A 57,671-nucleotide genomic window follows, 5' to 3' on the forward strand; every position below is an offset into this window, starting at 1 on the left:
TCTTCAACATCGGCTCGCCCACCACTGCCGCCAACCCGAACAACACCGGTAGTGCCTCCCTGAGCGCCACTTTCAGCAACATGAGCGCGGTGGATGGGCAGAACGTCACGCTCAGTTTCGATGGCACCAACTGGAAGGCCACCAACGCCAGCACCGGCTCGGCCGTGCCGATGACCGGCACCGGCACCGCAGCCAACCCACTGGTGCTCAATGGCGTCAGCATGGTGGTCGGCGGCACGCCAGCCAACGGCGACAAGTTCCTGCTGCAACCCACTGCCGGGCTCGCCGGCACCTTGTCGGTGGCCATCACCGACCCGTCGCGCATTGCTGCGGCAACGCCGGTCAAGGCCACCGCCACCGTCGCCAACTTAGGCTCGGGCAAGATCAGCGACGTCAAGGTCACCAATGCGCAGAACCCGGCGCTGCTGACCCCCTCCTCGGTGGAGTTCATCGACGCCAACCAGTACACCATCGATGGCACCGGGCCGTTCGCCTACACCGCCGGCCAGACCATCAGCGCCAATGGCTGGAGTTTTGCGCTGGATGGCGCGCCCAAAGCCGGCGATACCTTCGGCGTCGGCCCGATGGGTGCCGGCTCCAGCGACAACGGCAACGCCAAGTTATTGGCCAAGGTCGAAGACGCCAAGGCGCTCAACGGCGGCACGGTCACGCTCAACGGCGCGCTGTCGGGCCTGACCACGTCGGTGGGGTCGGCGGCGCGTGCAGCCAGTTATTCGGCCGATGCGCAGAAGGTCATCAATGACCAGGCGCAGGCCAGCCGCGACTCGATTTCTGGCGTCAACCTCGATGAGGAAGCCGCCAACATGCTGAAGCTGCAGCAGGCCTACCAGGCCGCTGCACAGATGATTTCCACCGCCGACACCATCTTCCAAGCCATCCTGGGCGCCGTACGCTGATGACTGACCGTATCTCCACCAGCATGATGTACAGCCAGTCGGTCGCCTCGATGGGGGCCAAGCAGGCGCGGCTGAACCAGCTCGAATCGCAGCTGTCCAGCGGCCAGCGCCTGGTCACCGCCAAGGACGACCCGGTCGCTGCCGGTACCGCCGTGGGCCTGGATCGCGCGCTGGCAGCAATCACCCGCTTCGGCGAAAACGCCAACAACGTGCAGAACCGCCTGGGCCTGCAGGAAAACGCCCTGACCCAGGCCGGCGACAAAATGGCGCGCGTCACCGAATTAGCGGTGCAGGCCAACAATTCCTCGCTCAGCCCCGACGATCGCAAGGCGATCGCCTCGGAGCTGACCGCCCTGCGCGACAGCATGGTCAGCCTGGCCAACAGCACCGACGGCACCGGGCGCTACCTGTTCGGCGGCACGGCCGACGGCAGCGCACCGTTCATCAAGAGCAGTGGCAGCGTCACCTACAACGGCGACCAGACCCAGAAACAGGTGGAAGTGGCGCCGGACACCTTTGTCAGCGACACCCTGCCCGGCAGCGAAATCTTCATGCGCATCCGCACCGGCGACGGCACCGTGGACGCGCACGCCAACGCCGCCAATACCGGCACCGGGTTGCTGCTGGATTTCAGCCGCGACGCCAGCACCGGCAGCTGGAATGGCAGCAGCTACAGCGTGCAGTTCACCGCCGCCAACACCTATGAAGTGCGCGACAGCACCAATGCGGTGGTCAGCACCGGCACCTATAAAGATGGCGAAGACATCAACGCGGCCGGCGTGCGCATGCGCATCAGCGGCGCACCGGCGGTGGGGGATAGTTTCCAGATTGGCGCCTCCAGCACCAAGGACGTGTTCTCCACCATCGACGACCTAGTCGGCGCACTCAACTCGGACACCCTGACCCCGCCGCAAAAGGCATCGATGATCAACACCTTGCAGTCGTCGATGCGCGATATCGCGCAGGCGTCCTCCAAGATGATCGATGCGCGCGCCTCCGGTGGCGCGCAGTTGTCAGCAATTGACAACGCCAACTCCTTGCTCGAATCCAATGAAGTCACGCTCAAGACCACCCTGTCGTCGATCCGCGATCTGGACTACGCCTCGGCGATCGGGCAGTACCAACTCGAGAAGGCCTCGTTGCAGGCCGCTCAAACGATTTTTCAGCAGATGCAATCGTCGTCGTTGTTTAATTTGATCCGCTGAATTTGCGCAGGACACCCTGCGTTTTGTTCGCTCCCGCGCGGCCCGGGTCGCGTGGAAGGACGGTATTTATTATTTCAGGGTTATACCAAGTCTAAAGATCGACAGGGTGCCGCCGGATCTATCGCCGCCCTTGCTACACAACGTTCCTGCCTCTTGTCCCGAAGCGGAAAAGCGATAAAAAACGCCGATATCCGCTAAAGGTTCCCGATACAACGCCGTTATCCATCTCAGCAGCGGCAACGGCCAACTTGATGGCCCCCCTGCGGAGAATCCAGGCAAGCCCCCTTGCCGGAAAAATCGCTTAGGAGAAATCAAATGGCACAGGTCATCAACACCAACGTAATGTCGCTGAACGCTCAGCGGAACCTCAACACCAGCAGCGCCAGCATGTCGACGAGTATCCAGCGTCTGTCGTCGGGCCTGCGCATCAACAGCGCCAGGGACGACGCCGCCGGTCTGGCGATTTCCGAACGCTTCACCACGCAGATCCGCGGCCTGGACGTGGCCTCGCGCAACGCCAACGACGGCATCTCGCTGGCCCAGACCGCCGAAGGCGCGATGGTGGAAATCGGCAGCAACCTGCAGCGTATCCGCGAGCTGTCGGTGCAGTCGTCCAACGCCACCAACTCGTCCACCGACCGTGACGCGCTGAACTCCGAAGTCAAGCAGCTCACCGCCGAAATCGACCGCGTTGCCAACCAGACCAACTTCAACGGCACCAAGCTGTTGAACGGCGACTTCTCCGGCGCGCTGTTCCAGGTCGGTGCCGACGCTGGCCAGACCATCGGCATCAACAGCATCGTCGACGCCAACGTCGATTCGCTGGGCAAGGCCCGGTTTGCTGCTGCGGTCTCTGCTGCCGGCGTCACCGGCACCGCCACCGCTTCTGGTTCGGTCACCGGTATCAGCCTGGCGTTCAACGATGCCAGCGGCGCTGCCAAGAGCGTCACCATCGCCGACGTCAAGGTCGCTTCCGGCGACACCGCTGCCGACGTCAACAAGAAGGTTGCTGCGGCGATCAACGACAAGCTGGACCAGACCGGCATGTACGCCTCGATCAAGACCGACGGTACGGTGCAGATCGAATCGCTGAAGGCTGGCCAGGACTTCACCTCGCTGTCGGCTGGCACCTCCAGCGCCACTGGCATCACCGTTGGCGCCGGCATCACCACCGCGTCGGCCGCTTCCGGCTCCGCCGTTTCGACCCTGAGCAGCCTGGACATCTCCACGTTCTCCGGCTCGCAGAAGGCCCTGGAAATCGTCGACAAGGCGCTGACCGCGGTCAACTCCTCGCGCGCCGACATGGGTGCGGTGCAGAACCGCTTCACCTCCACCATCGCCAACCTGAGCGCAACCTCGGAAAACCTGTCGGCCTCGCGTAGCCGTATCCGCGATACCGACTACGCCAAGGAAACCGCCGAACTGACCCGCACGCAGATCCTGCAGCAGGCCGGTACCGCGATGCTGGCCCAGGCCAAGTCGGTTCCGCAGAACGTGCTGAGCCTGCTGCAGTAACTTGCAGCCAGCTGCCGCCGCAATACGGCAGCGTTCCGCAGCCGTCCAAAGCCCCTCTTCGGAGGGGCTTTTTTGTGTCCGCTGCCATGCCACAGTGGCCCGGGCAGGATTTTTGACGCAGGCCCGGCCCTGAGAGGGTGTTTACATAATTAACCAGTCAGCCGCGCCAGCAGCAATCGCGCTTGAGCCAGCCATACCCACGCCTCGGCCACCTTGGGCAGCCGATCGTGGTGCATGACGAGTCGGCGTGCACGGTCGTTCCAGGCATGCGTGCGTTCGACCACCCAACGCTTGGCCAGCACCACAAATCCCTGAGCACTGGCTTTCACAGTGAATAGGTCCGGCTGCTCTGGACCCATCCAACGCCCCACGTTCTTGTTGGCCGGATGCCGCACGACCTGTACCCGGATGTTGTGACACTGCGACAGCAGCTGCGCACACTGCCCTGCGTAACCGCTGTCGGTGTACAGCGTCTGGATGCTCGGATATTTTTCCATCGCCCGTTCCACCACCGGATAAGCGCCATCGCGGTCCTGCATGCTGGCGGCGGTGACGCTCACGGCAAGCAGCAATCCGAGCGTATCCACCACCAGATGCCGTTTGCGCCCTTTGACCTTCTTGCCGGCGTCATAGCCAGTGTCGCCACCTTGCGCAGAACCGCGCGTGGATTGTGCATCGATCACTGCGGCGGTGGGTTCTTCGTTCCTTCCTTCGCGCTCGCGCCATTGCCCGCGCAGGCGGTCGTGCATCTGCTCGAACTTGCCTTGCTCGCTCCAGCGGCGGAAGGTGCGATACACGTTTTGCCAACGTGGAAAATGTACTGGCAGCATCCGCCACGACCCACCGCTGCGCACCACATAACAACACGCATCCACCAGCGTTCTGCGGCTGATGCGCGGCGGCAAACCGCGCCCGCCTTCCTTCTCGAAAATATCCCTGACCAGTGCCCATTCGGCGTTGGTCAGGCAACTCGGGTAGGTCTGTTCCGGCTCCTGGCGAGCGTGCGCATCGGTATAGCCATAACGCGACTTATCGATCTGGACTTTCTCGATCGTTACCACCTCATGGCTAGGGCGGCGCTCGATACCAAGCCTTTTCAACGTCGAGACCACCGTTTGCTCATGAACATGCACGTTGCAGCGGCGGAGAAGCTCAAGCCTGATTTCCTCCAACGTCGCCGTCGGATCCGACGCGACGATGTCCATCAACACAGCTTCATGTTCGACTTGAATCTTCAGTGGGCGGCCCATTTCGATGACTGTCTGTGATGAGATGGCACTATTATATCATTATGTAAACACCCTCTGAGCAGGTATGGAACTTGCATCATCACTTCCCGCGAGCGTGACCTGTCGCTGCCGCTAAAGTCCTCGCGGATGCGGCCGATACCCGTCACGTAATCCCATGCGTCCGTCTGTTTCGGACGCCCACACGAGGAATGCAACATGGCATCGGTGATCAGCACTTCCGGCTCCGGTCTGGACATCCCAACGGTGGTGTCCACTCTGGTATCCCGGCAGAAAGACCCGGAGCAGGCGCGCATCAACAAGGCCGGCACCGCCGCGACCACGCAGCTGTCGGCGATCAGCCAGATCAAGAGCAGCATGACCACGCTCAAGTCTGCGCTGGACAAGGTCATCAGCAGCGCCGACACCAATGCCTACAAGGCCACGGTGCCGACCGATGCCGGCTTCACCGCCACCACCACCAGTTCGGCGGCGCCGGGCAACTATTCGGTGGAAGTGGTGTCGCTGGCGACCGCGCAAAAGCTGGCCTCCGGCGCGTTCACTGCCGATGCCACGGTCGGTAGTGGAACATTGACGATCGGCTATGGCGACAACAGCGTCACCGTGGACATCAGCGGCACCGACAAGCTCACCGATATCGCCGCCGCCATCAACAAGGCCTCCGGCGGCAAGGGCGTCACCGCCAGCGTGGTCACCGCCAACGATGGCCAGCACCTGGTCTTCAACGCAGTCGATTCCGGCACCAAGGGCGCACTGACCGTCAGTGCCAGCGACCCTAGCCTGAGCGCCCTCACCTTCGGCCCCGGCGTCACCGGCGGGCTGAACCAGACCGTCGCCGCGGCCGATGCGCTGGTGCGCGTGGACGGCTTCGAACGCACCTCCAGCTCCAACACCGTCACCGACATCGTGCCCGGCGTGGTACTCAACCTCACCAAGGCCGCCGAAGGCACCAAATTCAACCTCGGCGTCGCGGCCGACACCAGCGGCCTCAAGGGCAATCTCACCGCGTTCGCCGCTGCCTACAACACGGCCAACACATTGCTGGCGAAAAGCAGTAGCTACGACGCCACCACCAGGACCGCCTCCGCGCTGACCGGCGATTCGCTGGTGCGCAGCCTGCAGCAACAGCTGCGCGGCCAGGTCAGCGGCAACGTCAACGAACTCAAGGCACTCGGCCTGACCATCGACAAGGATGGCGTAATGAGTTTCGACGGCGCCAAGTTCGATACCGCCATCGCCTCCGATGGCGGCGCGGCGGCCGAGGTATTTGGCAAGGACAGCAAGTTCGGCGGCACCCTGACCAAGCTGCTGGACAGCAACGTCAACGTCACCAACGGCACGCTGACCCTGCGTTCGGACAGCTTGAACAAGACCATCAAGGGCTACGAATCGGACCTGGACGATCTCGATGCGCGCATGGAAAAACTCAGCGACCGCTACACCGCGCAGTTCACCGCGATGGAAACCATGATAAGCAAGTTGCAAAGCAGCACCAGCTCGCTCAGCAGCCTGCTGACGAACTGATTCCGTGACGGCGATCCTCAAGTCCCGCAAGGGTATTGCCGATACAACAAGAGCCTGCCGTGATTCCGGTCCTGCCGGTCGGCAGGAGCGTCGTCGCACAAGCGCAACGCTCCGGGATCAGCAACGGCCAGCCCATTGAGGAAGCACCCATGTACGGTTCAAATCGTCAGTACGCCGAGCAGTACCGCAAGGTCGGCGTCTCCACCAGCGTCACCGAAGCCGACCCGCACAAGCTGGTGTCGTTGCTGTTTGCCGGCGCCTGCCAGCGCATTCGTCTGGCCCAGGCTTGCCTGGCGCAAGGCGACCAGGCACGCAAGGGCAAGGCGATCGGCGAGGCATGCGCGATCGTTGGCCACTTGAATGGCTCACTCGATCACGAAGCCGGCGGCGAGATCGCCGGCAACCTGTCGGCCCTGTACGACTACGTGATGCAGCGGTTGACTGCGGCCAACCTGCACAACGACGAATCTGCATTGACCGAGGCGCTGGAGTTGCTCAGCGAAATCGACTCGGCGTGGAACTCCATCCCCCTTGAACAACGCGGCCTGTCAGCCGTCTCGTGAGCCCGGCCATGCATAGCGTGCAAAGTCTCCAGGCCGAAATGGCCGATCTCCGCAGTGCCATGGCCAACGAGGAGTTCGAGGTCATGCCGCATCTGCTGGACAACCACGACCGGCATCTGCACGAGTTCGCTCAGCATGTGGACCTGGATCGCGATCGCGATGCGCTGCAGACGCTGCTGACCATGCATCAGGACCTGATGCGGATGATGCGCGAACGTCAGCGCAAGTTGCTGGAACTGATCCGTGCACAGCGCACCTCGTCCTCGGCCAGCCGCGCCTACGCACGGGTCGGGCGGATTTGATGCCCACGCTCGGCACACTCGCGCCAGCGGCCGAGGCCGAGCTGTTCTCCGACACGCTCAGCTGCCAACTGCGCCTGCCGGCCGGCTTCCGCGCCGGCGGCGACTCAGGCGCGCACAGCGCCGCAGAAACCCTGTTGCGCAGCCTGGCCCAGGTGGAGGATCTGCGCAGCGAAGAGCTTGGTGAAGACCGCGGCGAATTGCCGCTACTGGTGCAGCGCATGGACGCCAAGCTCGATCTGATGCTGGCGCTGATCGGCCGCCTGGTCCGCCAGGGCAATAGCGGCCTGATCCAGAACATGGTGCATTGGTCGGTGCGCGGAATTCGGCTCAACTGCGCAACTGCCCACGCAGCGGGCACCGAGGGCGTGGTTTGCCTGCAGCCTTCCGACTGGCTTCCTGAACTCGTACAGCTTCCGGCGCAGGTCGTGGCAAGCGCGAGCGACGGCCATGATGACTGGCTCTGGCTACGCTTCGCACCACTGGCACCAGGTCTTCTGGATGCGCTGGAGCGCCATCTGTTCCGCCTGCACCGCCGTGAGGTTGCCGAGGCGCGTCGTCAGCGCTGATCGACCCAGTTGGCGGCGGGCGCCGGGTCAGCTAAGGTGGACTCAACCGAAAGAGGTCTCTTCTGCGCCGTGCGAGTCATCATCGTCGACGATCACACCCTAGTCCGCGCCGGCCTGTCCAGGCTGTTGCAAACTTTTGCCGGCATTGATGTCGTCGCCGAGGCGAGCAATGCACAGCAGGCACTGGACATGACCTCCCTGCATCGCCCGGATCTGGTGCTGATGGACCTGTCGCTACCTGGCCGCAGCGGCCTGGATGCCATGACCGATGTGCTGCGCGCCGCGCCGCGCACGCATGTGGTGATGATGTCCATGCACGACGATCCCGTGCACGTGCGCGACGCACTCGACCGTGGTGCGGTGGGTTTCGTGGTCAAGGATGCGGCGCCGCTAGAACTGGAACTGGCGCTGCGCGCCGCCGCCGCCGGGCAGGTGTTTTTGAGCCCGCAGATCTCCTCCAAGATGATTGCGCCGATGCTGGGCCGTGAGAAGCCGGTGGGCATCGCCGCCCTGTCGCCGCGCCAGCGCGAGATCCTGCGCGAGATCGGGCGTGGCCAGAGCAATAAAGAAATTGCGGCCGATCTGGGTATCAGCGTCAAGACCGTGGAAACCCACCGTGCGCGCATGATGGAATCGCTGGGCTGCCGGCGCGCCAACGACCTGGTGCTGCTGGCAGCGAAACACCACAACGAGCTGGTCTGACCACTGCGCCTGCGGCCGTTGCGATAACGGTCAGCAAGATGAAAGCGCGCTCATCTGCGTTGCGCGCGAAAACAGTGACGTAATTCCGGCGGGCACGCTTGAGTCCGCTGAAAATGTCAGGCATTTCCCGACGGCATGTCAGGAAAATCATCAGTAGTCTCACACCACTCCCTGATTAGAAACCCGTCGCGAAGTCCTGCAAGATGCGTTCCATCGCTGCTGGCTGCAGCGCCCATCGGAAGCGCTTCCATGAAGACGACCATTTCCGCCCAGCTTGGCCAGCAACTGCACCTCACCCCGCAGCTGCTGCAGTCGATCCGTCTGCTGCAATTGGACGGCATGCAGTTGGAACTGGAAATTCGTCGCGCGTTGGAAACCAATCCGTTGCTGGAGTTGGAGGAGCTGGCCGATAACGGGGACGAGGCCACCACCAGCGACGATGGCGCCACCGATGTTGCCGCGTTCGACGAACTGCCGGAAAGCACGATGTGGGACGTGCAGAGCAGCAGTTGGAACGATGGCGACGAGGACCGCATGCAGCGCGTGGCTGCCGGCGATTCCACCGACCCGCATGTGCGCATCCTGCGGGAGCTGGCGCTGGATCTGGACGAGGCCGCATTGGGGGCCGCCGCGTTCTGGCTGGAGCATACCGATGACGCCGGTTACCTGAGCGATGCACTGACGACACTGCAGCAGCTGGGCGCCACGCGGTTGGGGATGACCGTGCACGCCGTCGAAGCGATCCGCCAACGCCTGCTGCACGGCGACCCGGCCGGGCTGGCCGCCTGCGACCTGCGCGAATGCCTGCTGGCCCAGCTTGGCGCCCTGCCCGGCCGCGTACCGGCCCGCCACCTGGCCGCGCGCATCCTGGCCGGCGATCTGGACCTGCTGGCCAGCCACGATTACGCACGGCTGGCACGCGCGCACGACGCCGAGGTGGACGATGCGCGCGAAGCGGTGCGGCTGATCCAGTCGCTGCAACCGCGCCCGGGTGACGACCTGCTGCAGGAAAGCAACGCCAGCGTGATCCCGGACGTGCTCGCCTGGCATGCCGACGGCAGCTGGCGGGTGGCGCTCAATCCGGCCACCACGCACCGGGTCAGCATCAATCCGGTACACGAGCGTGCCCTCGCCGAGGCCGGCGACGCCGCACAGCCGCTGCGCGACATGCTGCAGGAGGCACGCTGGCTCACTCGCGGCCTGTCGATGCGCTACGAAACCTTGCTGCGCGCCACCCGTGCCATCGTCGAACGGCAGGCCGCCTTCCTGGCCCGTGGCGAAGAAGCCATGGCACCGCTGACGCTGAAGGAAATCGCCGACGAGATCGGCATGCACGAATCGACGATTTCGCGCATCACCACCGGCAAATACCTGCAGACCCCGCGCGGCACCTTCGAACTCAAGCACTTCTTCGCCGTGCGCCTGGAAGGCGCCAGCGTCTCCGGCCAGGCGGTCAAGGCCATGGTGCGCCGCCTGATCGAGAACGAACCGGCCGGCCGGCCACTGGCCGACGAGGCCATCGCGACCCTGCTCTCGCGTCAGGGCGTTAATATTGCGCGCCGAACTGTGGCCAAGTACCGCGAACAACTGGATATCGCCCCGGCCCGCGAGCGCCGCCGCACCAACAAACCGCTGCTTGCGCGAGCGGGATAAGGACTACTATGAGCAAACTCACCGTGCTGCTGGTCGACGACCACGAGGGCTTCATCAACGCTGCGATGCGTCATTTTCGCAAGGTGGAGTGGCTGGACATCGTGGGCAGTGCCGCCAATGGACTGGAAGCGATCGAGCGCTCTGAGTCGCTGCGCCCCAACGTGGTGCTGATGGACCTAGCCATGCCGGAGATGGGCGGCCTGCAGGCGACCCGGCTCATCAAGACGCAGGACGATCCACCGTATATTGTCATCGCAAGCCATTTCGACGACGCCGAGCATCGTGAACACGCTCTACGCGCGGGTGCTGACAATTTCGTCAGCAAGCTGTCCTACATCCAGGAAGTCATGCCAATCCTGGAGGGCCTGACGGAAGGAGCCAGGAATGAGTGAGTCCCGCATTCTGCTGATCGACAGCGACGCCGTGCGCGCCGAGCGCACCGTCTCGCTGCTCGAATTCATGGACTTCAATCCGCGCTGGGTCACCGATGGCGCCGACATCAATCCCGGCCGGCATCGCCACGACGAATGGATGGCGGTGATGGTGGGCTCGGCACAGGATGCCGACCAGGCCGACAAGTTCTTCGACTGGCTGGCCGATGCCAAGCTGCAGCCACCCGTGCTGCTGATGGAAGGCAGCCCGAGCGCATTCGCCCAGGCCCACGGCCTGCACGAGGCCAATGTGTGGGCGCTGGACACCCCCCTGCGGCATGCGCAACTGGAAGCCTTGCTGCGCCGTGCCAGCCTCAAGCGCCTGGATGCCGAACACCAGGCCGGCGTGCAGCAAGATAGCGGCCCCACCGGCAATAGCGAGGCGGTGACCCGCTTGCGCCGCTTGATCGACCAGGTGGCCGCGTTCGATACCACCGTGCTGGTGCTGGGTGAGTCCGGCACCGGCAAGGAAGTGGTCGCGCGCGCCATCCATCAACACTCGCCGCGCCGCGACGGGCCGTTCGTGGCCATCAACTGCGGCGCGATCCCGCCTGACCTGCTGGAAAGCGAACTCTTCGGCCACGAGAAAGGCGCGTTCACCGGCGCCTTGAGTGCGCGCAAGGGCCGCTTCGAGATGGCGGAAGGCGGCACCCTGCTGTTGGACGAGATCGGCGACATGAGCCTGCCGATGCAGGTGAAACTGCTGCGCGTGCTGCAGGAGCGCAGCTTCGAGCGCGTCGGTGGCGGCCAGACCATTCGCTGCAACGTGCGCGTCATTGCCGCCACCCACCGCAACCTGGAAGCCCGCATCAGCGACGGCCAGTTCCGCGAGGACTTGTTCTACCGCCTCAACGTGTTCCCGATCGAGATGCCCGCCCTGCGCGAGCGCGTGGACGACCTGGCCATCCTGGTGCAGACCATTGCCGGCCAGCTGGCACGCACCGGCCGCGGCGAGGTGCGCTTCGCCGATGAAGCATTGCAGGCGCTGCGCAGCTACGACTGGCCCGGCAACGTGCGCGAGCTGACCAACCTGGTGGAGCGCCTGGCGGTGCTGCACCCCGGCGGGCTGGTGCGCGTGCAGGACCTGCCGGCACGGTACCGCGGCGATTTCGCCACCGCCGTTCCGGTCGAGCTGGCACAGACGCTGGCCGGACCGGCAGAGCCCAGCCAGCTGCCCGGTAATGTGGTGACGCTGCAACCCGTTGCAGACGCCGAGCCCGCGCCGGCAGGCAGCCTGCCCGACGATGGCATCGATCTGCGCGGCCACATGGCCACCATCGAGCTGGCGCTCATCAACGAGGCGTTGGAGCGCACCCAGGGCGTAGTTGCCCACGCGGCGCAGCTTCTAGGATTGCGCCGTACCACCCTGGTGGAAAAGCTGCGCAAGTACGGCATCGACCGCGAGCAGACCGAGCTGGCGAACTGAGCGCATCAGCGCGTCAGGTGCTCGATTGCTGGCATGGCGCTTGCTTCGGCAAGTGCAGTGCGTGACGCAGCCTCCGGCTGCGACGCAACCCCGACTTCCACCCGCACCAGCGAGGCATTGATGCCCATCCCCGTCACCAGTCCGCTGCTGCCGCCGCTGGAAGAATTCCTGCCCTACCTGGAGCGGATCTGGAGCAGCCGCATCGTCAGCAACGGCGGCGAGATGCATCACGCGCTTGAGAGGGCGTTGTGCGATTACCTGGGGGTGCCGCATCTGGCGCTGCTGACCAATGGCACCACCGCACTGATTACCGCCCTGCAGGCCTTGCGCATCACCGGCGAAGTCATCACCACGCCCTATTCGTTCGTGGCCACCGCGCACTCGCTGCTGTGGAAGAGCATCACCCCGGTATTCGTGGACATCGACCCGGTGACGCTCAACATGGACCCGTCCAAGATCGAAGCAGCCATCACCCCGCAGACCACCGCCATCATGCCGGTGCATTGCTACGGCACCGCCTGCGACACCAGCGCCATCACCCGCATCGCCGACATCTACAACCTCAAGGTCATCTACGACGCCGCGCATGCCTTCGGAGTGCGCGATGACGGCGGCTCGATCCTGCGCCACGGCGACCTGAGCGTGCTGAGCTTCCATGCCACCAAGGTGTTCAACACCTTCGAAGGTGGCGCGATCGTCTGCCCGGACGAAAAGACCTACCAGCGCATCGGCCATTTGAAGAACTTCGGCTTCGTGGACGAAACCACGGTGGTGGCACCGGGCATCAATGGCAAGATGAACGAGATCAGCGCGGCCTTCGGCCTGCTGCAGCTCAAGCACATCGACCAGGCCATCGCGCAGCGCGGTGCCATCGATGCACAGTACCGGCAGCGGCTTGGCCAGGTGCGCGGCATCCACTGCGTTGCGCGCTCGGCGCAGTCCAGCGCCAACTACGCCTATTTCCCGATCCTGGTACAGGACGACTACCCGCTGTCGCGCGATGCGCTGTATCGGGTGATGCGCGAACACGACATCCTGGTAAGACGGTACTTCTATCCGCTCATCAGCGATTTTCCGATGTATCGTGCGCTGCCCTCCTCCGCGCCGGCATGGCTACCGGTGGCGCGCTCGGTCGCCGCGCAGGTATTGTGCTTACCCATCTTTCCCGGCCTGAGTGCCGATCAGGTCGATACCATCGCCGACCTGATCGCCGGCGCACAGGCCACATGACCGCACCACGCTGCACCGTGTTCTCAGACTCCCGCATCTTCAACAGGCAACCAGGCGAGATCGCATGACCCAGGCAACATTTATCGAGAACTTCCTCTCCGCCACCGACTTCCAGGAACCGGTGGAGGTCACGCTGGACACCGTGCTGCTGGAATTGCCGGAATGGGATTCGCTGGCGGCGCTGGGCGTGATCGTCATGTTCGACATGGAATACGGCAAGACCATCACCGGCGAAGATCTCAGTGCCGCCGTCACCGTGGGCGATCTCTACAAACTGACCGAGGCGTAAGCACCATGCCGACCTCCACGCTGCACAATGTTCGCTTTGCCGGCATGGCGACCTGCGTGCCGAAGCGGGTCGTGTCCAATCTCACCGATTGCCGGCCGCAGATCCGCTCCGAACGCGAGCGCCTGGTGCGCAACATCGGGATTGAAACACGCCGCATGGCTTCGGAATGGCAGTGCTTCTCGGACATGGCCTTCGATGCGACCGAAGTGCTGCTGGAACGCCTGCAATGGAAGCGCGAGGAAATCGATGCGCTGATCGTGGTGACCCAGTCGCCGGATTATCCGATCCCGGCCACTGCCATCATCCTGCAGGACAGGCTTGGCCTGTCGCATGCCACGGTGGCCTTCGACGTCAACCTGGGCTGCTCGGCCTACCCGTTCGGCATCAACCTGCTCGGCTCGATGATCGCCGCCGGCGGCGTCAAGAAAGGTCTGCTGCTGGTAGGTGACCGCAGTGCCAATCTGGAAGACCCTATCTTCTCCGACTCCGGTACCGCCACGGCACTGGAGTTCGACCAGAACGCAGCACCGATGTATTTCGACCTCAACAGCGATGGGAGCGGCTACAAGGCCATCATCCTGCCGGTGGGGGGGCAACGTGAACCAGTCACCATTCAGCACCTGATACCTTATCGTGAAAACGAGAAGGATCGCTGGCACCAGGCCACCGATCTGCAACTCGATGGCACCGCCGTGCTCAGCTTCTCGACTCAGCGCATTCCTCCCGCAGTTGAAAAATTGATCGCGTATGCCGGTGTAAGCAAGGACGACATCGATTATTTCGTGTTCCACCAGGCCAACCGGATGATCAACGAGACCATTCGCAAGAAGCTTGGCCTTCCGGTGGAAAAGGTGCCCTCCACGCTGCGCGACTTCGGCAACACCAGCGGTGCATCGTTGCCAGTCACCATGACCGCGCGGATCAACAAGGAGTTGGAATCCGGCCCCAAGCGTGTACTTCTTTCAGGCTTCGGGATCGGGTTGTCGTGGGGTACCTGCCTGATTGATATCGAAGGCGCGGTGCTACCGGAGTTGATAGAGTCGTGACTACCGCCCTCGATCCGAACGACCCGTTCTCGTTGCAGGGTAAACGCATCCTGGTCACTGGTGCTTCCTCAGGAATCGGCCGGCAGATCGCACTGAGCTGTGCGGAGATGGGCGCGCAACTGGTCATCAGTGGTCGCAACGAGGCCCGTCTGGCCGAGACCTTCGCCACACTCGAAGGCACAGGGCACGAGCAAGTGATCGCCAACCTGGACAAGCAAGAGGACATCGACCATCTCGCGGCTTCGGTCAGTGTCCTGGATGGTGTCGCACACGCGGCCGGCATCGCCCGGCTAGCACCATTCCGGATGATCAACCGCGCGCATCTGGACGAGACCTTCGCCAGCAATGTCTATGCACCGCTGCTACTGACGCGCGGCCTGCTGGCGAAAAAGCGCATCAATGCCAAAGGCTCGATCCTGTTTATCTCAGCGGTGGGCTCGCACATCGGTCCTGTGGCCACCGCCGCCTACTCGGCCAGCAAGGGAGCCCTGCTAGGCGCAATGCGTACTCTGGCACTGGAAGTGGCAAAGCACGGTATCCGCGCCAACTGCATCGTGCCTGGCTACGTGCGCACGCCGATGCTCGAGTGCCTCAACCAGAGCGGCGGCAACATCGACGAGCACGCCAAACTAACCCCGCTGGGACTGGGTGAACCGGACGACGTGGCGTATGCGGCGGTGTTTTATCTGTCCGACGCAAGCCGCTGGGTCACCCGCAACTACTTCCTCGTAGATGGTGGCCTGACCGTGCCGATGGACATCTACGCATGAGCAATCCGACTCGCAACGCTTTTTTCCTGACTGGCAAGACCATCCTGGTCACCGGCGCATCGTCCGGACTTGGCCAGGAAATCGCACTGACCTGCGCACGGCGCGGCGCGCGCCTGGTCATCAGCGGCCGCGATCCCGAGCGTCTCCAGCACACCCATGCGCAACTGGCCGGCGACGAGCATGTGCAGGTGCAAGCCGACCTGACTGTTTCGGAGGACCGGGAGCGGCTGGTGCAAGCCAGCCAGCGCATCGACGGCGTCGTGCACTGCTTCGGGGGGCAGATGCTGTCGCCGATCCGCCAGTTGAAGGAAGAACTGATGACACGCATGTACGAGGTTCATTTCCTGGCACCGGTCATGCTCACGCAGCGTCTGCTGCAAGCCAATTCCATTAATGCTCAAGGCTCCATCGTGTTCATGCTCTCCACCTCCGCGCATATCGGTACACGCGGCGTGGGGCCGTACTCGGCAATGAAGTCCGGCCTGTTAGGCATCATCCGGTGCCTAGCGTTGGAACAGGCGAAGCACCGCGTGAGAGTCAATGGGATTTCACCATCGGCGGTGCCCACTCCGCGTCTTTGGGGTGAGGACGACGGACTCAACGAAATGCTGAACCAGCAACGCGCGCGCCATCCACTGGGCCTGGGCACGCCGCAAGATGTCGCCAACGCCGCGGTCTACCTGCTGTCCGACGCCAGTCGTTGGGTCACCGGCACCAGTTTGGTCATGGACGGCGGAGCGGTGCTCTGATGGACCGCGTACTCATTATCGGCGCCAGCGGCTGGGGCCGCGAAGTCCTGGAGCAAATGCGTGGCGATGCCGGGCATGGCAAGGACTGGCTGATCGGCGGGTTCCTGGACAGCCGCGCCGATATCCTGGACAGCTACGATGTCGACACTCCGATCGTCGGCGATCCGATGAGCTACCTGCCACAGCCTGACGATGTATTCGTCTGTGCGATGGGCAACCCCTACGACCGCCACCGCTACGCTCTGCCGATCCTCGCAAAAGGCGGGCGGTTCATTCCAATCTGTACTGACGTCCGCCTGGGCAGGCGGGTGCATTTTGGCCAGGGCTGTTTCTTTGGCCTAATGGTCCATTCCGGGCCGGACGTGCGCATCGGCGATTTTGTCACCATCCATGCCCAGAGCATGCTTGGGCATGACGTTCGCATCGGTGACTACGTGCACGTTGGCGCAATGACGTTCATGGGCGGCGGTGTGCAGATTGGCGACTTCGTCACCGTGCACCCACGCGCCACCCTGATGCCAGGCGTCAAGGTCGGCGACGGCGCGGTCATCGGAGCCGGCGCGGTCGTTCTGAAAGACGTACCGGCCGGCGCCACGGTGTTCGGCAATCCGGCCAAAATTGTGTTCCACAAAAACATACCGACAGACTGATCCATGCGCTCCCGGATGCATCCCAGGTACTACCTGTTGCAAGAGATCTTTGAGCGCGAGCAGCGCAAGATTTTCCGTCGTGTTTGGTTGTTTGCAGGGCTCAAGACGCTGCTGCGGGAGAACAACTGCTTCATCACCCGCAAGATCGCGGGCATTCCCCTGGTAATCCAGAACTTCCACGGCAAAATCCGTGCATTTGAGAACGTCTGCCTTCACCGCAGTGCATTGATTCAAACCGGTGCTATCGGTTGCCGGCCTCTTGTGTGCCCCTACCATGCCTGGAGTTACGACGAACAAGGCCGGGTAAAGAATATCCCGGACTGCGATGCGATTTACCGCCTGGAAAATAGCGAAAAGGACAAGTTGAAGCTGCGTGAATTCTCATTGCGCGCCATCGGCAACCTGCTGTTCGTCAACCTCGATCCCAATCCAATGCCCATCGAGGAGCAGTTTTCGCCTGACTTCATTGCCTTGCTGGAAAGTAGCTCCAGCGCCTATGACACCGAGGTCATGGTGACCACATGGCGTGGCCGGTACAACTGGAAGCTCGCTTACGAAAATCTTCGGGATGCCAATCACCCGCGCTTCGTCCACCCCAAGACTTTGGCCAAGACTGTCAGCTTCTTAGCCGAAGTAAACAGAGAACAAGCCGAGGAATCCATGGAAGCGTTGCAAGACAGCTCGCCCGCTGCCTTGAGGCGCGAGATGCGCCGCTTCAGTTTCGGCGGCCCGGAAGCCCCCCTCCCCAACCTTCAACACTTTGGCTGGCACGACAAAGTGGAACGCTGGGGCACGCAGGACGCTTACTTCAACTGGTTGGCCTTCCCAAATATGCATATCGCCAGTTCCAATGGCGGTTACTCTTTCACGTTGGAACACCACATCCCCATCGCTCCTGACCGGACCGATCTGGAAATCTATTGGTTTAGCGCACGCAAGAAACAGCCTTACGGTGCTTCCAGCCAAGTGCTATTGGCACAGATGCACGGCAGTAAGGTAGTAGTAGGCGAAGACGTGGACATCATGGAGCGTGTGCAGGCGGCATTGCACACAGACGCTCCGCTACCCACCCAGGGTGCCTACGAATCGATGAATCGCCTGGTCGAACGCTGGTACACGCAGCTGATGGAAACCGAACATGAAATCTAGGTGGATCATCGGCAGCAGCGACTACCTCGACCTGGCCTTTCACGCCTGGAAGCAGGCGTGCCAGGAAGAGAACGTCATCAGGATCGAGGTAACACAAGATTCCGAACACGAGTTCGATCTTGGCGTGCTGGATGGACTGAGTCCGGCCGACGGGGCCATGTTCGTGGCTTTCGACGAACGCTTCGGTAATTTCAAACGCATGGAGCTGATGCAGCTGACGATGGCACGTGGCTTTAGCCTGGAGCCTTTCGTGAGCACTTCAGCCGTAGTCGCTGCCGATGCGGTGATTGGCCGCAACTGTTTCATCGGCGACGGCGTGGTGGTTGGCGCGGGCAGCCGTATCGACTACAACACTGTGCTGCATAGCGGGGTCAAGATCGGCGCTGGTGTGCATCTGCGCCCGTCATGCTGGTGCGACATCGGCGTCAGCATCGGCCACGGCACCGAGATCGGCGCGCACGCCATCCTGCGTATGGGAGCGGTGGTCGGCCCTGGCGTCCGGGTCGGCCGCCACTGCGAACTGGGCTGGCCACGGCTGTATGACCGTGACCTGCCCAACCGCACGGTGTACGACACCCGCTATGACGAATCCATCCTGGTCTACGGACAGTAACGAAGGAGCCGGGCGGCACGCCTGTTGCGTAATGAAAACTGACTACATATTCCTCGCCGGCATGGAGAAATGCGGGACCACCCCTCTAGCTGGCTGGCTGGCTGGAAACGGGATCGCACAGTATCTGGTCGAGGACATCAAGGAACCGCACGGCTACCTGATTCCCGGCACGCAGCCACCACTGCCCGCACCGGCGCAACTGCCGTGGCTGGATGCCAGCACCGGCTATTCCCTCAGCCCCTATGCGATCTCGCGGCTACCCGAACACAACACCCGAATCGTGCTATGCCTGCGCAATCCCTTCAAGCAGACCTGGAGTTCCTACCGCATGAAGAAGATCAATGCCCTTCAGGACAGCGAGGCACTTGCGCTTTCCAAGAGTTACCTGAAAACCTCTGGAACCACAACGGCCAGGGATGGGACGCGACTGGCAAAGATCACCGCGTCCACTTCCTACCAGGAACAGAAGGAACTTCACCTACGCATGTTTCCTCGGGTTTCCTCTGGTTACGTCGAGCGTCATTTCGATGCAGAGATCGATAGACTCCGACAGGGAGACTTCGCAAACCGGCTGGACTACGAAGCAGCTTTCCTGATGACTCGCCGGAGCTTCCCGTTCCTGTCCGTGATGTTGGCAAGCTTCTACTACGTCGTCATCAAGAGCTTTCTTGATCGATACCGACCAGAAGACCTGATTCTGGTCTCACTCGACAAGCTGAAGGAGGAGACAAACCGGGTGAAGTTCCTCTCGAGGCTGATCGGCGAGGTACCTGAGACGGATGACGTAAAGTTTGGTTTCTCCAGCCGCGACCTACCCTTTGATGAGCAGGAGCCCGACTTTGACGCGCCGAAGTTCGACTCGCTGCGGAACGCGTTGTCCTACGATTTGCAGCAGTACTCAGAGCTACTGGCCGCGCGCGGTGTAGCCACCGACCTGCTGGACTGGGATGACCTACGCCGGTACTTGCGCTAAGCGCAGGCTATTGCCATGGCCGATGCCGACCCGCGCTGACGCCCCTTCCAATGGGTCAGAATCGTCGGGAGCGACTGCAAATCCGTTTACATCGAGCGGAAGCACGCTGCCGCCAAGCATTACTTCGACCTGCGTTACGAAAATTCGATTGGCGTTTAGCGAACAAAACCAAGGAACCAATCATGCGAACAGATATCCAGATGAAAATGAACATCGATCCCCAGTTAATGGAAGAAAATTTTCTTCTTGCTGCCCAGGGTCTGATTGATGACCCAATGTTCGGCATTCCCGAGGACGTTCGCCATCTCATTGCTAAGCACGGCAATGACACCAAGATGATCGTCCTCGGAACTGGAGGTTTCGGCGCTTACTTACTGAGTCTGAAAGGCGATGGGCCTTGCAACGTAATCGCCACTGTGGACGACTTTCACTATCACTCCGGCTCCCTGCATTACGGCACACCGATCATCTCTACGGACAAATTCGTAGAGCTGGCCAAGTCCGGAAACATCATTGCCTTCAACACATGCCGACGTGACAGCACTAAGCGTTTTTTTGATCAAGTATGCCGACAGCACGGCATTCCCCACCTTAATTTTGAACAGACCGTTCGCGCCTTTGGCTTGCAAGGGCGGGTTGATTACAGGGTGGACGACTGGGGGCAAGAAATCGTGCGAAACGTTGCCAGATTTCAGCGCTTGGCAAAGCGTTTTCGCGATGATTACTCCGCACAAACCCTGTTTTCCGTCCTGAGCTTCCACCTAACCTGTGAACCGGAGTACTATCACGAAGTTGAACGTCCCTACAGCAGCTTGTATTTCCGCTCTGGCCTACTGCGATTCAGCGACTCTGAAAAGATGGTGGATTGCGGCGCCTCTATTGGCGAATCCCTCACCGGCCTCATCAACGTCACCAAAGGTCAATTCTCACGCTCGTGGATGATCGAACCTGACCGCATTAATATAGGCACACTAAATAATGTGCTGCGCCGCTATGAAGGCACGCCGTTAAAATCCAAAATCAGCCTGCATCGCTGCGGCGTAGGCGAGACAGAAACCAAGGTTCCATTTAAGCACGAGGGTGGGCACGGCGGCTTCATCAGGCCATCGGATGAGTATTACGAGCCCACAGACATGATCGACGTGCGCCCTATCGACAACATTATCGACGATGTGCCCACGTTTATCAAAATGGACATCGAAGGGTCGGAACTAGGGGCTCTGAGGGGTGCGGAAAAGACGATCAAACTGTGCAAGCCCAAAATGGCAATCTCTGCCTATCACAGGTCCACCGATTTGCTGGATCTCAGCGATTTGGCGCTCTCTTTGAATCCGGATTACAAGATCGGCCTGCGCCACCACACGCAAGATCGCTGGGACACATGCCTGTATTTCTATTGACTGTCAGCCACCTAAAATGAGTGGACTCACGACCATGACCCACCACTGGGATCAGTGGTGGACCATGGTCGCACCGAACGAACAGCTTTCACAGATTCTGACATCAGTAATAAGTACCGCCGGCAAAAACCATCCCCGCCGCGTTTCCTGGAAAGACATTTGGACCTTTTCCGTTAACCCAAATCACCCCATTTGTGTAAATTTGATACCGCTGACCGGTGGCTGCTCCGGAGAATGTAAACACGTTATCGCCACCATTTATGCTACCAACGCGGCCCACGTTAGTAAACGCAGCAAAAGCCGGTGTACCTGTCAGTGTAACGGTGACACTACCAATAATCAGTTGACCACCATCGTATACCCCATAGTGGTAAATGCCACCTCCAGTGATACTGTAGTTTCCGTTGACGTAACAGACACCATTGGCAATTGCGACGATTTGGAAACCGGTCATCGCTGCAAACACGTGCCCCCCCCAGGAAACTGCACAACGCTCTATTTCTAATCCTACTGTGTCATTAAATGCGAAGGTGCGGAGACATCGTTCCAAGTAGTGTCACTGCGATTTCTACGGCGATTGTCCAGCGCAGCGTCGCGATCGAGTCCACTACATGGCGCTGAGCCCGCATCGGTCGCCCCGCGCGGGCTGTAATCTTCGGGTAGGGCAGGTTGCGGGCGTTGTGACGGTTTTTTTTGATGCGCCCCGCGCAAGCGCTCAGCAACCAGAAACCCGTAAGCAGCAATGCATAGCGTGGCGTGATGATGAAACCCCCGCCAACCGCGCCCTTCGTAGTGATCCAGACCAAACTCCTGCTTCAGGTCCTGATAATCGCGTTCAACCCGCCAGCGCGCTTTGACCGTATTCACCAGATCCTTGCGGAGCGTGCTTGCCGGCAAGTTGGAGAGGAAGTAGCGCGTTGGCTTGTCTTCGTTTTCGGGCCATTCGATCAACAACCACTCCTCCTGACGCAAACGATCTCCCTGCGCGGCACGCACGCGCAGGGCCGCAAAGCGTCCGGACAACGGTGCGTTGCTGCCTTCCCGCCATGACACCGTCCGGAAGGCACGCCGAGGCAGGGACTGCGCCAGTGCCTCCACCGACTGTGGCTGGCGATCCGCCGTGCGGCGATGGCGAATCGCAGGACGGCCCTGCCCCTTCCAAGGCGCGGGCGGCTCGGGCGTTTGCCCCGGCGGCCAGACCTTGACGCTCGAAACAATCCCCACTGCATAAGTCAGTTCCAAGGCAGTCAGCGCATCACGCCAAGCCGTATTGCTGCCATAAGCTGCATCGGCCAACACGGTGCCGCGGACGACACCTGCAGCACACGCGGCCTGCATCTGCGCCAGCGCTATCTCTGGCTTGGTGGCGAACGCGATCTCTTCCGGAACACCTGCCTTCTCCCGCTTCGCCGCATCGGCCGCCCAAGCCTCAGGAAGATACAGCCCAAAGGCCATCGGCACGCTCGCCGCAGGCGTCGCCAGCGAGACGCTCACCGCCACCTGGCAGTTGTCCTGTTTGCCGATCTCCCCGCAGTACTGTCGGGTCACACCGACCGAATGCTTGCCCTTCTTGCGAAAACCCGTGTCGTCCACGATCCAGTACACCTCGCCCTTCAAATCCATATGCGATGAGACGTACTGACGGACGCGCTCCAGCACCGCCGCATCGGACCAGTCCGACTTGGCCACGAAATGGTGCAACGCCTGATGCCGAGCCCGTGTCCGCAGCGGATCCACATGCGCCGCCAGCGGCTCTACGCTTTTGCGCTCCAACGGCAGCATCAATCCTCGGCAATAACCGTGTAAGCTCGCCGCGCGATCAGCATGACCAAGCGCAGCGGATAGGTCATCCAAATAGGCGGAAAAACGCGCTTGGTGACTGACTGCGGCCATGTTCATCTCAGCACGGTGTGGATTGCCTGCAGAATAACATTTTTATGACACAGTAGGACTAATCAGGATGCCGTTTACGGTACTCCCACCACCTAAAGTGAAACCAGATACTTGAACCGCGCCACCCTCATTCATTGTAAGCAGGTAGCCTACGGTGTTGCGCCAAATAGCAGACGTACTACCTACAAACCTCACGATGCCACCTGTCACGCTGCCCATTACGACATTTTCTACGTAAGTTCCGTCCGCGACATTGATAATTACAGTATAATTGCATAACGAATAGCGTGTTCGCACCACGTTTACAGCACGTTGAATTGTCTGAAATGCCGTCGCAGCGCTTAACCCATCATTGGAATCACTGCCCGTATTGGAAACGTACAAAGACAAATCTTGAGTCAAGGCAATGGCGTAAGTGGCGTAGCTATTCGCGCTAGTCCCCATCGCGAACCGGCCTTCATCACTAATGAAATAAGGCTCGCTGGCAGCAAGCTCGCCAGCCGTAGCAGCAGCATCAAACTGCGCGCGCGTCCCACGCTTCACATAAATATTTGCACCTAAAATTGCATCCGACATGATATGAATCTCCTTAAATAAATAATTGAGAATTATATAAAATCCAAAATTACCTGAAAACTATTGTGATGAAACAGGATTTTATTGAATTAATAACCCTTCCAATAGTGGATATTGTCTTGACCTTGAACACCCCAGCAGCGGTTAGCAGTCTCATTAACTTAGCATTGGCATCAATCGATTATTGAGAGCCAGCCCTCATTTGAGGATCGGCATCGGCGCAGCCGGTGATTGTCAACATAGTTGTCCGCTATTTCATGCTGCGAACTTCATTTCATCGGGTGCTTTTCTATCGTCGTTATCCGGGTTCAGCCACACCGCGCCGACAGGCGTCCAGTTACGCGTGGCGCGTCCGCGCCAGCGGCTTGGATGACGCATGGCGGCCTCCCGGTACACGTCCGCGCGTGCGGCCAGGATGGCCTGGTCGCGTCGCTCATGGCGCTCGTGCGGCGTCACGAATCGGATGCCACTGTGGCGGTGCTCGTTGTTGTACCAGTCCACGAAGCCCGCCACCCAACTGCGCGCGCAGGTGATGTCGGTAAACGGCCTGCTCGGATATGCCGGCGCGTACTTCAGCGTGCGGAACAGCGCCTCTGAGTAAGGGTTGTCGTCACTCACCCGTGGACGGCTGAAGGACGGGGTCACATGAAGGCTCTGCAAGGTGGCCAGCATCGTTGCCGCTTTCATCGGGCCGCCATTGTCAGCGTGCAGTACCAGCGTGTCGCGCGCCACCTGCTCTCGCATGCAGGCTTTCCCGATCAGCACCGATGCGTGGATGGCCAGCTCCTCGTGGTGGACCTCCCAGCCCACGATCTTGCGACTGTAGACGTCCAGGATCATATACAGCTTGAAGAACTGGCCTTTCACCGTCGAGGGCAGATAAGTGATATCCCATGACCGTAAGCGTCCGCCAACCTCACCTATACAAGCAGCCAGCAGCCCGTTGGGATATCGCGTTCTTCCCAACGGATCTCCCCGATGTCTTCAAAGCACGATGATTGGTCCCACCGCATTGCTGCCTGGTCCGCCAGCGGCGCCACGCCATCGGCGTGGTGCCGCGAGCACAGTGTCTCGTTGAGCAGCTTCACCTACTGGCGCGGCAAACTTGCAGCGTCCGCAGCGCCTGCAGCACTTCCAGCCACACTACCGCTGCACATCACCCCCGCCGTTCCCACGACCAGCGTGGAGATCCGTCTCGCCGGTGGCATCAGCCTCAGCGTGGCGGCCGGTGATCCGGGCTGGCTTGCGCGTCTGCTGCGCGAGCTTGGTGCATGCTGAGCGTGTCGGCGTGGCATCTTGTCACCGCCCCGGTGGATCTGCGCTGTGGCATGGACCGGCTCTTGCTGCAGATGCAGTCACTGCTGGATCGCCCCGTGGCCGAGGGCGAGGCCTACGTCGTCGTCAATCGCGCGCGTAGCCGCCTCAAGGTGCTGTGCGTTGATCGTCATGGTGTCTGGCTGTGCGCGCGCCGGCTGCATCAGGGACACTTCATCTGGCCGCGTGTGGGCGATACCGCGTGGACCTTGAGCGCTGAGCAGTGGGCCTGGCTGTGTGCAGGCGTGGACTGGCAGCGATTGTCCATTGCACCAATGGCAGGTGTGCGGCAGCTGTAACCCATGGCATCGTGGCGGACATGGACCTGTCCGCCCTCGATACGATTGATGATCCACATGCGCTGCGCCAGGCTGCACGCGCCTTGCTTGCGACCGCGCAGACCACCATTGAACGCCAGCAGGCGTTGATCGATACGCGCGAACGCACCATCACCCTGCGCGATGCGCAGATCGCCGCGCTCACCGCCGAGATCGCCCGCCTGCGCCGGCTGCAATTCTCGGCCAAGACCGAGCGCATGGACCCGGACCAGCGCCAGCTGTTCGAAGACACCATGGCCGCCGATATCGCCGCAGTGGAAGCGCAGTTGGCCGCGCTCCAGGCCGAGGGCGAGACCGCAGCGGTGACCCAGAAGCGTCGGCGTGCAGCAAACGCCGGGCGCAAGCCGTTACCCGAGCATCTTGAGCGTGTAGAAACTCGGCACGAGCCGGCCAACTGCAACTGCCCGCAGTGCAACAGCGCGCTGGTGGCCATCGGCGAGCATGTCAGCGAGCGTCTGGCCTGCAAGCCGCTGGAGTTCTACGTCAAGCGCGATGTGTACCCGCAGTATTGCTGCCGTCGCTGTGAGCTGATCGTCGCCGAGCCGGTGGCGGCGGCGATCATCGAGCGCGGCCAGGCCGATGCCAGCCTGCTGGCCCAGGTCGCTGTCGCAAAGTATGTCGATCACTTGCCGCTGTATCGGCAGGAAGCCATTTATGCACGCAGCGGCGTTGCCTTGTCGCGTAGCACGATGGCCGAGTGGATCGGCGCCATCGGCGTGGCGCTGCAACCGTTGGCCGACCGCCTGGCGGTGCGGATGCAGCAGCAATCGGTGCTGCATGCCGATGAAACCCCGGTGCAGCTGCTGGATCCAACAGCAGGCTCCTCCAAGCGTGCGTATCTGTTTGCGTATGCCACCGCCCACCACCCGGGCGCCGATCCACCGATGGTGGTATTCCAGTTCCAGACCAGCCGCAGCGGCCAGCACGCACGCGATTTCCTTGGGAAGTGGCGCGGCGCACTGATGGTGGACGACTACAGCGGCTATAAAGCCAGCTTTGCGCAGGGTGTCACGGAGCTGGGGTGTTGGGCCCACGCCCGGCGCAAGTGGCATGAGCAGCATGCGGCCAGCGGCAGCGCGATTGCGGCTGAAGCGATCGCGCGCATCGGCGTGCTTTACACCATCGAAGCGGCAGCCAGCGCGCTGAAGCCCGATGAGCGTCTGGCTTACCGACAAGAACACGCCGTGCCGGTGCTATCGCGGCTGAACTGCTGGTTGTTGGAGTTGCAGCAGACGGTGATGGGCAACAGCGGCACCGCGCGTGCACTGGCCTATACGCTCAAGCGATGGGACGCGCTGACGCGTTATGTCCAGGACGGACGTTACCCGATCGACAACAACCTGATCGAAAACGCGATTCGTCCGGTGGCGCTGGGACGCAAGAATTGGCTGTTTGCCGGCTCAGCGCAGGCGGGCAGGCGCGCGGCGGCGATCATGAGCCTACTGGCCACCGCCAAGGCCAACGGTATCGAACCGCATGCCTGGCTGCATGACACCCTGGCGCGGCTGCCGACGACCTTGGATCGGGACATCGATCAATTGCTGCCGTTGCGCACGGAGTGAGGTTTCGGGGTAGGTGAGGTTGGCGGACGCTTACGCTCCTGGAGCCTTTGTGATCCGAACACCTCATCTATTGACGCTGACCCTGGCCGTGGCTGCCGCGCTGAGCGGTTGCAAGAAGCCGGAAGACGCCGCGCCTGCGGCCGCTGCGGGCGACGCCGCGGCCACCACCCCGGCAGCCGCCAAGACCCTGACCCTGGACCAGAGCAAGCTGCCGGCGGTAAACCGCTTCACCGCGGCCGATCTGGACCCCAACGGCAGCGCCTGTACCGATCTCAATGCCTACGCCAATGCCAAGTTCCTGGCCGCCAACCCGGTGCCGGGCGATCGCACCAGCTGGGGTGCATTCGAGATGCTCGACGAGCGCTCCAACGCGATCCAGCACCAGCTGGTCGAACAGGCCGCCGCCGACACCGGCGCCACCGGCGTGGAAAAGATCGTCGGCGACCTATGGTCTACCGGCATGGACGAGGCCAAGATCAATGCCCAGGGCATCGAGCCGCTGAAGCCGGAACTGGCCGCCATCGACGCGATCAGCGATCAGGCCAAGCTGGTGGACTACCTGCGCAGCAGCGCTGCCAAGGGCAGCAACGAACTCTTCAGCTTCGGCGCCGAGGCGGACTACAAGAAGTCCAGCCAGAACATCGCCTACGCCATGCAGGGCGGGCTGGGTCTGCCGGATCCGGAGTACTACACCAGCGCCGGCAACAAGGTCAAGCTGGAGGCCTACCAGGCGCATATCGCCAAGGTACTGGAGCTTTCCGGCGTGGCCGCAGCCGATGCCGCCGCGCAGGCCAAGCAGGTGGTGACATTCGAAACCCGCTTGGCCAAGGTCTCCAAGACCAGCACCGAACTGTCGCGCGACACCAAGCTGGCCTACAACCCGGTCAGCCCGGCCGAGGCCGACAAGCTGACGCCGAATTGGTCATGGACCGAGTTCTTCAAATCGCAGGGCGTCACTCCGCCGGAGATGTTCTCGCTGGCGATCCCGGCCTTCCACCAGGAAGTGAGCAAGATGATCGCCGACACCGACCCGGCCATCTGGCGCGCCTACCTGCGCTTCCACGCCGTCGATGGCGCTTCGCCGTTCCTGAGCCAGCCGTTCGTGGATGAGAGCTTCGCGTTCTACAACAAGACCATGCGCGGGCAGAAGGAAATCAAGCCGCGCTGGAAGCGCGTGCTGGCCACCATCAACGGCCAGGCCGGCGAAACCCTGGGCCAGATGTACGTCAAGGTCGCCTTCCCGGCTGATTCCAAGGCCAAGATGGAAACCCTGGTCACCAATCTGCGCACCGCGCTGAAGGCCCGCATCGAAAAGCTGGACTGGATGAGCCCGGAGACCAAGGCCAAGGCGATCGCCAAGTGGGAGAGCTTCACGCCCAAGATCGGCTACCCGGAAAAATGGCGCGACTGGAACGGCTTGAGCACTGGCCGCGACAGCTATCTGGGCAACGTGCGAGCCGCGCAGGAGTTCAACTACAAGTGGAACCTGTCCAAGATCGGCAAGCCGGTGGACAAGACCGAATGGGGCATGAGCCCGCAGACGGTCAACGCCTATTACAACCCGCTGCAGAACGAGATCGTGTTCCCGGCCGCCATCCTGCAGCCGCCGTTCTTCGACCCGGATGCACCGGAGGAAATGAACTACGGCGGGATCGGTGCGGTGATCGGCCATGAGATGACCCACGGCTACGATGACCAGGGCAGCCGCTTCGGTGCCGATGGCAACTTCATCCCCGATCCGGGCTGGTGGACGCAGAAGGACCTGGACGCGTTCAAGGCCCGCACCGGCAAGCTGGTGGCGCAGTTCGACAGCTACCGCACGCCAGCAGGCGACAAGGTCAAGGGCGACCTGACGCTGGGCGAGAACATCGCCGACCTGGGCGGCCTCAACACCGCCTACGACGCGATGAAGACTGCCACCGCTGGCAAGGACGATCCCAAGACCGACGGCATTACCCGCGACCAGCGCTTCTTCCTCAACTGGGCCACGGTGTGGCGCCGCAACTTCACCCCGGAAGAACTGGTGGTGCGCCTGAAGACCGACCCGCATGCGCCGGCCAACTTCCGCGCCATCGGTGCACCGTCGAACATGCCGGCCTTCGCCGCCGCGTTCTCGTGCAAGCCGGGCGATGCAATGGTGCGCCAGGGCGACCAGCAGGTCGTGATCTGGTAATTGCGCGCCAAGTGCAAACGGGGGGCGGCGATCGAGAGATCGCCGCCTTTTTTTGCAGCGATGAAGCGTCATGCGAACCACGTCGCGCGCCGGGCTCTCAAGCGGCGGATCTACGTTCTGCGCCGTGCGTGGACCGCACCTTGCCGCAGCAGGCGCCACGCACGCCGACGCGCATTACTTCCACCTAAAACCATCGATTGCAACGTCAGAGCCCGCCACCCCACCGCGTCCTTCGCTCTTCGACGTCGTGTCATCAGCGCCTCTGCGGCCTGACCATCACCACCTTGAATACAAGTCTCAACAAAGCTCAAGCGTGTATGTCGACATGGTAGCGCCCGCCTATCCTCGCTGCTTCCCTCCTGCGCCTTTTCGCCATGTCCGCCATCAAGACTTCGACCCTCGCCCTTGCCCTGCTGGTCACCCTGGCCGGCTGCAAGCGCGCATCCGATGACAGCAGCGTACCGAAGACCACGCAAGCGCCAGCGCCTGCTGCGCACGCCACCCCATCCAAGCCGGCCTTCGATATCGACGAGCTGGATACCGCATCGAGCGCCTGCACGAACCTGGATACATTCGTCAACGCCAAGTGGGCCAAAGCCAATCCGATCCCGCCCGACCAGACCAGTTGGGGCATCTTCAACGAACTTGTGGAAAACAGCCTGGTCACACAGCGACAGATTGTCGAAGCGGCAGCAACGCAGGCAGACAAGCAGGCCGATCCCCTTACCCACAAGCTGGGTTTGCTCTACGCATCGGGCATGGACGAAACCGCCATCGAAGCGGCGGGTGACCAGCCGATCCGTCCCCAGCTGGAGGCGATTGCAGCGCTCAACTCCAGCAGCGAGGTCGCCGAGTACATCACCAAGCGTCACGCAGAAGGCGACGGAATGGTGTTCGATTTCGGTGCTGGCGCCGATTTCCGTCATGCCGGGCAGCAGATCGCGTTCGCCCAGGAAGGTGGCCTGGGCCTGCCGACCAAGGACTATTACACCGCTGCACAATACGCTCCGATCCGCGCGGCCTATCTTGCCTATATCGCCAGATCGTTCGAACTGACCGGAAGCGATGCCGAGACGGCCAAGCGCCAGGCCAACGATGTCATGGCGCTCGAATCGCGCCTGGCCGCTGCATCGCTTACGCCGACCGAGGCCCGCCTACCCAAGAATCAATATCACTTCGTCAGCGTTGCCGATGCCGACAAACTGACGCCGCACTTTTCGTGGACAAGATTCTTTGCCGCGCAAGGGGTGGAGGTCGGCCCTGGTTTCTCGTTGTCGCAACCCCGCTTTTTTGCGGCATTCGACCAGCAGCTGGCCGGCGCATCGGTGGCCCAGTGGCAGGCATACCTGCGCTTCCACACCATCAATGCCGCGTCTAAATGGCTCAGCAGCGCGTTCGTCGATAATAGCTTCGCCTTTTATGGCAAGACGCTGTCCGGACAGCCCGAACAACGGCCGCGCTGGAAGCGCGTCCTCAGCGCGGTCAACGGGGCCATGGGCGAAGGCCTGGGGCAACTGTATGTCGCCAAGGTGTTCACGCCGGACACCAAACAACGCGCCGCCGAACTGGTGGACAACATCCGTGCCGCACTCAAGACGCGGATCGAACATGTCGACTGGATGAGCGAGCAGACCAAGACCAAAGCGTTGGCAAAATGGGAAACATTCCTGCCCAAGATCGGTTACCCGGACACCTGGCGCGACTGGTCCGGGCTGGAGATCGTGCCCGGCGCGTATTACCGCAACCTGCAGGCCGCAGACAAGTTCAACTACCGCTACGATATTGCACAGATCGGCAAGCCCACCGACCGCAAGCGCTGGTCGATGACGCCTCAGACCGTCAACGCGTATTACGACCCCACTACCAATACGATCAATTTCCCGGCCGGCATCCTGCAACCGCCCTTCTTCGATCCCAATGCCGATGATGCGTTGAACTACGGCGCGATCGGCGCTGTCATCGGCCATGAAGCCTCGCATGGCTTCGACGATCAGGGCAGTCAGTTCGATGGCGCCGGCAACAATGTCAATTGGTGGACACCGCAGGATCGCAAGGCCTTCGAAGCGCGCACGGATCTACTGGTCAAGCAATTCGATGCCTATGTGCCACTGCCGAACCATCCAACCCTGCACGTCAACGGCAAGCTCACCCTGGGCGAAAATATCGCCGATCTGGGCGGCATCAACATTGCCTACGACGCATTGCAGACCGCGCTGCGTACGCATCCCGAGCGCGCTCAGGCCATCGATGGCTACCGCCCGGAACAACGGTTTTTCCTCGGCTTTGCGCGCAATTGGCGCGGGCAGATCCGCGAGCAGCAGGAACTGGTCAATCTGGCTTCCGATCCGCATTCGCCCAGCAAACTGCGCGCAATCGCCTCCCCGTCCAACATGCCGCAGTTCGCCGCAGCCTTTTCCTGCAAGCCTGGCGATGCGATGGTGCGCCCGGACAAGGACCGCGTGGTGATCTGGTAAGCGGCGGCAAGCGCTTGCACCACCGCGCGTTGCACACAGGCCCGCATCTGCGGGCCTGTCGCGTTCATGCCAGCGCCGCAGGACACGGACGAACGGACGTGGCGGCCTGCCTGCATGGCCCCCAGCCTTGCTAAACTCCGGCGACTTCAATCTGGCCACCCTTCTTCTCGATGCCCACCATTCGCCCGCTTGCCCTCGCTCTCGGCTTCAGCCTGATCTCGCTGCTGTCCGCCCCCGACGCCGACGCCGCTCGCAAGAAGAAGGCCGCCCCCAAGGCTCCGGCCGTGTCCGCCGCCTGCACCAATTTCTACGATTACGCCAACGCCGGCTGGCTCAAGGCCAACCCGGTCCCGCAGGCCGGCGCCGTCACCGCGCTGGGCCAGCTGTCCGAGCGTGCCCTGCAGCAGCAGCGCGAGTTGCTGGATGCGTCGATGAAGGCTCCGCAGGGCAATGTGCAGAAGCTGCTTGGCGATTTCTGGGCCAGCGGCCTGGACGAAGCGGCAGTGGAGAAGGACGGCTCCAACCCGATCGCCCCGCTGCTGTCGCGCATCGACGCGATCAAGAAGGCCAAGGATGTGCCCGCCTCGATCGCCGCACTGCACCAGGTCGGCATCCCGGTCGGCTTCAACTTTGGCCCGGACGTGGACCTGAAGGCGCTGGACCGCCATATCGGCTACTTCATGCAGGGCGGCATGGGCCTGCCCGATCCGGCCTTCTACACCCGCACCGATGCCGACACCCAGGCGCTGATGGGCCGCTACCGCGCCTACGTCAAGCAGATCCTGGCGCTCACCGGCACCGCCGCCGACAAGCTCGATGCCGATGCCGCCTCGGTGCTGCAGATCGAGACCGCGCTGGCACGTAGCGCGCAGTCGGTGCAGGGCATCAACAATCCGTTCAACAACTACGCCCCGATCGCCACCAAGGAGCTGAGCAAGCAGTACAAGAACCTGCGCCTGGCTGACTTCCTGGAAGCACAGGGCGTCAAGGACGACCTGGTGTCCATGGCCGACCCGGCCATGTTCAAGCAGCTCGACAGCATGATCGTGAGCATCAAGCCGGACCAGTGGAAGGCCTACCTGCGCTGGCGCGTGGGCGATGCCATGGCGCCGTACCTGTCCAAGAGCTTCCACGACGCCGAGTACCAGTTCCGCGGTCGCCTGCTGCGTGGCGATGCAATGCCGCCGCAGCGTTGGCAGCAGGTGCTGGACGCGATCAACGTGGCAGCCGGCCCGATGCTCGGCCGCGAATACGTGGCGCGCTACCTGAGCAGCGATGCCCGACGCCAGGCTGAAAGCATCGCTGGCGAGGTCCGCGACGCGCAGCTGGCAGCATTGGAGCGCACCGGCTGGGGCAACGGCGAAGCGGTGGCCGAAGCCAAGGCCAAGCTGGCCGCGATGAAGATCGAAGTCGGCGCACCGCGCCGCGACCTGGACTACACCGTACAGCCGATGGGCCGCGGCAGCTTCGGCAGCAACATGCTGATCGCCTCGACCTGGCGTCACCGCGAGGAAATGAAGCGCATCGGCAAGGGCAACGCCGACCGGCGCTGGGACGTGCTGCCGCAGCAGCCGGCCGTGGCCTACGACATTGCACAGAACCGCCTGATCGTCACCGCCGCCGTCCTGCAGGCGCCGGTACTGACTGCCGGCAGCACCCCGGCCGCGCAGTACGGCGCCTACGGCGCGCTGGTGGCGCACGAACTCACCCGTGCCATCGATGCCAAGGGCGCGCTGGTCGATGCCAAGGGCGAACTGCGCAGCTGGTGGACGCCGGCCGAAAAGGCGGGCTGGATCCAGCTGACCGGCAAGGTGGCCAACCAGTTCGCCGCCTATCCGTATCCGGGCGTGCCCAATGCCAAGGTCAATGGCGCGCAGACGGCCGAAGAGAACCTGGCCGACCTGGCCGGCGTCGAACTGGCCTGGCAGGCCTTCAGCAAGGCGCAGCCGGCAGCCACCGAGGCCGACAAGCAGGCGTTCTTCACCGCCTGGGCCGGCCTGTGGGCGCAGCAGCTGTCGCCGAACGAAGCGGTGCAGCGCGCCAGCGCCGACATCCGCGCACCCGGCCAGTGGCGCACCAACGGCCCGCTGTCCAACCTGCCGGAATTCGGTGCAGCCTTCAGCTGCAAGGCCGGCCAGCCGATGCAGCGCGTGGACGCGGACCAGATCAAGCTCTGGCGCTGAGCCACCCGCCCGATGGCATTGAAAAAGAGCGCGGAATCCGCGCTCTTTTTTTGTGCCGCTGCCTGCCCGGCGCCCCTCGCCTCCGGGGGCATCATCGAGAACGCCCCGTCGCGGCCAGGTCCGCTCCTACGGGGGCATGGTCAATCAGCAATGCGCAGATCGCGCATTGCCCCTCTACCCAACACAGCACGACCAACCTGTAGGAGCGGCCCCGGCCGCGAGGGCACTACCGAGAACGCCCTGTCGCGGCCAGGTCCGCTCCTACGGGATCATGGTCAATCAACAATGCGCAGATCGCGCATTGCCCCTCTACCCGACACAGCACAACCAACCTGTAGGAGCGACCCAGGCCGCGAAGGCATTACAGAGAACGCCCCATCGCGTCCAGGTCCGCTCCTACGAGGATCATGGTCAATCAACAATGCGCAGATCGCGCATTGCCCCTCTACCCGACACAGCACAACCAACCTGTAGGAGCGGCCCCGGCCGCGAAGGCATTACAGAGAACGCCCCATCGCGTCCAGGTCCAGGGCATGGTCAATGCCCTCAGCGCACCACACGCAGCGGCGGTTTGCGTCCCTTGCCGCCGCCCTTTCCACCTTTGCCACCGAACGGCGGCTGGCCGCGCCAGTAGCGGATCATCAGCCAACCGAACAGCATGCCGCCCAGGTGCGCAAAATGCGCCACGCCCGGCTGCCAGCCGGTGGCGCCCAGCAGTAATTCGATCGCACCGAACACGATCACGAAGGTGCGCGCCTTCATAGGGATCGGCGGGAACAGCAGCATCACCCGCTGGTTGGGGAACAGCATGCCGTAGGCCAGCAGCAGGCCGAACACCCCACCGGATGCGCCTATCACCGGTGCACCGCTCTGGGTGAACCAGGCCATCAGCAACTGGCACACGCCAGCGCCAGCCACGCTCACCAGGTAATAGGTCAGGAAACGCTTCTGGCCCCAGGTCTGCTCCAGCGGCGCGCCGAACATGAAAAGCGCCAGCATGTTGAAGAACAGGTGGTTGAAGCCACCGTGCAGGAACGCATAGGTCAACAACTGCCACGGCATGAAACTGGCGCCGGGCGAAAACGCATCGAACCCATTGGACAACGGCCACAGCATCAGCCACGACAACACGCTGTCCGACGGTAGCGCCCCGGCCCCCAGGTCGCCGACGGCCCATTGCAGCAGGAACAACCCGATATTGGCGATCAACAACGCTTTGGTGACAGGCGGCAACTGAGGCATGGCGGCATCCCTTGGAATGCCGCCCATGATAACGGCAGCGTCATGAAGGCCCCCATACGGCAGCATCCAGGCGCTGCGCGGCAGTCGCACGGCACACGCGTCCCTGCACTACCGGCACGCCTTCGGCGCGCAGGCGTCGGCATTGTTCGTCATGGCTTGCCGACCCCGGCGGAAACGCGATGCGCCCAGCGCTACGCAGCACGCGGTGCCAGGGCAGTTGCGGATCGTCATTGCCGCTGAGTACACGCGCCACCAACCGTGCACGACCAGGCAACCCGGCGCGCGCGGCCACCTCGCCGTAGCCGGCGACCTGCCCTGCGGGAATCGCCCGGATCGCCTGACACAGACGCAGCCGCGCCTGCTCGGCGGTGAGCGCTGCGGTCGCTGTGGCGCCAGCCGGTAACAACGGTCTGGCGGACGTCGCGGAGCGTGTTCGGCGGGACGTAGTCATGTCACCAAGCATGCCAGCTACGCCGTCCGCGCGTCACAGCTACGCCGCGCCAGCCTCCACACGTATCAATGCATCAACACGATTTCTTCTGCCGAGGTGGGATGAATCGCCACCGTCTGGTCGAAGTCGCGCTTGGTCGCACCCATGTTCACCGCCACGGCAAAGCCCTGCAGGATTTCATCGGCGCTCTCGCCCAGCAGGTGCACGCCCACCACACGCTCTTGTTCGCCCACGCACACCAGCTTGAACAGGCTACGCTGTGGCGCGTCGGCCAATGCATGCAACATCGGGCGGAAATTGCTGCGGTAGACCCGCACCTTGCCGGGATGCCGCGCGCGCGCCTGTTCTTCGGTCAGGCCGACCTGGCCCAGCGGCGGATGCGAGAACACCACGCTCGGCACGCCGTCGTCATCCATGCGCGCCTCCGGCTGGTTGCCGAACAAGCGGTCCATCAGCAGGCGTCCGGCGGCAATCGCCACCGGCGTGAGTCCCACCTTGCCGGCTACATCGCCGATCGCGTGAATGTTGGTCACGTTGGTGGTCTGCCCTGCGTCCACCAAAACTTCACCCTTCTCGCCGAGCGCCACGCCAGCCGCCTCCAGTCCCAGGCTGGCGGTATTGGCGCGACGACCGGTGGCGAAGAACACCTTGTCGAACACATCGCTGCCCTGCTCGCCGGGATGCATGCCATGGCCACGCACGCGCAACTTGCCCTGCGCGTCGCGCTCCAGCGCGGTGGTGGTGAAGCCGAAATGCAGCCGCACGCCAAGATGGCGCAGGTTGTCGGCCAGCTGTTGCGTGAGTTCTGCATCGAAGCGCTCCAGCAAGCGCTCCCCCTGCACGAACAGATGCACGCGGCTGCCAAGCGCCTGCAACAAGCCAGCGATCTCCACCGCGATGTAGCCGCCGCCGATGATGGCCACCTGGGCAGGCGCATGACACAGATTGAAGAAGTCGTCCGAAACCTCACCAAGGTCGGCGCCATCCACATCCGGACGCCGCGGGTACGCCCCGGTGGCGATCACGATGTGCTCGGCGGTAACCGCGATGCCGTCATCGCCCATGGCCGTATGCGCGTCCTGCAACACGCCCCGGCGTGGGATCAGCACCACGCCATCCGCGTCCAGACGACGCCGGTAACTGGCATGGATGTTGGCGATGTAGCCCTGGCGATGCGTGACCAGCTCTTCCCAGGCCAGGGTCGGTCGCGGCAGCGCGAAGCCCAGTGCGCTCGCCAGTTCGATCTTGCCGGCCAGATCGGCGGCCAGCCACATCGCCTTCTTGGGCACGCAACCGAGATTGACGCAGGTACCGCCCAATGCACCGGGCTCCATGATCGCCACGCGCGCACCATGCCCGGCGGCACGAAAACCGGCGGCCAGACCGCCAGAACCGCCCCCCAGGATCAACACGTCATAGTCATAGCGTGGATTCATGCTAGGTGCCCCGCCTGTCGAGAATATGGATTCGTCGCCGACGCGCGTCCCGGGATCAACTTGGCCATCAGTGTTCCACTTGCGGTATTCATGCGGGCTCCGAGCATGCCATGCGCGGCTGCGAGCCAAACGTGAGGGGCAGCCCGGTGCCAGCGCCGCCGACCGTCTGCCGCTGGCGCCTGCGCTGCCACTGGCGCTAGCCGGTACCCGCTTGGCCGCGCCGCATCGGCGGCAGGCGCAGATAGGTCGCGCCGCGCCACAGCCACTCCACCGGCCCGAAACAGCATCGCTGCAACCACCACCGGCTGAGCGCCAGCTGCATGCCGAACACCCCCAGCGCGAACGGCACTTGCCAGCAGCGCGGCAGCTGCTCGAAATAGCCCAGCCCATAACCGTAGAAGATCCAGGTGCACAGCGCGGACTGCAGCAGGTAATTGCTCAGCGCCATGCGGCCGGCCGGCGCAAGCCATCCCAGGCGTGGCGCCAGGCGCACCACCCAGGCCGCGTAGCCCAGGCTCATCAACGGCCCGGCGATGAGCGACAACGCGAATGCCACCGACAGACGCACGGTCGCACGGGTTGGATCCATCCACGGCTCCAACGCATAGCTGACCAGCATCAAGCCCGACCCAAGCGGTAGCGCGACATGGCGCAGCAGGGCGAACAGGCGCGCGTGGCGCGTGGGCGCAGCGATCGCGCCACTGCGCACGAACCAAGCGCCCAGCAGAAACATGCCCAGTACCGTGGGGCCGTTGATACTCAGCCCGCTCAAGGCCTGCCCCAGGTCATGCCAACGCTGCAGTGTCGCCTGCAGATAAGTGCCGCTGCCGAAGGCCGCGCGCTGTGCCTGCACATTGGCAGCGGACTGTTGCGCGATATCGGCCAGGGCGGTGTTCCACGCCGCCGCCATGTCCGGATCGGTCTGCGCCAGGGCCCCCACCAGGGCATACAGCAGAACCAGGCCAGGGGCGAACGCGTAGACCAGCCCGGCCAGCCACGGCAGCGTCACGGTGGGCAGCCGGCGCACGACCAGCAGCAGCGGCGCCAGCAGCGCGTAGCTCACCAGGATGTCACCGGACCACAACAGCAACGCGTGTAACAGGCCGATCGCCAGCAGGCCAGCGGTGCGACGCAGATACGTGCCCAGGAATGCACCGCCGGCCGGTTCGGCGCGCTGCGCCATCACCGCAAAGCCCATCCCGAACAACAACGCGAACAGCGTGTAGAACTTGCCTTGCACAAAGAAGTAGACCAGCGCATCGGCGATGCGGTCGGCACCCTGCCAATGCGGCTCCACCCCCGTCAGCGCCAGGTCCAGCGGGCCGACGAAGGCTTCGATGTTCATCAACAGGATGCCGAGCAACGCAAAACCGCGCAGCACATCGAGCACGACGATGCGTTCGGTGGCGGCAATCGGCGCCAGCAGCGCGCGCGATGTCATTGCAATACAGCCTTTGCGGCCGCTGTGATGGCTGCCGTCAGTGGTGATGTCCGCCGTCGCCGTGGACGTGACCGTGGTCGCGCTCTTCCTGCGTGGCTTCGCGCACCTCGATGATCTCCACGTCGAAATGCAGATCCTTGCCGGCCATCGGGTGATTGAGGTCGACATCGACCACGCTCATGCCGACCTTCTGCACGGTCACCGCACGCGGGCCGAAGTTGGTCTGCAACACCACCTGGGTACCCGGCACCAGCTTGGTGGCACCGAAATGCTTCTTGGGCACGCGCTGGCTCAGGCCTTCGCGGTACTCGCCATAGGCCTCGGTCGCCTTGACGTCGACGCCGAAGCTTTCGCCGGCTTGCTTGTCCAGCATGGCCGTTTCCAGGCCCGGGATGATGTTGCCGTGGCCGATCAGGATCGCCAACGGGTCACGCTCCTTGGAGCTCTCGATCGGCTCCTGGCCGATCTCCGAAACGGTGTAATGGAAGCGGACGACGCTGTCTTTTTCGATCTTCATGCATGGCTCTGAATAAGGCTGCCCGGTGGCAGAGGGTGAAGGACGGCTTGTCGGCCGCCGGCTGCGCCGCCATCATGGCGACCTTCCGAACCGCCCATTATCCCGGCTGCATGCATATCACGCCAGTTTTCGCCGCCCGCGCGCAGCGCGCGATGGCCTGCCTGCTGTTGGGCCTGCTCCTGCTGGGCGGTTGTTCGTCGCAGGCGCCGGTGCGCCGTCCGGCGACGCCGCCGCCCACGGCGCGCGTCTGGCCGCAGGTGCCCCCCGCCGATCCGGCGGCCGCCAACAACATCCTCATGCGCGCCCTTGGCCTGGTAGGCACGCCCTACCGCTATGGCGGCAATACGCCAGAAACCGGCTTCGACTGCAGCGGCCTGGTCACTTATGTCTACAAGGACGTGCTGGCGCTGGCGCTACCGCGCACCTCGCGCGAACTGGCTGCGGTCCAGGGCCCGAGGATTCCCCCGGAAAAACTGGCAACCGGCGATCTGGTCTTCTTCGGCGCCGGCGGCAGCGTGACCCACGTCGGGATTTATGTGGGTGAAGGCCGCTTCGTCCACGCCCCGACCAGTGGCGGTACCGTCCGCCTGGATTTCCTGGACGGTGCCTATTGGCGTGACCATTATTCAGGTTCCAAACGGGTTTTGCACTGAATTGTGATGAACGTCACAAGTAATAAAACGGAAAGTTAACTCTTTTTGAACGTAACGATCCTTTCACCAAGGCATCATCCCGTATCGACAGCAGAACTGTGATTCCCGCGTGACGAACGACGAACAGATCAACCCTGGCGCCGCACCGCTTCCGCTCCGGAAACCGCTCCGCCTGCTTTGCGCAACCGCACTCTGGATTGCCGCATTGCCCGCTCTGGCGCAAACCGCCAACAGCGCCCCATCCGCTCCGCAGACGACCACGCCAGACAGCGCCGTCGCCGCCGAGAAAGCCGCCACCCGTAGCCGTGCCGACGCGGCCGCCACTGCCACCCTGGCCGCCCTGCTGCCACACCTGGCCGCCAACGACGCCATTCCGCTGATGGACCGTTCGGCGATGTTCGCCGGCGACCTCAGCCGCCTGCTCGCCAATTACGACGTCTCGCAAAGTGCCGCCAACGCCGCGCAGAACGCGGTGGCCGACAGCCGCGTGCAGGTAATCTTGCAGCGCGCCATGGCCCTGCTCGGCACCCCCTACGTCTGGGGCGGCGAGTCCACCGAAGGGTTCGACTGCAGCGGCCTGGTGGGCTACGTGTTCAAGACCGCGCTGGGCATTGACCTGCCGCGCGTGTCGCGCGACATCGCCCGCGACGAGTCGGCCGAGCTCATCAAGGACCCCAATGCACTGAAGGTCGGCGACCTGGTGTTCTTCGGCAAGCGCGGCCGCATCGATCATGTGGGCCTGGTGGTCGGCGACGGCAAGTTCCTGCATGCGCCCAGCCGCGGCAAGGACGTGCGCGTGGACTCGCTCGCCAGTGGCTACTGGAGCGAGAAGTTCATCCAGGCGCGCCGGGTATTGTAACGACCGGGCGCTGTGCATCGATGACAAAAAGGCCGCGGCGATCCTGCGGCCTTTTTCGTGGACCCATGCGCAGCCGGCGTGGTCGTGTGACTGCCGTGTGGCAGCGCGCCGTGCCGGTTACCGCGAGGTATCGGCCGTGTAGTGCGCCATGGTGTCCTCGATGCCCTTGCTCAGCTCCATGACCTTCAGTGCGTATTCGGCCAGGCGCTGGTCTTCGGGCGTGTCCGGCCGCCATGACGGCACTTCCACCGGGGTGATGCCATCCGGGTCCATCGCCACGAACACGATGATGCAATGGGTGCACAGGCGCGACTCGCCGCCCATCGGGCTGCGCGCCCGCACGTCGATGGCCAGATGCATGCTGCTGCGACCGGTGTAGACCAGCTTGGCCGACACCGCGACCAGATCGCCGATGCGCACCGGCGCCACGAAGCGGATGCCGCCCACCGCAACGGTCACGCAGTAATGTCCGCTCCAGCCGCTGGCGGCGGCAAAACCGACCTGGTCGATCCACTTCATCACCACCCCGCCATGCACCTTGCCGCCGAAGTTGACGTCGCTGGGCTCGGCCAGGAAACGAAATGTCAGATCGCGCTGTTGACCAGTCACTGCGGGCTCTCACCAGAAAATGTGCCGCAAGTGTGCCATGTGCCTGCCAGCCGGCCCACGCGTTCTGCGCAAGGGGGGCACTGCACCCCATGGACAACCGAGGACGTCTGCAGCATGCAATCGGCACGGCATGCGCCATGGGGCGCTTGAGCGACCAACAGCACCTCACTGCAACCGCTGAAGAACAAGCGCCCCGCTCCCCGGGGTGCAGCCACCGCGATCAGCCAGCGACCGCTCCCTGGTTGTCCTGCTTGCGCAGGCATAGCCAGGGAAAATGCGGCTGCCGTCGCCCAAGCAGCCGCCCGAGCCGTGCCATGGGCCGACGCGGGTCGAATAGCCAGCGCACCTTGAACGCGTCGAAGCTGGCGTAGGTGTGCTGGTGGTACTGCTCGGCCAGCGCGGGCACGCCCAGCCCTGTGAAATAACGCAGGCTGCGCGCGGCGCTTTCGGCAGCGCGCCGCCGATCCGCATACAGGGGGCTATCGAGAATATGCAGCTCGCCGCCGCCGCGCAGTTGCGCGAGCAACGGGCGTACCAGGCCGGCAGGATCGGGGAAGTACTGGATGCAGGCCGGCACCACGATGACATCGAACAGCTCGCGCGGCAGCGCCACGCTGTGGATATCGGCGGCGACGAAGCTCAGCCGCTGCTCGTGGCCGAACACGCGTGCGGCCTGCGCAAGTTCGGCGCGGTTGACGTCGATGCCACAGACATCGCGCTGCAGCGCCTGGGCCAGCCGCTGCGAGAGCCAGCCATTGCCGCACCCCAGCTCCAGGATCGCGCCCTCGCCCGCGCGCAGTTGCAGGTGGTGCACCAGCAATGCGCTGGACACCGCGCGCACCTGCCATTCCAGGCTGGCGCCGAGTTTGCCGCCAGGATGTGGCAACCGACGCACCTGGGCATCGGTGTACACACGGCCTTCCTTGCGCCGCACCTGCAGATAGCGGTCCTCGAACGGATCACCGGCCAGGCCACGCTGCACGAAGACACCGTCGATCAGCTCCAGCTCGGGCAGCTGCGCCAGTCGCTCGCGCAGCACGGGAAATCCAGCCGTCATCGTGGCACTCAGCGCAGCGGCCTGGCGCCATCGGCGGGCGGATCTTCCAGCCCGACATTGCTGGAGGCCGCGTCGTACACCGCCTTGTCCAGCAGCCCGGTTTCCTTGGCCACCAGCACCGGCACCAGCATCTGCCCGGTCACATTGGTCATGGTGCGCATCATGTCGAGCACCCGATCGATGGCATACAGATACCCGATCACCTCCAGCGGCAGGTTGGCCGCGCTCAGCACCACCGTGGCCATGATGACCGCCGTACCCGGCACGCCGGCGGTGCCGAAGCTGCCCAGCACCGAGGCGATCAGCACCACGAAGTATTGGTTGGCGGTCAACGGCACGCCGGTGTATTGCGCGATGAACACCGCGCACAACGCGGGGAAGATCGCCCCGCACCCATCCATCTTGATGCTGGCACCCAGCGGCACCGCGAACGCCGCGTAGTCCTTGCTCACGCCAAGATTCTGGGTGATCGAACGCATCGCCACCGGCATCGCGGCAAAGCTCGACGAACTGACGAAGGCCACCTGCATGCCCGGCGCGGCACCGCGGAAGAACTTCCACGGGTTCAGCCCATGCACCAGCAACAGGCTGCTATAGACCACCACGATGTGGATGGCGCAGGCCAGGTACAACGCCAACACGAAACTGCCGAACGGCAGCAGCTTCTGGAAGCCATAGCTGCCGACCAGGCCGGCAATCAGGCCGAAGGTTCCTAGCGGGGTCATCTCCAGCACGAAGCGGGTGACCTGGATCATGATCTCGCTCATCTGCGCGGTGAGCTTGCGTGCCTCGGCCACGCGCTCGCCCAGCTTGACCATCGCAAAGCCCAGCAGCGCGGCAAAGAAGATCACCGGCAGGATCGAGCCACGCCCGGCCGCCAGCACGGTGTCGCCGGCGGCATTGGTCCTGGTGCCGATGCCGGTCAGCGCATAGAACGGGTTGGACGGCACCACGTCCAGCAGCACCTGGACCGGGCTGGGCACATCGCGCGGTTTCCAGGCCGAATCCACGCTCAGGCTGAAATGGCCGGCGCCCGGCTGCAGCAGCGTGCCGACCGCCAGCCCCACGCCCACGGCCAGCGCAGCAGTGAGCACAAACCACAGGAACGTGCGGCCACCGAGTGCGGCAACGGACTTTTGCCCATGCAGCGAGGAGATCGCATTGATGACCGCGAAGAACACCAGCGGAATGGCGATCATCTTGATCAGGGTGACGTACAGATCGCCCAGGGGACCGAACCACACATCGGCAGCCGGCCCCATGGCCCAGCCAGCCAGCGCGCCCAGGACGAAGCCGGCCACCACGCGCTGCCAGAACGGAATGCGCAACCAGGCCGCAACCAGTCTCATGTCATCGAATCATCCGGGGGGAATGCGTGCACCTTAGCGCAGCGCCGCGCTACCCGCGAGGCCGCGACTGGAACAGCAGCATGCCATCGGTGCGACGGACGCCGCCCGGCATAATGGGCACCGATCCAGCCACGAGTTCAAACCCGATGCATTACCGCCTGACTGCCCTCGCCGCTGTGACCACGCTGTGCGTGGCTGCCTGTGCGTCCACCGCCGGACCCACGGCGGCTGCCTCCGCCGCGATCACGGTGGAGGTGCCGCCGGTGATGCATCCGGCCGGCGAAACCCCGCAGTGGTGGTATCGCTCCGGCGCCGCGCGCGCGGCCGGCAATGGCGCGATGGCCGGCAAGGCGCGCAACGTGATCCTGTTCCTGGGCGACGGCATGAGCCTGACCACGGTGGCGGCCGCACGCATCCTGGATGGCCAGCGCAAGGGCGGCCCCGGCGAAGAAAACCTGCTGTCCTGGGAGCAGTTCCCGGCCACCGCCTTCAGCAAGACCTACAACACCGATTCGCAGACGCCCGATTCGGCCGGCACCATGACCGCGATCACCACCGGGGTGAAGTCGCACATGGGCGCCATCGGCGTCAGCAGCGGCAACCGCAGCGACTGTGCCGACAGCCTGGGCAAGAGCCTGCTGAGCTGGCTGCAGCTGGCCGACAGCGCCGGCATGGCCACCGGCATCGTCACCACCACCCGGCTCACCCACGCCACCCCGGCCGCCACCTACGCGCACTCGCCGGATCGCAACTGGGAAAACGACACCGACCTGCCGGACGCCGCCCGCGCGGCCGGCTGCCAGGACATCGCCCAGCAATTGCTCTCCACCGCCCGCTACGGACGTGGCCCGCAGGTGGTGCTGGGCGGTGGCCGCCGCCAGTTCCAGACCGTGCAGCAGCGCGACCCCGAGTACGACGGCAAGGTCGGCCTGCGCCTGGACGGGCGCGATCTGGTGGCCGAATGGAAGCGGGCGCACCCGCAGGGCGCCTATGTCTGGAACGCACAGCAGCTGCAGGCCGCAGCCGGTGCACCGGCAGTGCTGGGGTTGTTCGAGCCAGACCACATGCAGTTCGACCACGATCGCAACCGCAGCCCGCAGGGCGAGCCCAGCCTGACCGAAATGACCCGCACCGCGATTCAATCGCTGGCGCGCGCGCCCAACGGCTTCGTGCTGATGGTCGAAGGCGGTCGTATCGATCACGCCAACCACGCCGGCAATGCGTACCGCGCGCTGGACGAAACCGTGTCGCTGTCGGACGCGGTGCGCGCCGCGGTGCAGACCGCGCCGGCGGACACGCTCATCATCGTCACCGCCGACCATTCGCACACGCTCAACTTCGTCGGCTACCCCGTGCGCGGCAATCCGATCCTGGGCAAGGTGCGCGGCGGCGGCGGCGAGGAAGGCGACCGCAGCCAGCTGGCCACCGACATGGCCGGCCACCCCTACACCACGCTCAGCTACGCCAATGGCCCTGGCTACACCGGCGCCAGCAATGCGCAGCCAGCCGGCCCGAAGACCTTCCCGCACGACCCCAGCAGCAGCGAACCGGCCGCGGGCCGCCCGGACCTGACCCATGTGGACACCGAAGCGCCCAGCTACCTTCAGGAGTCGCTGGTGCCGACCAAGTCCGAAAGCCATGGCGGCGAAGATGTCGGAATCTGGGCCACCGGCCCGGGCAGCGCGGCGTTCCGCGGCACGCTGGAGGAGAACGTGATCTACCACGTCATCGTGCAGGCCACCCCGCGGCTGCGCGAGCGCCTATGCAAGGCGGGCACCTGCGATGCCGCCGGCGTGCCGGTGGAGCTGCCCAGGCCGGCCACGTTCGAGGCGGCGGACAGGCGCTGAGATGCAGGCTGGTGTGCGGCGGCAGACTGGCGGGCGCGCGAGGCGCGACGGGCGCATCGATGCGTGGCGACTGGCAGTTGCCGGCGCGCCATCGGCGCAGGCCTTGGCAAGGCGGATCATCGGCGCAGGCCTTGGCAAGGCGGATGCGCAATGTTTGCCAGCGCGCAGAAGACGTGCGAGCGCCTGCCAGCAACGTGTTGACTGCACCAGTCGGTCATTGCGCAGCGTGAGGCACCGATGACTACCATGCCGCCACTGCTGCCTGCCGCACCACCCGGCCCGGTGCTGATCGCCTACAGCGGCGGCCTGGATTCAACGGTGCTGCTGTATGCGCTGGCCGCCGCGCCGGCCTATCGCGAGCACGGCCTGCGCGCGCTGCACGTCCATCACGGCCTGCATGCCGATGCCGATGCCTGGGCGGCGCACTGCCGGCAGACCTGCGAGGCATTGGGCGTCCCCCTGCAGACGGTGCATGTGCAGGTCGCCCGTGACAGTGGCCTGGGGCTGGAAGCGGCCGCCCGCCAGGCGCGCCACGCCGCCTTCGCCGATGTTCTGGCAGATGGCGAATGGCTGGCACTGGCGCATCATCGCGACGACCAGGCCGAAACGTTCCTGCTGCGCGCCCTGCGCGCCTCCGGTCCGGAGGGGCTGGCGGCCATGCGCACGCAGCGGCCATTTGCCACGGGCACCTTGTGGCGCCCGTTGCTGGTGCACGCCCGCGCCGCGCTGCAGGCCTACGCACACACGCATGGCCTGCAGTGGATCGACGATTCCAGCAACGCCGACCCACGCTACGACCGCAATTTCCTGCGCACCCAAATCCTGCCGTTGCTGCGGCAACGCTGGCCGCAGGCCAGCGAGTCCCTGGCACGCAGCGCGCAACTGAGCGCCGACGCCGGCGACCTGCTGCTGCACGACGATCTGGCGCTGCTGCCCGGCCTGCTCACCCGAAGTGGCGCGCTGGATCTGCAATTGCTGGCCGCACATCCCGCCGCACGACAGCCACGCCTGCTGCGCGCCTGGGTCAACGCAGCAGGCGCGCCACCGCTCCCCGCGCAGGGCGTGACAGCGTTGCTGCGGGAGATCGCCACCCCCGCGTCCGACCGGCAGGCCTGCTTCGCCTGGCTGCAGGTCCAGGCGCGGCGTTGGCGCCATTATCTGTACCTCCTGCAACCCACGGCAGCCTGGCCGGCTGCGTGGTCCACGCACTGGGACGGCGCCCAGCCCTTGCAGCTGCCCGATGGCGCAACGCTAGCCCTGCACGGGCCGCAGGCGCTGCACTTTGACCATCCGCTGCGGGTCTGTGCCCGACACGGCGGCGAGCGCATCGTGCTGCCGCAGCGCCGCCACTCGCATCGGCTCAAGCACCTGCTGCAGGCTACGGACCTACCGCCGTGGGAACGCGAGCGCCTGCCCATCCTGTGGGACGGGGCGCAAGTGGTGGCCGCCGGCGATTGCATCGTCTCGGCCACCCTGCACGCCTGGCTGCAAGCCCATCACGCCCGCCTGCGATGGCAGGCGAGCAACCCGGCGAATTGACCGCCCTGGCTACGCCCCGCACACTTGCGCGATGGCTAAAAAGTCCTTGAACGAAACCTCCCCGGTTGCCCGCTTCGAACAGTCGCTGGAGGAACTCGAGCAACTGGTGCAGAAAATGGAGCTCGGCGACCTGAGCCTGGAGCAGTCGCTCAGCGCCTACGAACGCGGCATCGGCTTGTACCGCGATTGCCAGCAGGCGCTGGAACACGCCGAACTGCGCGTGCGCATGCTGACCGACCCCGCACGTCCCGAGCTTGCCGAACCTTTCGATCCGCCCGCGCAGGACGGCGGCTGAGGTGAACCCCGCCCTGTTCGACCACTGGATCGCTCGTGCCGAGCGCGGCCTGGACGCGTGCCTGCCCGCAGCAACGCTGCCGCCACAGCGTCTGCACGCAGCGATGCGGCACGCCGTGCTGGGCGGCGGCAAGCGCCTGCGGCCACTACTGGTGTACGCCAGCGGCACGCTGTTCGGCACTGCGGAAGACGTGCTGGATTCGCCTGCCGTGGCGGTGGAGCTGATCCACGCCTATTCGCTGGTGCATGACGACCTGCCGGCGATGGACGACGACGCCTTGCGCCGTGGCCAGCCCACCGTGCACATCGCCTTCGACGAAGCCACCGCGATCCTGGCCGGCGACGCCCTGCAGGCGCGGGCCTTCGAACTGCTGGCCGCCGCGCCAGTGGGCGCCGAGCTGCGGGTCGGCTGGTTGCAGCGCCTGGCCACCGCTGCTGGCGCCGCCGGCATGTGCGGCGGCCAGGCGCTGGATATCGACGCCACCGGCCAGCTGCAATCGCTGTCCGAACTGCAACGCATGCATGCGCTCAAGACCGGTGCGCTGATTCGCGCGGCGGTGCGCATGGGCGCGCTGAGCGGTGCGGCTGCGCCGGCCGACCAGCAGCGTCTTGACGACTTCGCCGATGCGCTGGGGCTGGCCTTCCAGGTCCGCGACGACATCCTGGATGTGGAATCGAGTTCGGCCCAGCTGGGCAAGACCGCCGGCAAGGATGTGGCGCAAGCCAAATCGACCTATCCCGCCCTGCTCGGCATGGCCGGCGCCAAGGCCAAGCTGGCCGAACTGGCCACGCGCATGCACGAGGTTCTGCAGCCCTACGGCCGCCAGGGCGAAACCCTGGCGACGCTGGCCCGGTTTGCGGTCGACCGCGCGCACTGAGCGCTGCGCGCCCGACCGGGCTGGCAACCACGCGCAGCACAATGCTCGCTGGCAGGCGTACCCGACACAACCGCGCAGCGACCGGCCACGCAAACCATCGACAGCCACGCCCACCGGATCGACCCCGCCGCGGCATCCAAGACCACGTTCGCGCACTGCGTGCGCCAGCGCACGGTCGGCGCGGCGTGCAGGCGCGCCCCACTCCAGTACCACGTCACAAAACGCAACTTCCCTGTCTGCGCCCTGCTGCAGCTGAAAGCACCCGAAACGGCGCCATTCATGACCGGTCGCACGTTTTATAACTGAACTAACCACACCAGCGGCACGTTGCGCCCGGCCGGACTCACTTCTTAACTGAAATTTTACTGATTGAACCACTTGTCGCGCCTGCTGGCTGTGCCTAGGTTTGGATCGCCCGCGCCTGCGGGCATCCCCCGATCAAGGAGAGTCTCTGGTGAAGAATGTTTTTCTCGCATCGTTTGCTGCAGGTACGCTGGCCGTCGTCGGCGTACTGGGTTCGGCACAGGCGCAATCCCTGCGCGGCCCGGTTCCATTGACCATTGAACTGTCGCCAGTGGCCGACCAGGCCGGGCGGCATCAGGGCAGGATCGCGGTGACCGTCACCAACACTGGCAACCGGACCGCCCGCGTGCCGAGCTATCAATTGCCGTTGACCTCGCTGGACAACGGCATCCTGGAGGTCAGCCACGAGGGCGCGCCGGTGGCCTACACCGGACGGCTGGTCAAGCGCGGCCTGCCCAAAGCGGCCGATTTCACCATCCTGCAGCCTGGCCAGAGCGTCAAGGGTGAGGTCGACCTGGCCGGCGCGTACGACCTGTCCAGCAGCGGCAACTACACCATCCAGGTGCGCTCGGCGCTGCACTATGCCTCGCTGTCGGACGGCAGCCTGATGAAGGCGGCCAACGGCCAGCCGGCCGTGGCCACCAGCGCCCCGCTCACCCTCTGGCTGAACGGCGTCAATCGCGGCCTGCAGCGTCAGCTGGCAGTCGGCCCGCAGGCGGTCATCAACGGGATCAACTACCAGAGTTGCAGCACCACCCAGACCAACCAGCTCGCCACGGCAGTGGGTGCGGCGCGCACCTATTCGCAGAATGCGCGCACCTATCTCAACGGCGGCAGCACCGGTGCGCGCTACACCACGTGGTTCGGCGCCTACAACGCCTCGCGCTATAGCCGGGTCAGCGCGAACTTCGTGGCCATCGACAATGCGCTGGATCAGAACAACGGCCAGATCACCCTCAACTGCAATTGCAACGACAGCGCATACGCCTACGTCTACGCCAATGCCCCGTACGAGATCTACATCTGCAACGCGTTCTGGGGCGCGCCGGTGCGCGGCACCGATTCCAAGGCCGGCACCCTGGTGCACGAGATGAGCCATTTCACCGTGGTGGCCGGCACCCAGGACCGCGTGTATGGCCAGTCCGGTTCGCGCAGCCTGGCGATCAGCAATCCGGCCCAGGCCATCACCAACGCCGATAGCCACGAATACTTCGCCGAAAACACCCCGGCGCAGAACTGACCGCAGCAGGTCGCAACGACACAGGCCCGGCATCGCTGCCGGGCCTGTGTCGGTTGCCATGCCACATTACTTGATGAGGCGCAGCGAGAACGGATACCGATAATGCTCGCCGTTGTTGGCCTTGACCGCCGCCAGGATGCAGAACACCAGGCTGACGACCCACACCAAGGCGGGCAGGAACGCGAGCAGTCCCAACGTCACCACGGACAGGATGGCCGCCACGATCACGGCCAGCGTCACGGTGATCTGGAAATTCAACGCTTCCTTGGCCTGGTCGGTGGCGAACGGCTTGGACGGACTGGCGTCCTTGCTGATGAGCCAGATCACCAGCGCGCCGACGAAATAGGTCACGATGCCCAGCAGGTGCGCCGCCAGCGCCAGGGTGCGCTCCTGCGAGGGGGTATCGGTTCCGATCGGCGGCGGCGGCGGTGCGGCGTGTGTCTCGAATTCGCTCATCTGTTTTCCCAAACATGATTGTGGTGCGGCTGACTATAACAACAATACAGCCGACCACCGGTGCGCAACGACGGCGCCGCTTGCCGCGACCGCTGTTGCGGCAAGTGGCATGACGAAAGCGCACCCCATGCGATGCACCGCGTTGCCGGCCGCGCGCCTGCTGGCATCGGTGCGCAGGCGAGCGGCTCGCTCAGCTTTCGCCGGCCACGGTCATGCGATTGACCAGCACCGAACCGATCTTGACGTGCGAACGCCGGTCCACGTCGCTGCCCACCGCGTCGATGCCGGCAAACATCTCGCGCAGGTTGCCGGCGATGGTCAGGCCGTCCACCGGATAGGCGATGGCGCCGTTCTCGATCCAGAAGCCACCGGCGCCGCGCGAGTAATCGCCGGTCACCGGGTTGACGCCATTGCCCATCAGCTCGGTGACTAACAACCCGCGCGACATGCCGGCAATCATCGACGCCAGATCGCCGGCGTTGGCGCTGACCTGCAGGTTGTGCACGCCGCCGGCGTTGGCGGTGGTCTGCAGCCCCAGCTTGCGCGCCGAATAGCTGCCCAGCACGTAGCGCTGCAGCACCCCGTCGGTTATCAGGGCCGCGCGCCGGGTCGCCACGCCTTCGCCATCGAACGCGGCCGAGCGCAGCCCGCGCCGTAGATGCGGCAGCTCCTCGATGTTGAACCACTCGGGGAACAGCCGGGTGCCGACGCTGTCGAGCAGGAAGCTGGCGCGGCGATACAGCGCGCCGCCGGACACCGCGCCCAGCAGATGGCCGACCAGCGAGCGCGCCACTTCCGGTGCAAACAGCACCGGCAGCTGGCCGGTGGGCAGCGAACGCGGCTGCAACCGCGCCACGGTACGCTCGGCGGCATGCCGGCCGATGGCATCCGGCGCCTCCAGGTCTTGGCGTGCCAGTGCGCTGCTGTACCAGCCATCGCGCTGCATGCCGTCGCCCTGCCCGGCGATCAGTGCGCAGCTGATCGAATGATGGGTGCCGCGCTCGCGACCAACGAAGCCATGCGAGTTGGCATACACCGACAGGCTGAGACCGGTGCTGGCCGAGGCGCCGTCGGAGTTGCTGATGCGCGCATCGGCCTCGCGCCCGGCAGTTTCGCAGGCCAGCGCCAGATCCACTGCCGTGTCGGCATCCAGCGCCCACGGGTGCCAGCTGTCGAGCTCGGGGAACTCCTGCGCCATCAGCTCCGGGTCGGCCAGGCCGGCCGCCACGTCGTCTTCGGTGTAGCGCGCGATCGCGCAGGCCTGCGCCACCGTGGCTTCCAGGCTGGACTCCTGCAGATCGGCGGTGCTGGCGCTGCCCTTGCGCTTGCCGAAATACACCGTCACCGCGATACCGCGGTCGCGGGTGGATTCGACGGTTTCCACCTCGCCCAGCCGCACGTTCACATCCAGGCCGCGCTCTTCGCTGCAGCTCACTTCGGCCTGGGTGGCGCCAGCGGCGCGGGCGCGCTCAAGCAGGCGCTGGGAGATTTCGGTCAGCGCATCCAGGCGCTGCAGGCTGTCGTCGGTGACACGGGTTTCGGAGGAGAGTGCGTTCAATGCTTTATCCTTTGGATGCGGATCCATTCGCAAGAACCCGGCCGTCCAAGGCCGGAGATATTTATCAACCAAGTTTCGGGATGTAGTGGCAATGCGCGGACGCGATGAAGACACCGGTGAGTTTCGTGGCGCCAGCCGCAGCCAGCAACGGCGCGAGGCGCTGGAAATTTTTGACCTGGGCGAGAAGCTGGTGGCGCTCACGCCGGCGCAGCTGGCCAAGCTGCCGGTGCCCGAGTCGCTGATCCCGCATATCGAAGAGAGCAAGCGCATCACCTCGCATATCGCGCACAAGCGGCAACTGGCGTTTCTGGCCAAGCACATGCGCCGCGAGGAAGATGAGACCCTGGCCGCGATCCGCGACGCGCTGGATGCCAACAGCGACACCGCGCGCCGCGAAGTGGCCGCGATCCACCGCGTCGAGCGCTGGCGCGAACGCCTGCTCGCCGAAGGCGACACCGCGCTGGCCGAACTGCTGGAGGCCTACCCGGCCGCCGACCGCCAGCAGCTGCGCCAGCTGGTGCGCAACGCGATCCACGAACGCGCCAAGAACAAACCCCCGCGCGCCTACCGCGAACTGTTTCAGGTACTGCGCGACATCTCCACGCAAGCCGGCGAACAACCCGACGACGCGCACGGCAGCGATCTCGAGATCGACGACGCCGACCCGGATACCGAGGAATAAGAACTCAGCCACGCGGGGCGCATCGGATGCCGATGCCCCCGCCGTTACGATTCCCGAATCCCCATTCCCGATTCCCAGCATCTCAGGCCTGCGTCCCACCAACGGTGATGCCGTCGATCAACAGCGACGGCTGGCCCACGCCCACCGGCACGCTCTGGCCGTCCTTGCCGCACACGCCCACGCCTTCGTCCAGCGCCAGGTCGTTGCCGATCATGCGCACCTTCTGCATGGTTTCCGGGCCGTTGCCGATCAGCGTAGCGCCCTTGACCGGCGCGGTGACCTTGCCGTCTTCGATCAGGTAGGCCTCGGTGGCCGAGAACACGTACTTGCCGCTGGTAATGTCGACCTGGCCACCGCCGAAGTTCACTGCATAGATGCCCCTCTTGACCGAGCGGATCATTTCTTCCGGGTCGTGCTGGCCGGCGCGCATGTAGGTATTGGTCATGCGCGGCATGGTCAGGTGCGCGAACGATTCGCGACGACCGTTGCCGGTGGGCGCCACGCCCATCAGGCGGGCGTTGTGGCTGTCCTGCATGTAGCCCACCAGCACGCCGTCTTCGATCAGCGTGGTGCACTGCGTCGGGGTGCCTTCGTCGTCGATGTTGAGCGAGCCGCGGCGCCCGTCCAGGGTGCCGTCGTCGACGATGGTCACGCCCGGCGAGGCCACGCGCTCGCCGATGCGCCCGGCGTAGACGCTGGTGCCCTTGCGATTGAAATCGCCTTCCAGCCCGTGGCCGACTGCCTCGTGCAGCAACACGCCGGGCCAGCCCGGGCCGAGCACCACCGGCATCACCCCGGCCGGTGCGGGGATGGCGTCCAGATTGACCAGCGCCTGGCGCAGCGCCTCACGCGCGAACCCTTCCGGGCGACCATCGGCGAACAGCTCGGCATAGCCGTAACGGCCACCACCACCGGAGTAACCGGACTCGCGGCGGCCGTTGTGCTCGACGATGACCTGCACGTTCAAACGCACCAGCGGGCGCACGTCGGCCGCCAGCACGCCATCGCTGCGTGCGATCAGCACGGTGTCCACGCCGCCGGACAGGCTCACCATCACCTGCTTGACGCGCGCATCGGCGGCGCGCAGGAACTGGTCGATGCGGCGTAGCAGGTCCACCTTGGTGGCGCTGTCCATGTCGTCGATCGGGTCGGTGGCCGGGTACAGCGCGCGGCCATTGCCACGCACCAGCACGCGGCTGGCGTGCGCACCGCCATCGCGCGAAATCGCACGCGCCGATTGCGCCGCTTCCAGCAAGGTGTCGCGCTGGATATCGTCGGAGTACGCAAAGCCGGTTTTTTCGCCGGAGATCGCGCGCACACCGACGCCTTGTTCGATGGAATGCGCGCCGTCCTTGACGATGCCGTCTTCCACGCTCCAGCTCTCGCGCCGCGAGTGCTGGAAATACAGATCGCCGAAGTCGATACCCGGGCCCAGCAGGGCGCCGAAGGTGCGGTCCAGATGGCCGGCGTCCAGGCCGGAAGGAAGCAGCAGCCGGGTTTCGGCCAGAGTGAGAGCGTTATCGGTCATGCGATCAGGATGGGGCCCGCGCGCCGGGGAGACAAGTCGTCCGGCTGAATCGGGCGCGCCGCTATCATGGCTGCCTCGTGTCCTTTGCCGCGCCTGTGCATGAAGCTCATCGCCCACGTCCTGGATGGCCACACGCTGGACATCCGCCCTGCCCCGCCTGCGCGCGACTGGATGGATGCCACCGACCAGCGCTACGCCTACCGCTGCCTGCCGCTGGCAATCGCCAATGCGCATGGTTGGGAACTGCTGTGCCCGTCCGGTTTCGAGGCGGCGTGGGATGGCCGCGATAGGCTGGACGCTATTGCCATCCGCGCCGATGCCGGCACTGCGGCGCCGGCGATCAGCCATTTCGGTTATGGCGTGCTGACCTTCCATGTGCCCTGCCTGTTCCGCACCGACACCGGCATCGACCTGTTCGTCACCGGGCCGTTGAACCGGCCCAAAGACGGCATCGGCGCATTGAGCGGCCTGGTGGAAACCGACTGGAGCCCGTCCACCTTCACCATGAACTGGCGTTTCACCCGCCCAGGCCAAGTGCACTTCGCCGCCGGCGAGCCGTTCTGCCATCTGTTTCCGTTACAGCGTCAGTTGATCGAGCAGGTGCAGCCGCAGTGGAGGCCACTGTCAGAAACGCCGCAGCTGGCGCAGCAGCATGCCGACTGGACGCACAGCCGCACGCGCTTTCTGCAGGACCTGCCGGATGCGCAATCGGCGGCGGCGCGCGAGAAGTGGCAGCGCGGTTATTTTCGCGGCGTGACCGCAACAGACCCGACGCCGCAACCGGGCCACCGTGCCCGCTTGCGCCTGCCGATGTTCACGCGCGCCGGCAGCGACGAGGAGTCATCAGCAGGCGACTGAGCAGCAGGCGTCAGCGCGCTGGCGCAGCAGCCGGCGTCGGTTTGCTCGGCGCGCGCTCCCGCTCGCGTTCCACCACATCCACCTGCGGGTCCTTCCACGGCCCGGTGACGTGGTAGCTCTTGGCGCCGATCGCACCCAGTGGCTTGCCCAGCACCGCATTGGCGGCCGCGCCCACCGCCGCGCCCACCGGGCCGCCGGCCACCGCGCCGACCACGGTCAGCAGGTTGCCGGCCTTGGGGTTGACGTCCACGGTCTGGTCGAAGGTCTGCGCGCGCAGATCGGTCTGCCCGCGGATGGCGATGTCGGCCGCCGGCCCGGCAATGCGGATGGCATCGGTCCGTGCGAGGCCCTCGCCGAAGCGCACCTCGCCGGCCAACGTGTTGAAGGCCAGCCCCTTGGAGAAGAAATCGCGGAAGTCGAACATCAGCCGGCGCGGCAACTGCGCCACGCTGAGCAGGCCGAGCACGCGGCCGGCGCCCGGCTCCACTTCCAGCAACTGGCCGTTGCGGACGTCCACCTTGAGATTGCCGTCCAGCGAGCCGAGCGCAAAGCCGGCCGGCGAGCCCTGCCAGCCGGCATTGAGTTCCAGCTGGCCTTCGCCACCGCGCAGCTGCCCGCCCAGGGTGAGGGTCTGCAGCAGCTTGCCCAGGTTGCGGCTGTCCACGCGCGCCGACAGCCGCGTGCTGGCCGCCCCGCCCTTGCCGCGCCACGCGCCGGTCAGGCCGATGCTCTGGTCGTCCGAGCGCAGCTGCAGCTGATCCACCTGCATGCCATCGGTCAGCCGGCTGCTGCGCAGGGTCGCCGCGCCCAGGGCCATCTTGCCGACCCGCAGGTCGTCGATGTCCAGCGCCAGCGGCGGGATCGAGACGGGGTCGAACTCGGCCACCGCGCGGCGTGCCGGTTCCGGCAAGGCACCGGCCAGCGGGTCGCCCGGCTCGGGCTCGGCGGGCGCCGGTGCCTCGGCCACCGGCTGCCAGCGCACGGTGCTGAGCTTGCCCTGCACCGTGCCGCCGCTGGCATTGGGCACGGTGAGCTGGCCGGCCAGCGAGGGGCCGTCCAGGGTCACCGCCACCGCATCGCGGGTCGGGCGTAGCCTTAGCCGCGTCTGCGGGAACACGCCGCCGATCAGCAGCAGCCTGTCGGCCTGCACGTCCACTTGTTGCAACGGCACTGCCTCCTTGCTGGGCACCGCCGGCTGACCCGGCAGCGGCGGCATGTCGGGATCGCGGCTGCTGCGTGCCAAGCTGATCCAGTCGATCGCATCCAGCGACGCGGTGCGGCCGGTGACCACCAGTCCGTTGGCCGGCGGGCGCTCGGTCACCGTGTCGCTGCCCATCACCACGCGTACGCCGGTCTGTTCGCCGTGGCGATTGGCCTTCACTGCCACCAGCTTGCCGAAGGCCACATCGATATCGCCATCGCCCACCGGCAAGGCCACCTTGACCTGGGTGTCCAGCGGGCGGCCGGCCGGCTTGTCCAGGGGCGCGGGCAGATCCAGCATGGTGCCCACCAGATTCGAGCGCAGCGTCAGCAGCGCCTGCGCATTCGGCTGGCCCGACGTGGGCAACGGCACGTCCACCCCCACCTGCCACGGCGCACTGCCATGCACGTAGGGGCGCAACCAGTCCATCTGCGGCGCCCGGTCGAACAACTCCTCGGCGTCCAGGGTGGCGTTGAAGCGCGCTTCGAAGGCCTGCGCCGGGTCCTGCACGAAACTGCCGGCACGCAGCGCCAGCTCGCCGGTGTGGCCCTGGTGCTGCACGCTCAGGTGCTCGGCGGCAAAGCCGCTGTCGCGATACTCGGCCTGCCCGCTGACCTGGTCGAAAGCCAGGTCCCAGCGCGCATCGGCCAGCTTGGCACCCTGCAGCGCGACCGTGCCCTGTAGATGCCCGCCCACGCCCTTGGTCCGCAACGGGCGCAGCAGATCGAAACTCACCGCCGCCGGGCCGGACACGCTGAGGTTGCGCAAGGTGTCGCCATAGCGGCGCTCCAGCGGGCTCTGTCGCAGCATGCCCAGCAGCTGCGCCGCGTCAGCCTGGGTGGAGGCGCGCACGTAGAGCTCGGAGGTCGCAAAACTGGGGATCCCCGCGCTCAGCTGCGCGATCGGGGTGCCGGCCAGCCCCCCCTTGCCGTGGAGCGAGAAGCCGTTGCCGATGAAGCTCAGCTCGGCCTGCACCTGTTCCATCGCCGGCCAGTCCGGGTTGAAGCGGATCATGCCATCGCGGATCTGCCCGAACGCTTCGAAGCGCCCATCGTTGTTGTCGAACGGCCAGTCGTCCAGATCGCCGCTGACCAGCCCGGTGCCGCCTGTGACCACACCGCCGGCCACGGCCATGTCCAGCCAATCGATGGCGGCCTTGCTCATCTTGGAGCGGATCCAGAACTTGCGTGCCACCGGCAGCGCCACGTCGTCCAGCTGCGCGGCCAGTTGCATGCGCGGGCGACTGCCGTCGTTCTGGAACCACAGCCCGCCGCGCACGTTGGCGCCGTAGTCGCTGGCCTGCACACGCAGCGCCGGCGTGGCGACCTGCCAGCCAGCGCCCTCGCGCCAGCCGACGATCTTGCCGGCCAGCTGGATCTGATGCACCACCCCGAAGCCGGTGGGCCAGTCGAAGCGCACCGTTGCGTCGGCGTCGGTCTCCAGTTCGCCGCCCTGCGCATCGCCATCGATGCGCCCGCGCAGGCCGCTGATGCCTGGTGCATTGCCAACCGGCAGGAAGCCGAGTTCGTCGATGCGGCCTTGCGCACGCATCGGCCCGCCCGGCTCGCCGGCAAGCTGCAGCTCGGCCACCCGCAGTTGCGGCCTGGACAGGCTCAGCCAGCGGCGCAGGCCCGGCGAGAGCCGGTCGCTCAACGCGGCGGCCGCAATCAGACCCGAAACATCCGCCTGCTGAGCGGCCACCGCATAGCGACGCCCACCAACGATGCTCAGTCCGTCCAGATGCTGCAACGCGGTGGCCTGCCCCAGCCGCAGCAGCGGCGCATCGAGCCGCCAGCTGCCGTCGATGAGCTGCCAGCGCGCGCGCGCCTGCAGCCGCTCCCAACGCAGCGTGCGCCGCGCGGTTTCATCCGGAAGTGCGGTGCCCGACAACTGCAGCTGGGTGAAATCCGCATCCACGGTGACGCCGGTCACCCGACGCGCCCGCAGCTGCGCCCAGGCCTGCAACCGCCCGCCGCCGCCATCCACGCGCATGCCGCCGACCTGCAGCAGCGACGCCCACGCCGACAGATCGGCCGGATCGGCCTGTGCATAGGCGCTACCGTCGCCGCTGTCGCGGTCGAACTCCAGCACCGCAGTCAGCGGCGCGCGTTTGAGATCGATCCAGCTACGGCTGCCCACCTTGACGGTGGAACCGCTGACGCGCAGGCGCAGGTCGATGCGCGGCAGTGCGGTGTTCACGCCGATCGACGGCGCGCGTACCTGCAGGCGCGCCTCGGCCA

The 57,671-nt window shown here is 64.6% G+C and carries 52 protein-coding genes and 2 pseudogenes (2 of these 54 only partly in view); 36 read left to right on the forward strand and 18 right to left on the reverse strand.

Features of this window, described 5'->3' with window-relative positions:
• The 3 genes from flgK to ACCQ13_RS12000 form a co-directional block, all read left to right on the forward strand.
• Window positions 1-917, forward strand: partial view of a flagellar hook-associated protein FlgK gene (gene flgK / locus ACCQ13_RS11990; RefSeq protein ID WP_104603717.1) — the final stretch only. The gene continues 958 nt to the left of window position 1, outside the view; the window shows 917 of its 1,875 coding nt (coding positions 959-1,875); the start codon falls outside the window, past its left edge; the stop codon is at window positions 915-917.
• A complete protein-coding gene (flgL, locus tag ACCQ13_RS11995) occupies window positions 917-2,122 on the forward strand; it encodes a flagellar hook-associated protein FlgL (RefSeq protein ID WP_104603718.1) in 1,206 nt (401 codons plus the stop codon). Before flgK ends, flgL begins: the two co-directional genes overlap by 1 nt.
• A 315-nt stretch (window positions 2,123-2,437) precedes the next feature.
• A complete protein-coding gene (locus ACCQ13_RS12000; RefSeq protein ID WP_104603719.1) occupies window positions 2,438-3,637 on the forward strand; it encodes a flagellin in 1,200 nt (399 codons plus the stop codon).
• Window positions 3,638-3,786: 149 nt separating this feature from the next.
• On the opposite strand, the gene ACCQ13_RS12005 is transcribed toward ACCQ13_RS12000, so the two are convergent.
• Window positions 3,787-4,887 (reverse strand): IS5 family transposase, encoded by a 1,101-nt coding sequence (locus ACCQ13_RS12005; protein ID WP_159406553.1) that lies wholly within the window; start codon window positions 4,885-4,887, stop codon window positions 3,787-3,789.
• Window positions 4,888-5,082: 195 nt separating this feature from the next.
• On the opposite strand from ACCQ13_RS12005, the gene fliD reads away from it, so the two are divergent.
• From fliD to ACCQ13_RS12095, 18 genes are all read left to right on the forward strand, one after another.
• On the forward strand, window positions 5,083-6,408 hold the full coding sequence (gene fliD, locus ACCQ13_RS12010) for a flagellar filament capping protein FliD (RefSeq protein ID WP_159407230.1): 1,326 nt from the start codon (window positions 5,083-5,085) through the stop codon (window positions 6,406-6,408).
• Window positions 6,409-6,557: 149 nt separating this feature from the next.
• Window positions 6,558-6,971, forward strand: a complete 414-nt coding sequence (gene fliS / locus ACCQ13_RS12015) for a flagellar export chaperone FliS (protein WP_104603738.1) — start codon at window positions 6,558-6,560, stop codon at window positions 6,969-6,971.
• An 8-nt stretch (window positions 6,972-6,979) separates the two neighbouring features.
• The gene (locus ACCQ13_RS12020) at window positions 6,980-7,273 is read left to right on the forward strand and encodes a hypothetical protein (RefSeq protein WP_104603739.1); all 294 of its coding nucleotides are present in this window, start codon (window positions 6,980-6,982) and stop codon (window positions 7,271-7,273) included.
• Entirely contained in the window at window positions 7,273-7,839 is a 567-nt protein-coding gene (locus ACCQ13_RS12025; RefSeq protein ID WP_159407231.1) for a PilZ domain-containing protein, read from the forward strand. Before ACCQ13_RS12020 ends, ACCQ13_RS12025 begins: the two co-directional genes overlap by 1 nt.
• Window positions 7,840-7,908: 69 nt before the next feature.
• A complete protein-coding gene (locus ACCQ13_RS12030) occupies window positions 7,909-8,541 on the forward strand; it encodes a response regulator transcription factor (RefSeq protein ID WP_055854470.1) in 633 nt (210 codons plus the stop codon).
• A 249-nt stretch (window positions 8,542-8,790) separates the two neighbouring features.
• Entirely contained in the window at window positions 8,791-10,194 is a 1,404-nt protein-coding gene (gene rpoN, locus ACCQ13_RS12035) for an RNA polymerase factor sigma-54 (RefSeq protein ID WP_159407232.1), read from the forward strand.
• Between the two features lie 8 nt (window positions 10,195-10,202).
• Window positions 10,203-10,586, forward strand: coding sequence for a response regulator (locus ACCQ13_RS12040; RefSeq protein ID WP_016904817.1), 384 nt, complete (start codon window positions 10,203-10,205; stop codon window positions 10,584-10,586).
• Window positions 10,579-12,051: a sigma-54 dependent transcriptional regulator gene (locus ACCQ13_RS12045; protein WP_159407233.1), complete on the forward strand. Its 1,473-nt coding sequence runs from the start codon at window positions 10,579-10,581 to the stop codon at window positions 12,049-12,051. Before ACCQ13_RS12040 ends, ACCQ13_RS12045 begins: the two co-directional genes overlap by 8 nt.
• A 120-nt stretch (window positions 12,052-12,171) precedes the next feature.
• Window positions 12,172-13,281 carry a DegT/DnrJ/EryC1/StrS family aminotransferase gene (locus ACCQ13_RS12050; RefSeq protein WP_104603724.1) on the forward strand — a complete coding sequence of 370 codons (1,110 nt, stop codon included), beginning with the start codon at window positions 12,172-12,174 and terminating at the stop codon, window positions 13,279-13,281.
• A 64-nt stretch (window positions 13,282-13,345) separates the two neighbouring features.
• Complete coding sequence (locus ACCQ13_RS12055; RefSeq protein WP_104603725.1) at window positions 13,346-13,570, forward strand: acyl carrier protein; 225 nt, start codon at window positions 13,346-13,348, stop codon at window positions 13,568-13,570.
• A gap of 5 nt (window positions 13,571-13,575) precedes the next feature.
• On the forward strand, window positions 13,576-14,616 hold the full coding sequence (locus ACCQ13_RS12060; RefSeq protein ID WP_159407234.1) for a ketoacyl-ACP synthase III: 1,041 nt from the start codon (window positions 13,576-13,578) through the stop codon (window positions 14,614-14,616).
• Window positions 14,613-15,386: an SDR family NAD(P)-dependent oxidoreductase gene (locus ACCQ13_RS12065; protein ID WP_159407235.1), complete on the forward strand. Its 774-nt coding sequence runs from the start codon at window positions 14,613-14,615 to the stop codon at window positions 15,384-15,386. Before ACCQ13_RS12060 ends, ACCQ13_RS12065 begins: the two co-directional genes overlap by 4 nt.
• Window positions 15,383-16,135 carry an SDR family NAD(P)-dependent oxidoreductase gene (locus ACCQ13_RS12070; RefSeq protein WP_159407236.1) on the forward strand — a complete coding sequence of 251 codons (753 nt, stop codon included), beginning with the start codon at window positions 15,383-15,385 and terminating at the stop codon, window positions 16,133-16,135. Before ACCQ13_RS12065 ends, ACCQ13_RS12070 begins: the two co-directional genes overlap by 4 nt.
• Window positions 16,135-16,785 (forward strand): acetyltransferase, encoded by a 651-nt coding sequence (locus ACCQ13_RS12075; RefSeq protein ID WP_159407237.1) that lies wholly within the window; start codon window positions 16,135-16,137, stop codon window positions 16,783-16,785. Before ACCQ13_RS12070 ends, ACCQ13_RS12075 begins: the two co-directional genes overlap by 1 nt.
• 3 nt (window positions 16,786-16,788) lie before the next feature.
• Window positions 16,789-17,934 carry an aromatic ring-hydroxylating oxygenase subunit alpha gene (locus ACCQ13_RS12080; RefSeq protein WP_159407238.1) on the forward strand — a complete coding sequence of 382 codons (1,146 nt, stop codon included), beginning with the start codon at window positions 16,789-16,791 and terminating at the stop codon, window positions 17,932-17,934.
• Entirely contained in the window at window positions 17,924-18,547 is a 624-nt protein-coding gene (locus ACCQ13_RS12085; protein WP_159407239.1) for an LbetaH domain-containing protein, read from the forward strand. Before ACCQ13_RS12080 ends, ACCQ13_RS12085 begins: the two co-directional genes overlap by 11 nt.
• Before the next feature lie 31 nt (window positions 18,548-18,578).
• Window positions 18,579-19,520, forward strand: coding sequence for a hypothetical protein (locus ACCQ13_RS12090; protein WP_223214321.1), 942 nt, complete (start codon window positions 18,579-18,581; stop codon window positions 19,518-19,520).
• Between the two features lie 182 nt (window positions 19,521-19,702).
• Window positions 19,703-20,920 (forward strand): FkbM family methyltransferase, encoded by a 1,218-nt coding sequence (locus ACCQ13_RS12095; protein WP_159407240.1) that lies wholly within the window; start codon window positions 19,703-19,705, stop codon window positions 20,918-20,920.
• Window positions 20,921-21,023: 103 nt separating this feature from the next.
• Here ACCQ13_RS12095 and ACCQ13_RS12100 read toward each other — a convergent pair whose 3' ends face one another.
• The 4 genes and pseudogenes from ACCQ13_RS12100 to ACCQ13_RS12115 form a co-directional block, all read right to left on the reverse strand.
• Window positions 21,024-21,374, reverse strand: coding sequence for a hypothetical protein (locus ACCQ13_RS12100; protein WP_159407241.1), 351 nt, complete (start codon window positions 21,372-21,374; stop codon window positions 21,024-21,026).
• 53 nt (window positions 21,375-21,427) lie between these two features.
• Window positions 21,428-22,813 (reverse strand): IS701 family transposase, encoded by a 1,386-nt coding sequence (locus tag ACCQ13_RS12105; RefSeq protein WP_223214363.1) that lies wholly within the window; start codon window positions 22,811-22,813, stop codon window positions 21,428-21,430.
• A gap of 42 nt (window positions 22,814-22,855) precedes the next feature.
• A complete protein-coding gene (locus ACCQ13_RS12110; protein ID WP_372372104.1) occupies window positions 22,856-23,389 on the reverse strand; it encodes a hypothetical protein in 534 nt (177 codons plus the stop codon).
• Window positions 23,390-23,644: 255 nt separating this feature from the next.
• Window positions 23,645-24,286, reverse strand: a pseudogene (locus ACCQ13_RS12115) (transposase); the annotation flags it as partial.
• 81 nt (window positions 24,287-24,367) lie between these two features.
• On the opposite strand from ACCQ13_RS12115, the gene tnpA reads away from it, so the two are divergent.
• The 6 genes from tnpA to ACCQ13_RS12145 all read left to right on the forward strand — a co-directional run bounded on the left by tnpA (window position 24,368) and on the right by ACCQ13_RS12145 (window position 33,433).
• Window positions 24,368-24,667, forward strand: coding sequence for an IS66 family insertion sequence element accessory protein TnpA (gene tnpA / locus ACCQ13_RS12120; RefSeq protein WP_146090374.1), 300 nt, complete (start codon window positions 24,368-24,370; stop codon window positions 24,665-24,667).
• Complete coding sequence (gene tnpB / locus ACCQ13_RS12125; protein WP_104605767.1) at window positions 24,661-25,002, forward strand: IS66 family insertion sequence element accessory protein TnpB; 342 nt, start codon at window positions 24,661-24,663, stop codon at window positions 25,000-25,002. The genes tnpA and tnpB overlap by 7 nt, the downstream gene beginning before the upstream one ends.
• Window positions 25,003-25,022: 20 nt before the next feature.
• Complete coding sequence (tnpC, locus tag ACCQ13_RS12130) at window positions 25,023-26,603, forward strand: IS66 family transposase (protein ID WP_159406550.1); 1,581 nt, start codon at window positions 25,023-25,025, stop codon at window positions 26,601-26,603.
• A 70-nt stretch (window positions 26,604-26,673) separates the two neighbouring features.
• A complete protein-coding gene (locus tag ACCQ13_RS12135; protein ID WP_167527007.1) occupies window positions 26,674-28,776 on the forward strand; it encodes a M13 family metallopeptidase in 2,103 nt (700 codons plus the stop codon).
• A gap of 374 nt (window positions 28,777-29,150) precedes the next feature.
• Complete coding sequence (locus ACCQ13_RS12140) at window positions 29,151-31,250, forward strand: M13 family metallopeptidase (RefSeq protein ID WP_159407243.1); 2,100 nt, start codon at window positions 29,151-29,153, stop codon at window positions 31,248-31,250.
• Window positions 31,251-31,420: 170 nt separating this feature from the next.
• The gene (locus ACCQ13_RS12145) at window positions 31,421-33,433 is read left to right on the forward strand and encodes a M13 family metallopeptidase (protein ID WP_159407244.1); all 2,013 of its coding nucleotides are present in this window, start codon (window positions 31,421-31,423) and stop codon (window positions 33,431-33,433) included.
• Window positions 33,434-33,979: 546 nt separating this feature from the next.
• Here ACCQ13_RS12145 and ACCQ13_RS12150 read toward each other — a convergent pair.
• From ACCQ13_RS12150 to ACCQ13_RS12175, 6 genes and pseudogenes are all read right to left on the reverse strand, one after another.
• On the reverse strand, window positions 33,980-34,675 hold the full coding sequence (locus ACCQ13_RS12150) for a rhomboid family intramembrane serine protease (RefSeq protein WP_159407245.1): 696 nt from the start codon (window positions 34,673-34,675) through the stop codon (window positions 33,980-33,982).
• 40 nt (window positions 34,676-34,715) lie between these two features.
• Window positions 34,716-35,126, reverse strand: coding sequence for an MGMT family protein (locus tag ACCQ13_RS12155; RefSeq protein WP_159407246.1), 411 nt, complete (start codon window positions 35,124-35,126; stop codon window positions 34,716-34,718).
• A 65-nt stretch (window positions 35,127-35,191) separates the two neighbouring features.
• Window positions 35,192-36,562 (reverse strand): glutathione-disulfide reductase, encoded by a 1,371-nt coding sequence (gene gorA / locus ACCQ13_RS12160; RefSeq protein WP_159407247.1) that lies wholly within the window; start codon window positions 36,560-36,562, stop codon window positions 35,192-35,194.
• A pseudogene (locus ACCQ13_RS12165) lies at window positions 36,559-36,699 on the reverse strand (amino acid dehydrogenase); the annotation flags it as partial. The gene gorA and the pseudogene ACCQ13_RS12165, both read right to left, overlap by 4 nt.
• A 59-nt stretch (window positions 36,700-36,758) precedes the next feature.
• On the reverse strand, window positions 36,759-38,003 hold the full coding sequence (locus ACCQ13_RS12170; RefSeq protein WP_159407248.1) for a DUF418 domain-containing protein: 1,245 nt from the start codon (window positions 38,001-38,003) through the stop codon (window positions 36,759-36,761).
• Window positions 38,004-38,040: 37 nt separating this feature from the next.
• Window positions 38,041-38,520: an FKBP-type peptidyl-prolyl cis-trans isomerase gene (locus ACCQ13_RS12175; RefSeq protein ID WP_104603884.1), complete on the reverse strand. Its 480-nt coding sequence runs from the start codon at window positions 38,518-38,520 to the stop codon at window positions 38,041-38,043.
• 110 nt (window positions 38,521-38,630) lie between these two features.
• On the opposite strand from ACCQ13_RS12175, the gene ACCQ13_RS12180 reads away from it, so the two are divergent.
• On the forward strand, window positions 38,631-39,173 hold the full coding sequence (locus tag ACCQ13_RS12180; RefSeq protein WP_167527008.1) for a C40 family peptidase: 543 nt from the start codon (window positions 38,631-38,633) through the stop codon (window positions 39,171-39,173).
• A gap of 109 nt (window positions 39,174-39,282) precedes the next feature.
• Window positions 39,283-40,032, forward strand: coding sequence for a C40 family peptidase (locus ACCQ13_RS12185; RefSeq protein ID WP_104603885.1), 750 nt, complete (start codon window positions 39,283-39,285; stop codon window positions 40,030-40,032).
• A 117-nt stretch (window positions 40,033-40,149) separates the two neighbouring features.
• Here ACCQ13_RS12185 and ACCQ13_RS12190 read toward each other — a convergent pair whose 3' ends face one another.
• The 3 genes from ACCQ13_RS12190 to ACCQ13_RS12200 all read right to left on the reverse strand — a co-directional run bounded on the left by ACCQ13_RS12190 (window position 40,150) and on the right by ACCQ13_RS12200 (window position 43,047).
• Complete coding sequence (locus ACCQ13_RS12190; protein WP_104603886.1) at window positions 40,150-40,641, reverse strand: acyl-CoA thioesterase; 492 nt, start codon at window positions 40,639-40,641, stop codon at window positions 40,150-40,152.
• Between the two features lie 220 nt (window positions 40,642-40,861).
• Window positions 40,862-41,698 carry a class I SAM-dependent methyltransferase gene (locus ACCQ13_RS12195; RefSeq protein WP_104603887.1) on the reverse strand — a complete coding sequence of 279 codons (837 nt, stop codon included), beginning with the start codon at window positions 41,696-41,698 and terminating at the stop codon, window positions 40,862-40,864.
• An 8-nt stretch (window positions 41,699-41,706) separates the two neighbouring features.
• Window positions 41,707-43,047, reverse strand: a complete 1,341-nt coding sequence (locus ACCQ13_RS12200) for a dicarboxylate/amino acid:cation symporter (protein ID WP_104603888.1) — start codon at window positions 43,045-43,047, stop codon at window positions 41,707-41,709.
• 113 nt (window positions 43,048-43,160) lie between these two features.
• Between ACCQ13_RS12200 and ACCQ13_RS12205 the strand changes: the two genes are divergently transcribed.
• The 5 genes from ACCQ13_RS12205 to ACCQ13_RS12225 all read left to right on the forward strand — a co-directional run bounded on the left by ACCQ13_RS12205 (window position 43,161) and on the right by ACCQ13_RS12225 (window position 49,148).
• A complete protein-coding gene (locus ACCQ13_RS12205; protein ID WP_159407250.1) occupies window positions 43,161-44,894 on the forward strand; it encodes an alkaline phosphatase in 1,734 nt (577 codons plus the stop codon).
• A 237-nt stretch (window positions 44,895-45,131) separates the two neighbouring features.
• Window positions 45,132-46,433 carry a tRNA lysidine(34) synthetase TilS gene (gene tilS / locus ACCQ13_RS12210; RefSeq protein WP_159407251.1) on the forward strand — a complete coding sequence of 434 codons (1,302 nt, stop codon included), beginning with the start codon at window positions 45,132-45,134 and terminating at the stop codon, window positions 46,431-46,433.
• A 31-nt stretch (window positions 46,434-46,464) separates the two neighbouring features.
• Complete coding sequence (locus ACCQ13_RS12215) at window positions 46,465-46,728, forward strand: exodeoxyribonuclease VII small subunit (RefSeq protein WP_104603891.1); 264 nt, start codon at window positions 46,465-46,467, stop codon at window positions 46,726-46,728.
• 1 nt (window position 46,729) lies between these two features.
• Window positions 46,730-47,605, forward strand: a complete 876-nt coding sequence (locus tag ACCQ13_RS12220; protein ID WP_159407252.1) for a polyprenyl synthetase family protein — start codon at window positions 46,730-46,732, stop codon at window positions 47,603-47,605.
• A 454-nt stretch (window positions 47,606-48,059) separates the two neighbouring features.
• Window positions 48,060-49,148 carry a M35 family metalloendopeptidase gene (locus ACCQ13_RS12225; protein WP_159407253.1) on the forward strand — a complete coding sequence of 363 codons (1,089 nt, stop codon included), beginning with the start codon at window positions 48,060-48,062 and terminating at the stop codon, window positions 49,146-49,148.
• Window positions 49,149-49,214: 66 nt separating this feature from the next.
• Here ACCQ13_RS12225 and ACCQ13_RS12230 read toward each other — a convergent pair whose 3' ends face one another.
• Window positions 49,215-49,604: a DUF4870 domain-containing protein gene (locus tag ACCQ13_RS12230; protein WP_159407254.1), complete on the reverse strand. Its 390-nt coding sequence runs from the start codon at window positions 49,602-49,604 to the stop codon at window positions 49,215-49,217.
• A gap of 190 nt (window positions 49,605-49,794) precedes the next feature.
• Window positions 49,795-51,162: a metalloprotease PmbA gene (pmbA, locus tag ACCQ13_RS12235; RefSeq protein WP_159407255.1), complete on the reverse strand. Its 1,368-nt coding sequence runs from the start codon at window positions 51,160-51,162 to the stop codon at window positions 49,795-49,797.
• A gap of 91 nt (window positions 51,163-51,253) precedes the next feature.
• On the opposite strand from pmbA, the gene yjgA reads away from it, so the two are divergent.
• Window positions 51,254-51,844 (forward strand): ribosome biogenesis factor YjgA, encoded by a 591-nt coding sequence (yjgA, locus tag ACCQ13_RS12240; RefSeq protein WP_159407256.1) that lies wholly within the window; start codon window positions 51,254-51,256, stop codon window positions 51,842-51,844.
• Between the two features lie 82 nt (window positions 51,845-51,926).
• On the opposite strand, the gene tldD is transcribed toward yjgA, so the two are convergent.
• Window positions 51,927-53,372: a metalloprotease TldD gene (gene tldD, locus ACCQ13_RS12245; RefSeq protein WP_159407257.1), complete on the reverse strand. Its 1,446-nt coding sequence runs from the start codon at window positions 53,370-53,372 to the stop codon at window positions 51,927-51,929.
• Window positions 53,373-53,471: 99 nt separating this feature from the next.
• On the opposite strand from tldD, the gene ACCQ13_RS12250 reads away from it, so the two are divergent.
• A complete protein-coding gene (locus tag ACCQ13_RS12250) occupies window positions 53,472-54,230 on the forward strand; it encodes a DUF6065 family protein (RefSeq protein WP_159407258.1) in 759 nt (252 codons plus the stop codon).
• 10 nt (window positions 54,231-54,240) lie between these two features.
• On the opposite strand, the gene ACCQ13_RS12255 is transcribed toward ACCQ13_RS12250, so the two are convergent.
• Window positions 54,241-57,671 carry the 3' portion of a YhdP family protein gene (locus tag ACCQ13_RS12255; RefSeq protein ID WP_159407259.1) on the reverse strand. Its footprint extends 463 nt past the window's final position, so 3,431 of the gene's 3,894 nt are visible here — the last part of the coding sequence; its start codon lies off the right edge, out of view; its stop codon occupies window positions 54,241-54,243.

This window comes from Xanthomonas sp. NCPPB 1638, from assembly GCF_041475635.2.
Classification (GTDB): Bacteria; Pseudomonadota; Gammaproteobacteria; order Xanthomonadales; family Xanthomonadaceae; genus Xanthomonas; species Xanthomonas cucurbitae.

Bases quoted from the DNA above. Each gene is read 5' to 3' on its own strand.
- ACCQ13_RS12230 (WP_159407254.1), bottom strand. From the start codon at position 49,604: ATGAGCGAATTCGAGACACACGCCGCACCGCCGCCGCCGCCGATCGGA.
- ACCQ13_RS12025 (WP_159407231.1), top strand. From the start codon at position 7,273: ATGCCCACGCTCGGCACACTCGCGCCAGCGGCCGAGGCCGAGCTGTTC.
- gorA (WP_159407247.1), bottom strand. From the start codon at position 36,562: ATGAATCCACGCTATGACTATGACGTGTTGATCCTGGGGGGCGGTTCT.
- ACCQ13_RS12215 (WP_104603891.1), top strand. From the start codon at position 46,465: ATGGCTAAAAAGTCCTTGAACGAAACCTCCCCGGTTGCCCGCTTCGAA.
- fliS (WP_104603738.1), top strand. From the start codon at position 6,558: ATGTACGGTTCAAATCGTCAGTACGCCGAGCAGTACCGCAAGGTCGGC.
- ACCQ13_RS12200 (WP_104603888.1), bottom strand. From the start codon at position 43,047: ATGAGACTGGTTGCGGCCTGGTTGCGCATTCCGTTCTGGCAGCGCGTG.
- ACCQ13_RS12000 (WP_104603719.1), top strand. From the start codon at position 2,438: ATGGCACAGGTCATCAACACCAACGTAATGTCGCTGAACGCTCAGCGG.
- fliD (WP_159407230.1), top strand. From the start codon at position 5,083: ATGGCATCGGTGATCAGCACTTCCGGCTCCGGTCTGGACATCCCAACG.
- ACCQ13_RS12170 (WP_159407248.1), bottom strand. From the start codon at position 38,003: ATGACATCGCGCGCGCTGCTGGCGCCGATTGCCGCCACCGAACGCATC.
- ACCQ13_RS12155 (WP_159407246.1), bottom strand. From the start codon at position 35,126: ATGACTACGTCCCGCCGAACACGCTCCGCGACGTCCGCCAGACCGTTG.
- ACCQ13_RS12150 (WP_159407245.1), bottom strand. From the start codon at position 34,675: ATGCCTCAGTTGCCGCCTGTCACCAAAGCGTTGTTGATCGCCAATATC.
- ACCQ13_RS12095 (WP_159407240.1), top strand. From the start codon at position 19,703: ATGCGAACAGATATCCAGATGAAAATGAACATCGATCCCCAGTTAATG.
- ACCQ13_RS12145 (WP_159407244.1), top strand. From the start codon at position 31,421: ATGCCCACCATTCGCCCGCTTGCCCTCGCTCTCGGCTTCAGCCTGATC.
- tnpC (WP_159406550.1), top strand. From the start codon at position 25,023: ATGGACCTGTCCGCCCTCGATACGATTGATGATCCACATGCGCTGCGC.
- ACCQ13_RS12040 (WP_016904817.1), top strand. From the start codon at position 10,203: ATGAGCAAACTCACCGTGCTGCTGGTCGACGACCACGAGGGCTTCATC.
- ACCQ13_RS12175 (WP_104603884.1), bottom strand. From the start codon at position 38,520: ATGAAGATCGAAAAAGACAGCGTCGTCCGCTTCCATTACACCGTTTCG.
- ACCQ13_RS12070 (WP_159407236.1), top strand. From the start codon at position 15,383: ATGAGCAATCCGACTCGCAACGCTTTTTTCCTGACTGGCAAGACCATC.
- tilS (WP_159407251.1), top strand. From the start codon at position 45,132: ATGACTACCATGCCGCCACTGCTGCCTGCCGCACCACCCGGCCCGGTG.
- rpoN (WP_159407232.1), top strand. From the start codon at position 8,791: ATGAAGACGACCATTTCCGCCCAGCTTGGCCAGCAACTGCACCTCACC.
- ACCQ13_RS12110 (WP_372372104.1), bottom strand. From the start codon at position 23,389: ATGTCGGATGCAATTTTAGGTGCAAATATTTATGTGAAGCGTGGGACG.
- ACCQ13_RS12050 (WP_104603724.1), top strand. From the start codon at position 12,172: ATGCCCATCCCCGTCACCAGTCCGCTGCTGCCGCCGCTGGAAGAATTC.
- ACCQ13_RS12195 (WP_104603887.1), bottom strand. From the start codon at position 41,698: ATGACGGCTGGATTTCCCGTGCTGCGCGAGCGACTGGCGCAGCTGCCC.
- ACCQ13_RS12140 (WP_159407243.1), top strand. From the start codon at position 29,151: ATGTCCGCCATCAAGACTTCGACCCTCGCCCTTGCCCTGCTGGTCACC.
- ACCQ13_RS12205 (WP_159407250.1), top strand. From the start codon at position 43,161: ATGGGCACCGATCCAGCCACGAGTTCAAACCCGATGCATTACCGCCTG.
- ACCQ13_RS12090 (WP_223214321.1), top strand. From the start codon at position 18,579: ATGAAAACTGACTACATATTCCTCGCCGGCATGGAGAAATGCGGGACC.
- ACCQ13_RS12085 (WP_159407239.1), top strand. From the start codon at position 17,924: ATGAAATCTAGGTGGATCATCGGCAGCAGCGACTACCTCGACCTGGCC.
- tldD (WP_159407257.1), bottom strand. From the start codon at position 53,372: ATGACCGATAACGCTCTCACTCTGGCCGAAACCCGGCTGCTGCTTCCT.
- ACCQ13_RS12005 (WP_159406553.1), bottom strand. From the start codon at position 4,887: ATGGGCCGCCCACTGAAGATTCAAGTCGAACATGAAGCTGTGTTGATG.
- ACCQ13_RS12075 (WP_159407237.1), top strand. From the start codon at position 16,135: ATGGACCGCGTACTCATTATCGGCGCCAGCGGCTGGGGCCGCGAAGTC.
- ACCQ13_RS12020 (WP_104603739.1), top strand. From the start codon at position 6,980: ATGCATAGCGTGCAAAGTCTCCAGGCCGAAATGGCCGATCTCCGCAGT.
- tnpA (WP_146090374.1), top strand. From the start codon at position 24,368: ATGTCTTCAAAGCACGATGATTGGTCCCACCGCATTGCTGCCTGGTCC.
- ACCQ13_RS12180 (WP_167527008.1), top strand. From the start codon at position 38,631: ATGCATATCACGCCAGTTTTCGCCGCCCGCGCGCAGCGCGCGATGGCC.
- ACCQ13_RS12250 (WP_159407258.1), top strand. From the start codon at position 53,472: ATGAAGCTCATCGCCCACGTCCTGGATGGCCACACGCTGGACATCCGC.
- ACCQ13_RS12100 (WP_159407241.1), bottom strand. From the start codon at position 21,374: ATGACCGGTTTCCAAATCGTCGCAATTGCCAATGGTGTCTGTTACGTC.
- ACCQ13_RS12060 (WP_159407234.1), top strand. From the start codon at position 13,576: ATGCCGACCTCCACGCTGCACAATGTTCGCTTTGCCGGCATGGCGACC.
- yjgA (WP_159407256.1), top strand. From the start codon at position 51,254: ATGCGCGGACGCGATGAAGACACCGGTGAGTTTCGTGGCGCCAGCCGC.
- ACCQ13_RS12105 (WP_223214363.1), bottom strand. From the start codon at position 22,813: ATGGCCGCAGTCAGTCACCAAGCGCGTTTTTCCGCCTATTTGGATGAC.
- ACCQ13_RS12045 (WP_159407233.1), top strand. From the start codon at position 10,579: ATGAGTGAGTCCCGCATTCTGCTGATCGACAGCGACGCCGTGCGCGCC.
- ACCQ13_RS12055 (WP_104603725.1), top strand. From the start codon at position 13,346: ATGACCCAGGCAACATTTATCGAGAACTTCCTCTCCGCCACCGACTTC.
- ACCQ13_RS12080 (WP_159407238.1), top strand. From the start codon at position 16,789: ATGCGCTCCCGGATGCATCCCAGGTACTACCTGTTGCAAGAGATCTTT.
- flgL (WP_104603718.1), top strand. From the start codon at position 917: ATGACTGACCGTATCTCCACCAGCATGATGTACAGCCAGTCGGTCGCC.
- tnpB (WP_104605767.1), top strand. From the start codon at position 24,661: ATGCTGAGCGTGTCGGCGTGGCATCTTGTCACCGCCCCGGTGGATCTG.